The following is a 55,256-nucleotide window of genomic DNA, read 5'->3' as shown; positions in this document are numbered from 1 at the left end:
CCAGGTCCGGAAGACGGAGTTCCAGGCGCGGCGTGCGGAGGCGGAGCCCGTACAGGGGCCAGTGCTGCGGCTTCATATACGGACTCTGCCGCTCGGGCCCGCGCGCTGTCGAACGAATTGCGCGACCGGCTCCGAGATCACCGCCGACCACCCTGGACCTATGATCTGCACGTGATCGACGGCGAGTTGGTACGGCTTCGCGCACTGCGCGCCAAGGACGCGGAGCATCACCTCCGGTGGCGTAACGATCCGGAGGTGGTGCACTGGGCCACCGGCGACAACCCGTGCTTCGGCCCGGTCACGGCGGAGGCCGTCGAGCTCGGCTTCGAGACGATGCTGCGGCTGAACCCGAGGGAGTCCGCCGTCTTCACGGTCGAGGACCTCGCCGACGGCGCAGTGATCGGCATGGTGGACTACCGGGACCTGGACCCGTTCGCCGGGCTGGCCACCGTGGGCGTCACCATCGGCGCCCGGAACCGCTGGGGCCGCGGCCACGGCTCCGACACACTGCGGCTGGCTGGTGGGGCACCTGTTCGGGGTCTTCGGGCTGCACCGGATCGAGCTGGACACCTGGAGCGGCGACGAACGGGCCGTCCGCGCCTTCACCGAGGCGGGCTTCCGCGAGGAGGGCCGACGCCGGGCCACCGTGCTGGTGGCGGGCAAGCGGTACGACACCGTGCTGTTCGGATTGCTTCGCGAGGAGTGGCCGGGCGCGACGAGTTGATCGCCCACCCGGCCCATGCCCGGTGACCGTCAGGCCGGCAGCCCCAGCTCCCTCGCGATCAGTATCCGCTGCACCTCGCTCGTGCCTTCGCCGATCTCCAGGATCTTGGAGTCGCGCCACATCCTGGCCACCGGGTACTCGTTCATGAAGCCGTAGCCGCCGTGGATCTGGGTCGCCTCGCGGGCGTTGTCCACCGCGACCGTCGACGAGTACAGCTTCGCGATCGCGGCCTCCTTCTTGAAGGGTTCGCCCGCCACCAGGCGCGACGCCGCGTCGCGCCAGCCGATGCGGGCCATGTGGGCCCGCATCTCCATGTCCGCGATCTTGAACTGGATGGCCTGGTTGGCGCCGATCGGCCGGCCGAAGGCCTGGCGCTCCTTGGCGTACTTCACCGACTCGTCCACACAGCCCTGTGCCAGGCCCGTGGACAGCGCGGCGATGGCGATCCGGCCCTCGTCCAGGATGCGCAGGAACTGGGCGTAGCCGCGGCCCTCCTGCCCCAGCAGGTTCTCCAGGGGCACGCGGACGTCGGCGAAGGACAGTTCGCGTGTGTCCGAGGCGTTCCAGCCGACCTTGGAGTACGGGGCGGCGACCGTGAAGCCGGGGGTGCCGGACGGCACGATGATCGAGGAGATGAGCGGGGCGCCGTTCTCCTTGTGGCCGGTCACCGCCGTGACCGTGACCAGTTCCGTGATGTCCGTACCGGAGTTGGTGATGAAGCACTTGGAGCCGTTGATCACCCACTCGCCCGTCGCCTCGTCGCGCACCGCCGTCGTGCGGGTGCCGCCCGCGTCCGAACCGGCGTCCGGCTCGGTCAGGCCGAACGCGCCGAGCGCCTCGCCCGAGCAGAGCTTCGGCAGCCACTGCTGCTTCTGCTCCTGCGTACCGAAGTGGTAGACCGGCATCGCGCCGAGCGAGACCCCGGCCTCCAGCGTGATCGCCACGGACGAGTCGACCCGGGCCAGCTCCTCCAGGGCGATCCCGAGCGCGAGATAGTCGCCGCCCATCCCGCCGTACTCCTCCGGGAACGGCAGCCCGAACAGGCCCATCCGTCCCATCTCGCGCACGATCTCGTACGGGAACTCATGACGCTCGTAGAAGTCGCCGATCTTCGGGGCGACCACATCGTGCGCGAACTCCTCGACGGTGCGACGCAGTTCCTCGTGCTCGGCGGTCAGCCGGTGGTCCAGGGACATGGTGGATGTCACTCCTTGTGGGACTGTGTTTATTGAACCGAGAGCGCGCGGACGGTACGGGACGGGCTGGGTCGGCCCAGTTGTTCGGCGAGCCACACGCTGGTGGCGGTGAGCGCGTCGAGGTCGACCCCGGTTTCGATGCCGAGGCCGTCGAGCATCCACACGAGGTCTTCGGTGGCGAGATTTCCGGTCGCGCTCTTCGCGTACGGGCAGCCGCCGAGGCCGCCCGCGGAGGCGTCCACGGTGGTGACACCGTGCTGGAGCGCGGCGAGGGTGTTGGAGAGGGCCTGGCCGTATGTGTCGTGGAAGTGCACGCCGATGGTGTCGGTGTGCACGCCCTCCTCGTTCAGCTCGGAGAGCAGGTCCTGCACATGGCCGGGCGTGGCGACGCCGATGGTGTCGCCGAGGGAGAGTTCGTCGCAGCCGAGGTCCATCAGTGCCTTGGCCACGCGGACGACCTGGTGGACGGGGACGGGCCCCTCCCACGGGTCGCCGAAGCACATCGACAAATAGCCACGGACATGCACCTTGTCGGCCTTGGCCCGGGCGACGACCGGCTCGAACATGGCGAGCGACTCGTCGACGGTGCGGTTGAGATTGCGGGCGGCGAACGTCTCGGTCGCCGAGCCGAACACGGCGATGCGGCGGGCGCCGAGCGCCAGGGCCCGGTCCAGGCCGCGTTCGTTCGGTACGAGTACCGGCAGGGCGACGCCCTCGATGTCGTCGAGGCGGGGGAACAGGTCTTCCGCGTCGGCCAGTTGGGGCACCCACTTCGGGTGCACGAAGCTGGTCGCCTCGATGCTGGTCAGGCCCGACGCGGCCAGACGGTGGATGAACTCCGCCTTCACCTCGGTCGGTACGACGGCCTTCTCGTTCTGCAGCCCGTCGCGGGCGCCGACCTCGTGGATGCGTACCCGCGGGGGCAGATCCTGGGCGGGCACGGTCATGGGCAGGGTGCGGGGTGTCATGCGTCCTCCCCGGGGACTTCGGTGGGGGTCACCACGGCCAGGATCTGGTCCATGGCGACCGTGGCGCCGGCGGCGACATCCAGCTCGGTCACGATCCCGGCGTGCGGGGCGGAGATGACGTGCTCCATCTTCATCGCCTCGACGACGAGCAGGCTCTGACCGGCCACGACCTCGTCCCCGACCTCCACCTTCACGACGGTGACGGTCCCGGGCATGGGCGCGGCGAGCGTGTCCGCCCCGGTGCGGGCGGCGCCGGCCAGCGACGCCTCCACGGGATCGTGATCCTGTACGTGCCAGGTGTCGCCGTCGCGGCCCAGCCAGGTCCCCTCGGGGGACGCGGCATGGGTGAACGTGTGGGTGACACCGGCGAGTTCGAGCGTGAGGTGATGCGGGGACAGCTCGATCAGCCCGGCCGTCTCCTTGCCGCCGGGCATCGGGGCCAGCGGGCCGCAGGCGCCCGTCGCGGGCTCCGGCGGCTGTGCGCCCTCCCCGACATGGCCGAACGTCAGCTCGGTGCCCGCCGGGCAGGAGCGCAGTGACACCTGTACCGGGTCGTGGCCCGGCAGCCGGAAGTGGCGCACCGTCCGGGCCGGGGTGCCGCCCAGCCGCCAGCCGCTCGCCACGGAGAACGGGTCCACCCAGCCCGAGCCGTCCACGGGGGAGGTGCTCACCGGGGAGGGCTGCCGCAGCAGCGCCGCCGCCGCGTACACCTCCTCCGGCACCCCCTCCGGCACCAGCCCGGCCACCTCGCGCTCGACCAGACCGGTGTCCAGATCACCCGCCACCACCGCCGGGTGGGCGAGCAGCCGGCGCAGGAAGCCCGCGTTCGTCGGGACGCCGAGGATCACCGTGTCCGCGAGCGCCGCACGCAGCCGGCGCAGGGCGGCGGCGCGGTCGGGGCCGTACGCGATGACCTTCGACAGCATCGGGTCGTACAGGCTGCCGACCTCGCCACCCGTGCCGAGCCCGGAGTCCGTCCGTACGCCGTTGCCCTGCGGCTCGTGCAGCGCGAGCACCGTGCCACCGGACGGCAGGAAGCCGCGGAACGGGTCCTCCGCACAGATCCGGGCCTCGATCGCATGGCCGGTGAGCTTTATGTCCTGCTGCTCGTAAGGGAGTTGCTCGCCCGCCGCGACCCTCAGCTGCCACTCCACCAGGTCCAGGCCGGTGATCAGCTCGGTGACCGGGTGTTCGACCTGGAGGCGGGTGTTCATCTCCATGAAGTAGTACGAGGCGGGGTCGTTGCCCGGGACGATGAACTCCACCGTGCCCGCGCCCACATATCCGCAACTGCGGGCCGCCTGGACGGCCGCCTCGCCCATCGCCGCCCGGGTCTCCTCGTCGAGCAGGACGGACGGCGCCTCCTCGATGATCTTCTGGTGGCGGCGCTGGAGCGAGCACTCGCGCTCACCGAGGTGGACCACGTTGCCGTGGGCGTCCGCCAGCACCTGGATCTCGATGTGCCGGGGCCGGTCGATCCACCGCTCCACGAGCAGCGTGTCGTCGCCGAACGAGGCCCGTGCCTCGCGCCGGGCGGCCGCGATCTCGTCCGCGAGCAGGGCCTCGTCGCGTACCAGCCGCATGCCCTTGCCGCCGCCGCCCGCCGAGGGCTTCAGCAGTACGGGCGTACCGATCTCGCGGGCTGCGGTGTCCAGCTGGGCATCGGTGAGCCCGCTCCCGGACGAGCCCGGCACCACCGGGACCCCGGCCGCCGCGACCGTCTCCTTGGCCCGGATCTTGTCGCCCATCAGCGAGATGGCCTGGGCGGGCGGACCGATGAAGGCCAGCCCCGCCTCCGCGCACGCCCGCGCGAAGCCCGCGTTCTCGGCGAGGAATCCGTACCCGGGGTGGACGGCCTGCGCGCCGGTGCGGCGGGCCGCGTCCAGCAGCGCGGGCACGCTCAGATAGCTCATCGAGGCGGGCGCGGGCCCGATCCGTACCGCCGTGTCGGCCTCCCGTACATGCCGGGCCTCCGCGTCCGCGTCGCTGAAGACGGCTACCGAGCGGACGCCGAGCTCGCGCAGCGTGCGGATGACACGTACCGCGATCTCGCCGCGGTTGGCGACAAGAACGGTGTCGAACATCGTCATCTGTTCCTCACATCCGGAAGACGCCGAAGCCGGGTGCTGCGGGGTCCCTTTGGGAAAGTGGAGCGTTGGCGCAAGCGGTCAGAGCGAGCCCCAGCACCTGCCGGGTCTCCATCGGGTCGATCACGCCGTCGTCCCAGAGCCGGGCCGTGGCGTAGTACGCATTGCCCTGGGTCTCGTACTGCTCGCGGATCGGGGCCTTGAAGGCCTCCTCGTCCGCCGCGCTCCAGTCGTCGCCCAGCTGATCGCGCTTGACCGTCGCGAGGACGGATGCGGCCTGCTCACCGCCCATGACGGAGATCTTCGCGTTGGGCCACATCCACAGGAAGCGCGGTGAGTAGGCCCGCCCGCACATCGAGTAGTTGCCCGCCCCGTACGACCCGCCGACCACGACGGTCAGCTTCGGCACACGGGTGCAGGCGACGGCCGTGACCATCTTCGCGCCGTGCTTCGCGATGCCGCCGGCCTCGTAGTCCCGCCCCACCATGAAGCCCGAGATGTTCTGCAGAAAGACCAGCGGGATACCGCGCTGGTCGCACAGCTCGATGAAGTGGGCGCCCTTCTGGGCGGACTCGGAGAACAGGATGCCGTTGTTGGCGACGATCCCGACCGGGTGGCCGTGGATACGGGCGAAGCCGGTGATCAGCGTCGTCCCGTACTCCGCCTTGAACTCGGCGAACCGGGAGGCGTCCACCACCCGGGCGATCACCTCCCGTACGTCGTACGGCGTCCGGGAATCGACCGGGACGGCCCCGTACAGCCCGGCGGGATCGACCTTCGGCTCCTCGACCGGCTGCACCGACCACGGAAGCGCGCCGCGCTCCGGCAGTGTGGCGACGATGTTCCGCACGATCCGCAGTGCGTGCGCGTCGTCCTCGGCGAGATAGTCGGTCACCCCCGACGTACGGGAGTGCACCTCGCCGCCGCCCAGCTCCTCGGCCGTCACGACCTCGCCGGTGGCGGCCTTCACCAGCGGCGGACCGCCCAGGAAGATCGTGCCCTGATTGCGGACGATCACGGCCTCGTCGCTCATCGCGGGGACGTACGCCCCGCCCGCCGTGCACGAGCCCAGCACCGCAGCGATCTGCGGAATCCCGGCCCCCGACATCCGGGCCTGATTGAAGAAGATCCGCCCGAAGTGCTCCCGGTCCGGGAAGACCTCGTCCTGCATCGGCAGGAACGCCCCGCCCGAGTCGACGAGATACAGGCAGGGGAGCCGGTTCTCCAGCGCCACTTCCTGGGCGCGGAGGTGCTTCTTCACGGTCATCGGGTAGTACGTGCCGCCCTTGACGGTCGCGTCATTGGCGACGATCACGCACTCCCGGCCGCTGACCCGGCCGATCCCGGCGATCACCCCGGCCGCCGGGGCGGCGCCCCCGTACAGCCCCTCGGCTGCCAGCGGCGCCAGCTCCAGGAAGGGCGACCCGGGGTCCAGCAATGTGTCCACCCGGTCCCGGGGCAGCAGCTTGCCGCGCGCCACATGCCGGGCGCGGGCCTTCTCACCCCCGCCGAGCCTGGCCGTGGCGAGCCGCTTGCGCAGCTCGTCGGCGAGCGCGTGATGCGCCGCCTCGTTGGCCTGCCAGGCCTCGGAGGCGGGATCGGCCGCGCTCGCCAGCACCGGTGCCTGCTGCATCGTGTCGAGCCCCCTTGCCCGTACCGCAGTGGTTAATGAACGTTAACGTCCGACTTCAGGTTAACGACCGCTAACAGCCTTGTCCAGGCCGCTCTGCCGGTGCTAGCAGTGGTTCCGGCAGGTATCGGTCACGTACGCCCCGCAGAGCGCAGGGCGCGCGGTGGGCCCGGGATAATGACCCGCGTCGCTCCCCGACCCGGAGCGGCACCGGTCGCGGTCCGACGAGGGCCGTGACCGAGCGAGTTGCCTGGCGTGTGTGGGGGCTCCGGTCGTCATGGCCGGGGGCGTGTAACGGCCGACGGCCGATCGGGTGGGGGGAACCAGCAGATGACGCAGCAGTCGCAGTCGGTGCGAGGGGCGGGCCGGGGAACGGCCAGGGGAGTGACGGAGAGGCCGCGCATTCTCGAAGTGGACGCCCTGCGCGGGTTCGCGCTCGCCGGAATCCTGGTCGTGAACGTCCTGACGACGGCCGGGCCCCCGGGTGCCAGGGGCGGGCTCGCGCATGTGCACGCGGCGGACGGGGCCGTGGAATGGCTGGTCGTTCTCCTCGCGCAGTCGAAGTTCTACCTGCTCTTCTCCTTCCTCTTCGGCTACAGCTTCACCCTTCAGATGGACTCGGCCGCCCGTGCCGGGGCACGCTTCGTGCCCCGGATGTCACGGCGGCTGGCCGGACTGTCCGTGCTCGGGCTCGCGCACGCGGTGCTGCTCTACACCGGCGACATCCTCATGATGTACGCCCTGTGCGGACTGGTCCTGTTGGCCGCCCGGAACGCCGGGCCCGCGAAGGCCTGGCGGGCGGCACTCTGGGTGTACGGCGCCGCCGGCGGGTTCCTGCTGCTGGTCGGTCTGGGCGCCGCGCTGTTCGATCCCGGTGACCTGAGCGAATCCGCCGCAGTGAAGGCCGAGCTGACCGCCGCCTACAGGGGCGGCTTCACCGAGGTCGTCGGCGCCAACATCAGGGCACTGCCCGACATCGTGGCAGCCCTTCCGCTGATGGGCGGTTATGTCGTCGCCGCCTTCCTCGTGGGGTTCGTGGCCGGCCGGCGGCAGTGGCTCGGCGCAGCCGCGCTCGCCGACCGGGCGCGGCTGCGCCGCATCTTTCTGACAGGTCTCGCCATCGGGGTCCCTGGGGCGGTCTTCTCCGCGGCCGGGATGGCGGGGCCGCTGCCGGAGCGCTGGGAACTGTTCGGCCTGGCAGTCGGTCTGGCCGCGGCCCCGGCGCTCTCGGCCGCGTACGCCACGGGGCTGCTGCTGTGGTTCACCACGCCGAGCGGCGCCGCGACGGCCCGGGTCCTCGCGCCCGCCGGGCGGATGGCGCTGACCAACTACCTGACCCAGTCCCTCGTCATGGCCCTCGTCTTCTCCGGGTACGGCCTGGGGCTGTACGGACGCACGGGCGCGGCGGCGGCGGTCGGCGGGGCGCTCGTGCTCTACGCCTGCCAGCTCGCGCTCAGTGGGTGGCTGATGCGGCGCCACCGGCTCGGGCCCGTGGAGTGGCTGCTGCGCGCGGTGACGCTGTGGGCGCGGCCCACGAAGGCGGCGGGAGGCCGCTGAACGGGGCATCGCACAGGGCGTTGTGAGCGTGGAGTGCGATGGACGCCGGCTGAACACTCCGCGTCCCTGGTGGTTGCACGTCCGACGCAAGGGGCGACGATGCCGGCGACGATGCCGATCGGATGGTCGCGGCGGGGTGTACACGATGTTCCGCACGGTCCGCGGCGCGTGCGCGTCATCCGCGCGGCGAGACGGTCGGTCACCCCTCGACCCGGTCAATGAGTGTTGACACCCGGCGGCGAAGTTAACGTTCGCTAACAAGGCTGTCTAGAATCGAATCCATGACCACCAGGACGGACGCCCCCACCCGCCGCGAGCAGATCCTCAAGGAGGCTGCCCGCCTCTTTGCCGAGCGCGGCTTCCACGGTGTCGGGGTCGACGAGATAGGTGCCGCCGTCGGTATCAGCGGCCCCGGCCTCTACCGACACTTCCCCGGCAAGGACGCGATGCTCGCCGAGCTGCTGGTCGGTATCAGTGAGCGCCTGCTGGCGGGCGGGCAGCTGCGCGTGTCGGAGGACGCGGCCTGCGAGGACGGTTCCCCGCACGCCCTGCTCGACGCGCTGATCGAGGGCCATATCGACTTCGCCCTCGACGACCGCCCTCTGATCACCCTCCACGACCGCGAGCTGGACCGGCTCCGGGACGCCGACCGCAAGCGGGTGCGACAGCTCCAGCGGCAGTACGTCGAGGTGTGGGTGCAGGTGGTCCGCGAGCTGTATCCGGACCTGCCCGAGCACGAGGCCCGCGCCGCCGTTCATGCCGTCTTCGGACTCCTGAACTCGACCCCGCATCTGGGCCGCCCGGACGCGCAGCCGGACCGCGCGGACACGGCGGCTCTGCTGCACCGGCTGGCGCGCGGGGCGTTCGAGGCGGCAGCCCGCGCGTAGGGCTTGGGCATGGGCACCGTCGGTGAGACGGTGCGATGTCCGCCGGGCCTTTGAACATATGAATTGATACGAGAGGGAAGAAGCGGTCCCTCAAATTCCCATCCCTTTTTCGAGTGAGCTCCGCCGGTCGGAGTGTCGCGGTGACCCACAGGCATATGGTTTGAGCTGTCTCGCCCACGCCTGATGGGAAATTAAATGAAAAAATGTCAGGTCTCGATCGTTGTCCCCTGCTTCAATGAGGACGAGGTGATCGAGGCATTTCACCGTGCATTGATCTCCGCCCTCGAACCGACTCGGCGGACCTTCGAGATCTGTTATGTCGACGACGGCAGCAGTGACCGGACCAGGGCCCGGATCGGCTCGCTCGCCACCGCGGACCGGCGGGTCCGCTACACCTCCTTCAGTCGCAATTTCGGCAAGGAGGCCGCCATGCTCGCGGGGCTGCGCATGTCCCGTGGCGAAGCCGTCGTGCTCATGGACGCCGACCTCCAGCATCCGCCCGAACTTCTCCCCCGCATGCTGCAGTTGCGGCAGCGCGGGTACGACCAGGTCGTCGCGAGGCGGGACCGGACGGGTGAAGGCGCCCTGCGTACCTTTCTCAGCGTCGCCTACTACCGGGCCATGGGCCGGTGCATGGACGTCGAGGTCGTCGACGGCGAGGGCGACTTCAGGCTGCTGTCACGCACCGCCGTGGACGCCGTACTCGCGCTGCCCGAGACCAACCGGTTCTCCAAGGGGATCTTCTCCTGGGTCGGCTTCGACACCGTCAGCTTCACCTACCGGAACATCCAGCGTGCGGCCGGGAGTTCGAAGTGGGGCAGCAGGCGTCTGCTCAACTACGGGATCGACGGACTGATCTCCTTCAACAGCCGTCCACTGCGCCTGGCGATCCACGCCGGCCTCGCCCTCGCGCTGGCGGCGCTGGGATACGCCCTGTGGATCATCACCGACGTCGTTCTGCACGGTGTCGCCGTACCCGGCTACACCACACTGCTGACCGCCGTCGTGGCGCTCGGCGGCATCCAGCTCGCCACGCTCGGCATCATCGGTGAATACGTGGGACGCATCTACAGCGAGTCGAAACGCCGTCCGCATTACGTGGTGCGCGAAACGAATGAATCCTCGAATGTTCTCCCGGTCGATATTCCAGCCGATAAGCCGGACGGGGCCCATACCGCTTCGCCCGTGGTCGAGACACCGATGGCGGGGCACGCCGGGGCGACCGCACTCGGTGCCGCCAGATCGCGCACCGTACGCCAGTTCGTCATTTTCGCGATGCTCGGAATCGTCAATACGGCGGTGTATCTGGCGGTGTACGCCTCGCTGAACACCTGGATCCCCTATCTGGTCGCGCATGTCCTCGGATATGCGGTCAGCATCGTGGGATCGTTCCTGCTCAACTCGTACATCACCTGCCGTACGAAGCCGACCTGGCGCGCCTTCGTCCGGTATCCGCTGTCGAGTGTCGTCAATCTCGTGCTCACCGGTGCTCTGCTCTACCTCGGCGTGAGCAGGCTGGGCATGGAAAAGAACATCGCCGCCGTGGCCGCGGGAATCCTCGCCACCCCCTTCTCGTTCCTGCTTGCCCGCTGGGCCATCGACTCGGGCGCCGCGCTGGCCCGGCAACGCGCCGGCCTGGCCGAGAGCCGTGCAGGACACACCACACCTTGACCCCACACCACCTGAACCACTCGGCGCGCAAGACGCGAGCAACGTACGAAGGGCACCAGTGCACATGACCGCGGACACGTCGAAAACCGCCGGCACACAGTCGGAGAGCGAGGAGTCCCCCCAGCCGGAGGCCCGCCCGGGCCCCGCACGGCGGTGGGCGGCGATCTGGACGGCGGCCCTCACTCTGCTGCCGCTCGCCCTGCTCGGCGCGGCCTTCTGGATCGGCCGCCTGGTCCGCCCGGGAGGGGACGACTGGTGCTTCCTCCCGGTCGTGCGCGACGAGGGCGCCTCCGGAATGATCGCGAAGTTCTTCTTCCACGACAACGGACGCGTGGCCAACGCGCTGCTGGTCGTCGCGTATGCGTCCTTCGGCGTCGCGGGCCAACGCTGGTTCGCTCTCGTCAGCGGGGTAGTCATGCTGGGCATCCTCTGGCTGCTGACCGCCTCGGCGCTCAAGAGGGCCGGACTGACCGGGCCGCGCGGGCTCGCGCTGCTGGTGGCGGCGATGATGGCGGCGGTCTTCTTTCTCGCGACGTCCAACACGTACAAGACGTTCTACTGGCCCGCCTCCTCCGTGTCGCACACAGTCGCACCGGTACTGGCCTGCGCCGCCGTGATTCCCCTGCTGCGCGCACGGACCCGCCGGGGACGCGACTTCGCGGTGGGCATCGCATTCGTGGCCGGAGCCTTCATCGGCACGCTGTCGGAGGAGACGGCGGTCGTCGCGTTCGTCGCGCTCGCCGCCGCGCTGCTGATCAGCTTCTGGGCCCTTCCCGGGGCCGGCCGGACCCATGCGCGCATCTGGTGCGCGTTCGCCTTCGCCGGGGTCGCGGTGGGATCGGCCATCCTGTACATGTCGCCCGGCGCACGCGCCCGGCGTGAACGGTTCGGCGCCGACAGCGCCTCCACGTTCGGCCCGGAGTCACTGACCACGGCACTGCGGGCGTTCGAGCACATCCTGGGGGTGATCTTCACGACCTGGCAGTACCTGGGAGCGGTCGCCGTCGGCGTACTGCTGGGCCTGCTGGTACGCGGTGGCGAGCAGGGAACGGGCGGGCCGGACGGGTCCCTGCGGCGCAGGCCCCTCCGCGCGGTCCTCGTCGGATCTCTCGCCTTCCTGGTCTCCGGATACCTCTGCACCGTCATCGCCTACCCGGCCTTCGGGGCGAGCGTGATGTACGCGCCGCGTATCTGGGGCGATTTCCTCCTGCTGTTCGTGATGCTCCTGGTCAGTGTCGGCGCCCTGCTGGGACGGGCGTTGCGCGCCCGCAGGTGGGGGATCCGTGCGGCGACGGCGGCGGCCGCCGGTGTCGTATGCGCCCTGGCCTGTGTCGGCCTCGCCGTCCCGCTGCTCCAGTTGGGGCAGCAGATGGACGTGCGCGCCCAGCGCTGGGACCGCCAGGACCGCTCACTGAGGACCCAGGCGGCGCGCGGTGCCCAAGTGCTCCCGTACACACCGGTATCGGTCAGCGGGATGGGGGAACCGTTCGGCAATCACGGCAAGAAGCTGTGGCCGGGGCAGTGCGTCGCCCAGTACTACCATCTCAAGAAGATCACGTACTCGACCCGGCTTCCCTGAGGCGCCGGCGGGCCGGTCCGTGCGTTTCGCCCAGCGGCCGGCCCGTCCGTCGTGCAAGACACCCGACACACTGTGCACACCTGACGGCACAATGGGTTCATGCCGATACCCAGCCGTGCCGCCCTCGTCGAACACCTCGTCCGTACGCGCATCGCCGGAGACGTCGCCACACCCCGCGACAACAACCTCTCCCACTACCGCAAGCTCGCCAACGGCGACCGCCACTACTGGCTGGGCCTGGAGCTCGGGGACCGGTGGCGCGACGAGCAGGACGTGCTGGCCGTGATGGCCGAGCGCTGCGGGGTCAGCGACGACCCGGAGCACCGGTTCGGGCAGGACACCATCGACCCGGAGCTGACGGTCGACGCCCTGGAGCGGATGGCGGCGCGGCTGCGGAAGGCGGCGGCGGGGGCGGAGCGGGTGCTGTTCGCGACCGGGCATCCTGGCGGGCTTCTCGATGTGCACCGGCAGACTGCTCAGGCGCTGCGGGCGGCCGGATGCGAGATCGTACGGATTCCCTCGGGGCTGGTGGCCGACGAGGGCATGGTGTTCCAGTTCGCGGACGTCGCGGTGCAGGAGCGCGGCGCGACGCTCTGGCACACGCACTCGCCCGCCCCGATGGCCGCGATCCTGGACGGCCTGGAGCGGGAGGGCCGGCCGCTGCCGGACCTGGTGGTCGCCGACCACGGGTGGGCGGGGTGCGCGGCGCAGCGGGGGCTGGACGCGGTGGGGTACGCGGACTGCAACGACCCGGCACTGTTCCTCGGCGAGGCGGAGGGGACGCTCCAGGTGGCCGTACCGCTGGACGACCATGTGCTGGACCCGCGTTTCTACGACCCGCTGACGGACTATCTGCTGGACGCGGCGGGGCTGATCTGAGGCCGACTCGTCCGAGGCCGATCGATCTGGCGCCGATTGATCCGGCCCCCGGTGCTCATCCGCCGGGCGGGTGCGGACCGGCTGCCCGGCGCTGCCGGCAGACCGTGGCCTGTTCAGTCCCGGGGGACGCGGACCACGCCCTCCTGGATGACCGTGATCGCCAGCCGGCCGTCCTGCGTGTAGATACGGGCCTGACCGAGCCCGCGCCCACCGGACGCGGACGGCGACTCCTGGTCGTACAGCAGCCATTCGTCGGCCCGGAAGGGACGGTGGAACCACATCGCGTGGTCCAGGCTCGCGCCGACCACGTCGCCGACCGCCCAGCCGCCGCGCCCATGGGCGAGGAGGACCGAGTCGAGCAACGTCATGTCGGAGACGTACGTCGCCATGCAGACATGCAGCAGCGGGTCGTCCGCGAGCTTGCCGTTGGTGCGGAACCACACCTGGGAGCGGGGCTCGCGCGGCTCGCCGACCGTGCCGAAGGGCGGCGCGTCCACGTAGCGCAGGTCGACGGCGGCCCGCGCCTCGATCAGCCGGTCCACGACACCCGGATCGCTGAAGCGGTCCGCGTACCGGGGCAGCATCTGCGCAGCCGTGGGCAGCGTCTCCGGGTCCGGGGCCGGCGGCATGTCCGCCTGGTGCTCCAGGCCCTCCTCGTGCGTCTGGAAGGACGCCGAGAGATGGAAGATCGGCTGGCCGTGCTGGACGGCGACGACCCGACGGGTGGTGAAGGAACGGCCGTCCCGGATGCGGTCGACGCTGTAGACGATCGGCGCGCCGGGGTCGCCCATCCGCAGGAAGTAGGAGTGCAGGGAGTGGGCGGTCCGGTCGGCGGGGACGGTGCGGCCTGCGGCGACCAGGGCCTGGGCCGCGACCTGGCCGCCGAAGACGCGGGGCACGACCGCCGAACGGCTCCTGCCCCGGAAGATGTCCCGCTCGATCTGCTCCAGGTCGAGCAGATCGAGCAGGGAGTCAAGTGCTGAGCTCATGGAGAGAACGTAACCGCTCTTACAGGCCCATGGACTTGGCGATGATCGACTTCATGACCTCGCTGGTGCCGCCGTAGATGCGGTTGACCCGGTTGTCCGCGTACAGGCGGGCGATCGGGTACTCGTTCATGTAGCCGTAGCCGCCGTGCAGCTGGAGGCAGCGGTCGATGACGCGGTGCGCGACCTCGGTGCAGAAGAGCTTCGCGGAGGCGGCCTCGGCGGCGGTCAGCTCACCGGCGTCGTGGGCCTCGATGGCGCGGTCGCAGACGGCCTCGGCGGCGTCCACCTCGGCCTGGCAGGCGGCCAGCTCGAACTTGGTGTTCTGGAAGGACGCGACGGTCTTGCCGAAGACGGTGCGCTCCGAGACGTAACTCTGGGCGAACCGGACGGCGGCCTTGGCCTGGGCGTACGCGCCGACGGCGATGCCGAGGCGCTCCTGCGGCAGGTTCTGGCCGAGGTAGGAGAAGCCCTTGTTCTCCTCGCCGAGAAGGTCCTCGACCGGCACCTTGACGTCGACGAACGCCAGCTCTGCGGTGTCGGAGGTGCGCAGGCCCAGCTTGTCGAGCTTGCGGCCGACCGAGTAGCCCTCGGCCTTGGTGTCGACGACGAGGAGGGAGATGCCGAAGCGGCGGTCGTCCGCCTTCGGGGCGGCGGTCCGGGCGCAGACGATGACCCGGTCGGCGTGGACGCCACCGGTGATGAACGTCTTGGCGCCGTTGAGGATGTAGTGCGTGCCGTCCTCGGAGAGCTTGGCGGTGGTCTTCATACCGGCCAGGTCGGAACCGGTGCCCGGCTCGGTCATGGCGATGGCGTACATCGTCTTGCCGGTGACGAAGTCCGGCAGCCAGCGCTTCTTCTGCTCCTCGGTGGCGTACGCCTTGATGTACGGCAGGCAGAGCAGGACGTGCACACCGGAGCCACCGAAGTTGACGGCCGCGCGGGCGCACTCCTCGGAGATGATCGCCTCGAACTTGAAGGACTCGACCCCGGCGCCGCCGAACTCCTCCGGCACCTCGATGCCGAATATGCCCAGCTCCGCGAGCTTGTAGTAGAAGTCGCGGGGCACCTGGCCGGCCGCGAACCACTCGTCGTAGACGGGGGCGACCTCGGCCTCGATGAAGGCGCGGATGGTCTCCCGGAACGCCTCGTGGTCCTCGTTGAATACCGTACGGCGCACGGGGTGCCTCCTTGGTCAGCTTCGGGCGGGATTCGGCCGGACTGGCTAAGCGCTTGCTCAGTCCTGGTCAAAAGTTACCCGGCAGTCACCGAAGCTGTCCAGGGTGATGCTGAGCACGCCCGCGCGGAGCGTCCGGCAGTGGACGCGCAAGAGCCCTTCCCGGCCACCGGCCGGGAAGGGCTCTTGCGCTGTCTCCGTTCCCTACTGCGGCTTGAAGGAGCGGATCTGGTAGCTCCCCTGGAGGTTGCCGCCGCTTCCGGCAGGGGTTGATCCCACCCGGGCGTTGTAGTTGGTCTGCGTGTAGTACTGAACGCGGTGCCCGGTCGCGTTCCAGACAGAGCGCACGTTCTGGCCCCGCTGGATGAAGGAGCAGTCGTCGGCGGTATTCGCCCGCTTCTTGTCCGACCACTGGCAGCGGGTGCCACCTCCGTTCCAGTCGCTGTAGATGCAGAAGTAGCCGGGGCTGCAGCTGTAGGAAGCCCTGGCGCTCTCGACGGCGGCGTTCTGGGCGGTGGCGGTTTCGACGGCGGCGTTCTCGGCTGCTGTGGCTGCGACGGGTCCGGCGCCGAGCCCCAGGGTCAAGGCGATCGAGGTGACGGCGAGCGCGGTGATGCGGTTCATGGCGAAGTCCCTTCATTCCCATGTGTGATGAAGCGGGCACTCTTGGTGATCACCACCGTGTCACGGCTGTTGCCGCAGAAGCCAGGGCGGAGGGAGGGGCGCCCGAAGCGTGCGTCACGGTTCGGGGCGCCCCTGTGTACACCGGCGCGCACGTTCGCCGTTCGCCTGCCCGGACCACGGCGTCATGGGGCAGGCTTTACGGGATCACCGAGTGCGGTAGGCGTCGATGACGGTCTGGGTGAGGGTGTTCCCCTCGGTGTCGGTCAGTGCGGCGCGCAAAGAGACGCCGGTGCCCGCGCGCGGGTTGTGGATCTCGACGGCGCCCCGCTCGACCGGGACCCGGGTCCACGAAGTGCCACCGTCCACGGATACCGAGACCGCCACCGAACGTGCGCGTCCGTTGGCGGCGGCGCCCAGCACGGTGACCGGGACACGGAGCGTCTCGTTCGCCGGCGCGGTGCCGGTCGGGCTGAGCTCGGGCGAGAACCGCACGGCGCTCACCGGCACCGGGACCGGCCCCCTCGTCGTGTCCGAGGTGAAGGTCCACGACGTGGTCACCCGCGTGGCGACGCCGGGCGCGCCGGCGCGCTTCACCGTGCTGGTGAGCCGGTACGCCGCGCGCCCCGGCTCCACGGTGAACCCGGCCTTTCCGGGGGTACCGGTCTTCGTCCCGACGCGCACGCCGTTGCGGTGCAGGGTGGTCGACGCCGTGTCGTACGACGGTGAGGACGGCACGTGGCCGTCGCCGTCGGCGAGCATCGGGACATCGACGGCGAGCCGGTCGCCGTCGCGCACGACGCCGGGGCGGTCGGTGAGGTCGGGGCCGAAGACGGCGTTGTCGAAGGTGTGGGTGGTCGTACTTCCGGCGCGTACGGCGATGCCGTTGGCGCTGTAGCGGTTCGATGCCGCGCCGGGCGCGGTGGGGGCCCAGTAAGTGATGTCCCAGGTGCCACGTTCAGGCGTCACGAAGTAGGTGGCGGTCGCGGGGGTCGGCAGGGCCTGGGTGACGCCGAGGGTCGGTCCGGCAGTGGGCTGCAGGTCGACGGTCGCCCGCCCCTCGGTGCCCGGCCGCGCCGCGCCGCGGATCTGCACAGTGGCCAGGTCCTTGGCGGCGGGGTGCCGGACGAGCCCGGTCAGGGCGCGGCTGCCGGTGAAGGTGTGGCCGAGCGCGTAGCCGGCGGTCTCGGTGCTCCAGTAGGAGTCGAACCACTGCTCCACCGATCCGGGTTCGCTGTCGGGGCCCAGGTGCGCGACGCGGAGGTTCGGTGTGCCGTTGACGAGGTTGGCGGTCCGGACCGCGCCGTCGTGCTTGACCTGGACGAACATCACGCTGTGCTGGAAACCTGCGGAGGGGTCGGGCGGAGTCACGTCGACAGGGGCGGTGGTCCGCGCGTCGACGGTGATGGTGGTGTCGTGGTCGAGGTCGAGGCGCGGCTGGACGACCCAGTCCGTGCCGTTTGCCGCCGTGCCGGTGGTCAGGGCGCTGTCCAGGAGGTACCGGCCCTTGGGCAGACGCACGGTGGTCGTACCGGAGGCGTCGTACGGCTGGACGGCCTCGTCGGCACCCGGCCCGGAGACTCCGGTGACGTGGGTGGTGTAGTCCGCCGTTTTGTGGCCGGTGCGGTCGAGGTGATTGATCGTGAGGGTGTACGTCGCCGGCTCCGCGGCAAAGGCGGCGGTGTTCCACGCGGGCGTCGTGCTGCCGACCAGGGCGACGGCGAGAGCGAGTGTCCGGAGCGCGCTCCGGCGGGACACGGAAGAACTGTTCATGACTTGCACTGCGCTGCCGGGCGTCGGCGTTCCCGTGAGCTGAGTCACACGGCATGCGGGGCGTGACCCCGGGGCGGGCATGTGTGTGGCGCACGTCACCGGAACCGGCACAACGCGCGCGGCAGAGCAGAGTGTGGAATCACTCATGAGGAATCGCTTCCGCCGCGGAGACCGCGACGCCCTGGGGGAGCTGTACGACGAGCACGCCCAAGCGGTGTACCGCTATGCCTTGCGGGTGACGGGCAACTGGGCGGAGGCCGAGGACGTCGTCTCGTCGACCTTCCTGGAAGCGTGGCGCAGCCGCGAGAGGCTGAACCCCGACGGGGACGGTCTGCGCCCGTGGCTCCTGGGCATCGCCACCAACATCATGCGCCGCAACGCACGCACACGCCGAAGCCGCGAGACCGCGCTCGCCCGCGTCCCGGAACGCGGCTCGATCCCGGACTTCGCCGACGACCTCGTCACACACCTCGCGGACACCGAGCAACTGCGTGCCGCACACGTCGCACTCGCCCGCCTGCGGCGCCGGGACCGGGAGGTCTTCACCCTCGTGGTGTGGGCCGGCCTGGACTACGCGGCAGCGGCCGAGGCGCTCGGCGTGGCGGTCGGCACCGTCCGGTCGCGCCTGTCCCGCGCCCGTACCCGACTGCGCGAGCTCACCGAGGCCGAAACCCGCGCCGCACGCGCGCGGGACACGCGGGCCGAAACCCGCGCCGCACGCGCGCGGGACACGCGGGCCGAAACCCGCGCCGCACGCGCGCGGGACACGCGGGCCGGAACCCAACGGCCACTCGCGGCGGGAAACAGAGCCCCCGCCGCGACCACCGCCACCACCACCCCCGACAAGCCACTGCCGGGCCGCACCCCCGTGGCCCCATTGCTGACCCAGGAGAACCACGGATGAACTTCACCTCGCGGCGCCGTACGCACCACCGGTCCGAGGAGGCCGAAGGTCCCGGCCTCACCGCGCTGCTGCCCCCGCCGTCGGTCCCCGGCCTGGACCCCGACCGTGAACTGCTGCTGAAGGAAGCGCTGCTGCGCGAGGCCGCCGTCGCCGAACCGCGTGGCGGCCTCACCCCTCGGGCCTCGCGTCCGCGCCGACGTCTGGTCCGGGTCATGGTGCCCGCTGTCGCCTGCGCCCTGGCGGTCGGCGGCATCGTGGTGGTGAACCTCGCGGACGCGCCGGGGCGCGGCGGCACCACCGCGGCCCCGGGCGGCCGCACCCCCGGCACGTCCGAAGCGGCACAGCTCCTCGACCGCATCGCGCTCGCCGCCGCCGGGCAGAAGCAACCGACGGTCCGCGCCGACCAGTTCGTGTACATCGAGAGCAAGGTCGCCTTCGCCGGGCAGAGCGCCGGGGGCGGCGAGGTGACCATGCCTCCCGCGCACACGCGGCAGGTGTGGCTGTCCGCCGACGGCAGCCGCCCCGGCCTGCTGCGCGAGGAGGGCGAGCCCGACTCCTCGCTCGGCGGCGACGCACCGGTCTACGACCTCGACGGCCGAGGGGCGACACCCCGGCCCCGCACCGCACACAAGAAGGCCGCGTCGATCAGCGACCCGACGCACGAGTACGTCGCGTCGCTGCCCACGGACCCGGACGCCCTGCTGAAGCTGATCCGGGACGAGACCCACGGGCAGGGCCAGGACCCGGACCAGCGGGCATTCACCGCGATCGGCGACCTGCTGGCCGAGGCCTGGGCACCCCCGCAGGTCGGCGCCGCGCTCTACCAGGCCGCCGCGAAGATCCCCGGAGTCACGGTGATCGATGCGGCCACCGACGCCGCAGGACGCGAGGGTGTCGCCGTCGCCCGTACGGCACACGGGCAGCAGACGCAGTGGGTCTTCGAGCGGACCACGTACGCGTTCCTCGGCGAGCGCACGGTCCTCACCGAATCCGGCGACGCCGGCCCGGCCGGAACCGTTGTCGGCACCTCCGCGGTCCTCACCAGGGCCGCGGTCGACCGTCCCGGTGAGACTCCCGCTCCGACGACGGCGTAACACGGCAGCCCCGCACACTCGCGCGGCCCGAACAGCCCCGTCCCCGGTACGCCTTTGCTGTGGGTCGGGGACGGGACGTTCAGGCGGGGAAGTTGTCGTTCTTGACCGCTTCGACGAAGGCTGACCAGCCGGCTGCCGGGAAGACGAGGGCGGGGCCGTGCGGGGCCTTGGAGTCGCGGACGGGGACGCCGGAGGGGTGACCGTCCAACACCTCGACGCAGCTGCCGGATTCGCTTCCGCTGTGCGACGACTTGCGCCAGCCGCTGAGCGTCGATGCGTCCAGGACGGTGCGGTCAGTCATGGTGTGCGTATTCCTTCACTGTCGCCCTTAGCAGGGCTTGTGACTCCTTCAGCGGCAGGGCGTCGCTCAAAGCGAGATCGTAGCGGCTCTGCAACTGCCTCACCACGGACGGAGAGTCATGCACCTTCCCCATGCGTAGGGCCTCGCTGTACGCCACGGGTGGTTGGTCCTCGAGCCACATCAGGGTGAGCATGCTCTCCATGAGCGGGTGAAAGCCCAGCTCGAAGGGCAGCACGTGCACACGGATCCGCTCGGTCTCGGCCAGCCGGACGATGTGCATGAGCTGCTCCGCCATGACGTCCGGCCCGCCTACGGGGCGATGCAGCACCGCCTCGTCAAGCAACGCCCAAACTACGGGCGTCACCGGATCATTCAGGATCTTGGCTCGTTCCAGGCGTGTGACGACGTGCTTGTCACGCTCTTCGTCGCTCTTGGGCGGGAACGCCGGGCCGAGCACCGCGCGAGCGTACCTCTCCGTCTGAAGGATGCCGGGCACGAAGTTCAGAGCGAACTCCCTGATCATCGTGGCCTGCTGTTCGAGCTGGCGCGCGGGCTCGAAGAAGTCGGCGATCGTGCCGTCATTCTTGCCCGGCAGGAAACTGCTCAGTACGTTCCCTGTGTTGAGGGCTTTGTCCAGGCGCCGGGCGTCCTCCTCGGACGGGATGCGGCGCCCCGCCTCGATGTGTGAGATGTGCGAGCGCGTCATGATCGCCGCGTCGGCCAGCTCCTGCTGTGTCAGTCCGGCCGCTTCCCGCTGTGCCTTCAACCAATCGCCATAGGTATTACTCATGGTCAACTCCCGTGCGCCGAAGGGCCTGTCACCTGGAACCCCCTGGCGAGCCTAGTCCGCACCGTCTCACTCTGTGAGTGGATCGCTACACAGCGGTGGCTCGCCCGGACGTCGGCCGCCGCCGTCGCACGGTCCGGAGAACGGCCATCTACCTCAACGGAGTTGACGACGTGCTGCGCTGTATCGCCGATGCTTTTGAGTCACTGCTGCGGTTCTTGTGGCCCGCCCAGGGGTGCCACCGGCCCATGGACTCGTATCGCGCCGCGCCTCCCGCAGGCGTACGCCCCACGCCGGGCATCGGCATCGCGCCTCGCCCGATCCATGGTGTCGAGGTGGCCGGGTGATCGCCCCGAACGCCCCAGGCTCCGATTCGGTCCGTCTGCTTCCGTGGTCCGGCGTGGACGGCAACCCGTGTTACGTCATCGGTGACGGGACCGGATACGTCTCCCGCGTCGCCGACAACGTCGAGAGCGTGCAGCTCGGCATGGCCGCCGAACTCCTCGACCACGTCGACGACATGCTCGGCGATTCCGAGGTCACGTCGGTGCAGCTCCGCTATGTCGTGGCCCGCATGAGCGAGGCGCTGCGCGATGTGTGCCGCGTCGCCGAGAGCCGGGGCCTTCGTCTCCGGTCCTCAGGCCAGGGTCCCGGCGCCCCGGACGCCGGCCCGTGCCCTTCGGAGTCCTGAACCACCCTGAACCCACCATGTCCGGCCCGGTGATGCCCCTCGCGTCCTGGGCCGGAGGCGGCTGCGAAGCCCATGGAAGATCCGTGGTGACGAAATCGGCGAGCAGGCCCGGTCGCACATGACGGTCTCACCGGGGGAGTCGACCGTGAGCACCGATCCGCGCCGGTGACGCGGTGCGTGGACCGCGCCGCGCCGCCGCCCACGCCGTGATCTTCCACTGGAACCGGGGACGGCTGTCGTACGCCCGGCAAGCCTGCTCGCCGAGGCCCTGGTCGACGATGGGGCGGTGGACTGACATGCGGAGACGCAGCAGGAGCGTGACGCACAGCAGTCCGGTGCCATCAACGGTGATGTCCGCCGTGGGCGTCAGGTCGGAGCTCACCGGTCCGGGTGACGCGCCACGGGTTCGTCCCGCAGGGCGTCGGCCAGGGCTTGGCGCAGCTGGTCGGCCGTCGGCACGCCGGCCAGGCCGTCCGGGGTCCGGTACATGCGGCAGGTCAGTCCCGGGGCCCGGCCGGGCTCGGCGAAGGGGTCGCGTCCGTCGATCAGGATCGTCGGCGAGCCGGTGAAATGCGCGGCCTCCGCCTCCGCCTCGGCCTGGCTGGTGATGGTGCGGGTCCGGAACGTCACATCGCGCAGGCCCAGCCTGTCGAGCTCCTGATGGAGACGGTCGGCGGCGGTCCGGGTGTTCGGGCAGTCGGGCACGACCAGTAGTTCGATGTTCATGGCGTCGTTGTGCATGTTGTGCTCCTGTATGGCTCAGGCGCGGCGGCGGCAGGGGCGGTCTCCGAGGCGGCGGCCGGTGTCGTGGTGTCGGTACGCCAGGAGTGTCGACGGCTCACCGCTGCCGCAGCGCGAACCACAGTTCCGTCCGTACGTCCATGTCGTCCAGGTCCGCGTCCAGCAGCGTCGCGCAGCGGGCGATGCGTTGGCGGACCGTGTTGCGGTGGACCTGGAGGGCTGTCGCCGTGCGGTCCCAACTGCCGTGCAGGCTCAGCCAGCAGCGCAGGGTCTCGGTCAGGGGCTCGGCGAGCGGGGCGAGGAGGGCGCGGGCGTGGGCCTCCGCCTGGTCGGGAGGGATCAGGGCGGCCAGGCCGGTTCCGGCGTCGGTGTGGTGGTGGGCCAGCGGGGTGCGGGTGGCCACGGCGCGGCCCAGGGCGCGCGACGCCTGGCCGTCGGCGAGATCGAGTGCCGTGATGGGCGCGGGGGAGGAGGCGCCGAGCGTCCAGCCGGGCTGCGGGGTGATCCGGTCGTCGCCGGGGATCAGCACCCTGACGGCGTCGCCGCCCCGGCCCGCGTCGACCAGGGCCGAGCCCAGAGCGGCGCCCAGTGCCCCGGCGGTCAGCGGGTCGACCGGGCCGTCGCCGCTGCGGCGCGCGTGCACCACCGTCCACTGCTCGGCGCCACCGAGCAGCGGGGCGACGTCCTGCGGGTCCGTGCCCAGCAGCATTCGTACGAGCGCGGCCGACCGGCCCGCCGCATCGGCGCCCTGATGTGGGGCGGCCAGCAGGGAGAGCAGGACGACCGCTACCCCGGCGATCGTGTGGTCGCCCGCCTCGCGCCGCTCCGTCGCCAGCGCCAGGACGAGGCCCTGGCCGCCGCCCAGTGCGTACGCGGACAGGTGCGCGTCCCGCAATGTGTCGGTGGCGGACGACGGGGCGGGGCGCGTCATGGCGGAGACCACCCGGGTGAGCCGGGCCAGCGCCGCCCCGATGTCGGGGGCCGGGCGGCGGCCCGCCGCGTGCAGCTCCTCGCCGTCCGCGGAGAGCAGCACCGCCCGGCCCTCCAGCTGGGCCGCCAGCTGGTGCAGCACCGCGGGGATCGGGTCGGGCCGGGCCGCCGCCGTGGCCAGGGCCTGCTGGGCCCGGGTCACCCGGCGCAGCTCGCGGTGCCGGGCCTCGGCCATCAGCCGCCACACCGCCCGGGCGATCGCCGTGAACGGGGTCTCGGGCGGCACCTCCACCAGCGGCAGGCCATGCCGGTCGCACGCCTCGATCAGTGCCTGCGGCACCGTGTCGAACACCGGCGCCACCCCGAAACCGAGCGCCGCCGCCCCCGCCTCCACCAGCCGGGCCACATAGGCGTCCGGGTCCTTGAGCAGCACCCCGGCGCTCAGCAGCAGCTCACCGCCGAGCAGATACGGGTACGGGTCGGCCATCTCCGAGGTGTGCACCCACAGCAGATCCGCCTCGGCCGGACCCGCGATCCGGCGCAGCCCGAGCTCCTCGCGGGCGAGCAGCTCGGTGAGCGGGATCGGGGGAGTGGGGGGAGAGGGGGGAGCGGGCGGGGTGAGCCCGGCCGGGGCTTCAGGCATGGACGATCCATCCATCGGTGACTGCAATTATGGATGAAACGTACACTTCAGCGTTGCTTGTGGGCCACTTACCGTCTTCACCACGTACGACGTGCGCACATGACTGAAACGGAGGAAGCCCATGGCTGTCGACTACGCGGTGATCATCGTCTATCTGGCCGGCATGCTCGCCATGGGCTGGTGGGGCATGCGCCGCGCCAAGTCCAAGAGCGAATTCCTGGTGGCGGGTCGCCGCCTCGGCCCCTGGATGTACTCCGGCACGATGGCCGCCATCGTCCTCGGCGGCGCCTCCACCATCGGCGGCGTCGGCCTCGGGTACCAGTACGGACTCTCCGGCGCCTGGATGGTCTTCACCATCGGTCTCGGACTGCTCGCCCTGTCCGTCTTCTTCTCGGCGCGCATCGCCCGGCTCAAGGTCTACACCGTCTCCGAGATGCTCGACCTGCGCTACGGCGGCCGGGCCGGGCTCATCTCCGGTGTCGTCATGTGGGCGTACACGCTGATGCTCGCGGTCACCTCGACCATCGCGTACGCCACCATCTTCGACGTCCTGTTCGACATGAACCGGACCGTCGCGATCATCCTCGGCGGCGCCATCGTCGTCGCGTACTCGACGCTCGGCGGCATGTGGTCGATCACGCTCACCGACATGGTGCAGTTCGTCGTCAAGACCATCGGTGTGCTGCTGCTCCTGCTCCCCATCGCGGTGATCAAGGCGGGTGGCTTCAGCGAGATGAAGGCCAAGCTGCCCACCGAGTACTTCGACCCGCTGGGCATCGGCGGCGAGACGATCTTCACGTACGTGCTGATCTACACCTTCGGCATGCTGATCGGCCAGGACATCTGGCAGCGGGTGTTCACCGCGAAGAGCGACCGGACGGCGCGCTGGGGCGGCACGGTCGCCGGTACGTACTGTCTCGTGTACGCGATCGCCGGCGCCGTCATCGGCACCGCCGCCAAGGTCCTGTACCCGAAGCTGCCCAGCGCGGACGCCGCGTTCGCCACCATCGTCAAGGACGAACTGCCCGTCGGTGTACGAGGGCTGGTCCTGGCCGCCGCACTGGCCGCGGTGATGTCCACGTCCTCCGGTGCGCTGATCGCCTGCGCCACCGTGGCCAACAACGACATCTGGTCCCGACTGCGGGGCGTGGTGTCGCGGGGCGGCGGCGAGGAGCACGACGAGGTGAAGGGCAACCGGGCCTTCATCCTCATCATGGGTGTCGCCGTCATCGCCATCGCCATCGCGCTCAACAACGTGGTCGAGGCCCTGACCGTCGCGTACAACCTGCTCGTCGGCGGGCTGCTGGTGCCGATCCTGGGCGGTCTGCTCTGGCGCCGGGGAACGGCGGCCGGTGCGCTGGCCTCGGTGGCCGTCGGTGGCCTCGCGGTGATCGGCCTGATGGCGTCGTACGGAATCCTCGCCAACGAACCGGTCTACTACGGCCTGCTGTCCTCGCTCGTGGTGTACGTGATCGTCTCGCTGGCCACCAAGCCGACCGACGCGGCCGTGCTGGCCGCCTGGCGCGAGCGGCTGGCAGGGCGGGGCGGCGAGACCACGGAGACCGCCCCGGAGCCGGTCACCACGTAAGGCATTGTCCGCACGCGCCGGACAGGCTTGATTTCGAATATCGTACGAACGCCCACAAAGCATGCAGCACCCCGCGTCACCACGCGTCACCACGCATCGCAACAAGAAAGGCACCCCATGAGCAGCAACGAATCGCCGCGCGGTCCGATCGACTCCTCCCGCGTCCCGCGGTACGCCGGACCCGCGACGTTCGCCCGGCTGCCCCGCCTCGACGAGGTCCCCGCCGCCGATGTCGCCGTCGTCGGTGTGCCCTTCGACACGGGGGTCTCCTACCGCCCCGGTGCCCGCTTCGGCGGCAACGCGATCCGTGAGGCGTCGCGCCTGCTGCGCCCGTACAACCCCGCGCAGGACGCCTCGCCGTTCGCGCTCGCACAGGTCGCCGACGCCGGTGACATCGCCGCGAACCCGTTCAACATCAACGAGGCCGTCGAGACGATCGAGGCCGCCGCCGACGACCTCCTGGCCACCGGTGCCCGCCTGATGACGCTCGGCGGCGACCACACCATCGCGCTGCCGCTGCTGCGTTCCGTCGCGAAGAAGCACGGCCCGGTCGCCCTGCTGCACTTCGACGCACACCTCGACACCTGGGACACCTACTTCGGCGCCGAGTACACCCACGGAACCCCGTTCCGCCGGGCCGTCGAGGAGGGCATCCTCGACACCTCCGCCCTCTCCCACGTCGGCACCCGCGGCCCGCTCTACGGCAAGCAGGACCTGGACGACGACGCGAAGATGGGCTTCGGCATCGTGACCTCCGCCGACGTCATGCGCCGCGGTGTCGACGAGGTCGCCGACCAGCTGCGCCAGCGCATCGGCGACCGGCCGCTCTACATCTCCATCGACATCGACGTCCTGGACCCGGCGCACGCCCCCGGCACCGGCACCCCCGAGGCCGGCGGTCTGACCTCCCGCGAACTCCTGGAGATCGTCCGCGGGCTGTCCTCCTGCAACCTGGTCTCCGCCGACCTGGTCGAGGTCGCCCCCGCGTACGACCACGCCGAGATCACCTCCGTCGCCGCCTCCCACACGGCGTACGAACTGACGACGATCATGTCCCGCCAGATCGCAGAGGCCCGTACGAAGTGAGCCACGACCACCACGACGAGCGGCCGCAGCTCACCCCCGAGCAGATCGCGGCCGCCCTGAACCCCCCTGGCGGACGCAACGGCGGCGACCTCGTCGTCGAGACCCTCCAGGGCCTCGGCGCGACCACGGTCTTCGGCCTGCCCGGCCAGCACGCGCTGGGCATGTTCGACGCGCTGCGCCGCTCGGCCCTGACGTATATCGGCCTGCGCGTCGAGAACAACGCCGGCTTCGCCGCCGACGCGTACGGCCGGATCACCGGCGAAGTGGCGCCTCTGCTGCTCTCCACCGGGCCGGGTGCCCTCACCTCCCTCGCCGCGCTCCAGGAGGCGGCGGCGGCCTCCGCTCCCGTGCTGGCCATCTCCAGCCAGATCCCGACCGCGGGTCTGGGCGGCGGACGCCATGGCTACCTGCACGAACTGAGGGACCAGAAGGCGTCGTTCCGCGACATCGTGAAGTCGGTCCACACCGTCCGTACGGCCTCCCAGATCCCGTCGGCGATCGCCGACGCCTGGGAGTCCGCGCTGAGCGCCCCGCACGGCCCGGTCTGGATCGAGATCCCGCAGGACGTACTCCTCGCCGAGACCGCCCTGCCCGTCGTCACGGCGATGGACGCCACCCCGCGCGAACTGCACGCCCGTCCCGAACTGACCGCCGCGGCAGCCGACCTGCTGTCGAAGGCCGAGCGTCCGGCGATCATCGCGGGCGGCGGAGTCGTACGGTCCGACGCGTCCGGCAAGCTGCTCGCGCTCGCGGAGAAGCTCGACGCCCCGGTCGTCACCACCTTCGGCGGCAAGGGCGCCTTCCCGTGGGAGCACCCGCTCTCGCTCCAGTCCTGGCTGGAGGACCGCCACACGACGGACTTCCTGGAGTCCGCCGACGTGCTGCTGGTCGTCGGCTCCGGACTCGGTGAACTCTCCTCGAACTACCACACGTTCGCCCCGCGCGGTCGCGTCATCCAGATCGAGGCCGACGCCGGCAAGCTGGAGTCCAACCACCCCGCACTCGGCATCCACGCCGACGCCCGCGAGGCCCTGTCCGACCTCCTCGACGCGGTCGACCGCCGCGAGGACCCGTCGGCGTCGGACCGGGTCCGTACGGTGCTCGAAGCGGTACGGGACAGGATCGCCGGCCAGGAACTCACCCTGGAGCAGCAGCTCATCGCCTCGGTCCGCCAGGCGCTGCCCGACACGTCCCCGAGCTTCTGGGACATGACGATCCTCGCCTACTGGGCGTGGTCCGCCTTCGACGCCCGCCACCCGAACACGATGCACTCGGCCCAGGGTGCGGGCGGTCTCGGCTACGGCTTCCCGGCCGCGCTCGGCGCGGCGGCGGCCGACCGTACGAAGCCGGTCCTGGCTGTCTCCGGCGACGGCGGTGCGATGTACTCGATCGCGGAACTGGCCACGGCCCGCCAGTACGACCTCCCGGTCACCTGGCTGATCGTCGACGACGGCGGCTACGGCATCCTGCGCGAATACATGACGGGCGCCTTCGGCGAGGCCACGGCAACGGAACTCTCCCGCCCCGACTTCGTCGCCCTCGCCGAGTCCTTCGGCGTCCCGGCGGTGCGTACGACCCCCGAGACGCTCGCCGACGACCTGGCGAAGTCCCTCGCGGAGCCGGGCCCTTCGGTGGTCGTGCTCCCGGCCCTGCTGAGGATGTTCGAGCCGACGCATCTGTGACCGGGCCGGCCCGCACGAGTCACGTCATCAGGCGGCCGAGCGTGGGCGCGTACTCGGCCATCTGCTGATGGAAGCCCCTGGTGAACTCCCCCTTCTCTCCTTCCCCGAGAGAAGTGGGGAGTTTGCCGTTGACCGGTATGAAGTCCGCTATGGCACGGAACAGTTCGCCGGCTGCCTTTCCGTGGTCCGACCCTCGCCGCCGGGCCTTGATCAAGTACTGGGCTGCCTCGCTCAGCGGAGGTTTGAGGTTGTCCTCCGGTCGCTTCAGCACTTTGTCACGGGACTCCTGCCTGTCCAGCTTCCGGTCGCCGGTGCCGACGGAACACAGGACGTGCAGGGTCGCGTACAGCTGACCGCAGCGGTATGCGGTGCTCGGCTGGGCATCGGGCATGACTTCGTGCTCCTCCTCATGGGGGCGACCGACGACTGCGATCACTGACTACCCCGGGCCCGGGCGCCGCGAACTTCCCGCAGGGCCCGCGGGGCCTCCGAGCGTCAAGTCCTGGCCAATTGCACCGTGTTTCGTACAACTTTCCGGTCGGCCGGGAGTCATTCGTGTCGGGTGTGCCGGGGGCACGCCCGTACAGATGACTCAGGGGACGGGAAAGCCTCATGACTGGATCCCACATAACCCGCCGTGCGCGGGGCGCGCTGTCCGTCGCGCTCGTCGCAGGCGTGCTCGCACCCGTGGCGTTCGGCGCCTCACCCGCCGCCGCCGCGACGCCGACGGTGAGCTGCACATCCGGCAAGGCGGGGCTGGCCGCCAAGCTGTCGAAGGACATCACCGCCGCACTCAAGGGGCGGAAGTCGACGACGGCCGTGGCGCTCTACGACCGGACCACCAAGACGACGTGCTCCTTGCGGGCGACGACGAAGTACGACTCCGCCAGCGTCGTGAAGGCGACCGTGCTGGCGACGCTGCTCTGGGACAACAAGAAGCGCAACCGCTATCTCACCCAGCGCGAGATCAACCTCACCACCGCCATGATCACCAAGTCCGACAACAACGCGACCAGCAGCCTGTGGAAGCAGCTCGGGGTGACCAAGGTCAAGGCGTTCCTGAAGGCCGCCGGGATGACGCACACCGTGCCCGGCTCCGGTGGTTACTGGGGGCTGACCCAGATCACGGCCCAGGACGAGCAGCGGCTGCTGACCTTGCTGACCACCAAGAACTCCGTGCTGAGCGACAGCTCGCGGGCGTACGAACTGGGCCTGATGCGCAAGGTCGTCTCCTCCCAGCGCTGGGGCACGCCCGCCGGTGCGCCGTCCGGCGTGACCGTCCAGGTCAAGAACGGCTGGCTGCCGCGTGCCACCCACGGCTGGCGGGTGCACAGCATCGGCGCCTTCACGGGCAAGGGGCACGACTACGCGATCACCGTGCTCACCCAGGACAACAAGACGATGAACGACGGCATCAACACCATTCAGGCCGTCGCCCGCGCCGTGCACAAGGACCTCAACCCGGCCGCCGGCGCGTTGACGACGGTCGCCCCGCCCGCCGCCCCGCAGGAAGCGGTGCCCGCGGTACCGGAGGCACCGGCGGTACGGATGCTCACCGCGACGCCGCAGTCGTAGCCGACGGGGTCGAAGCTGTCCTCGATCACCGGACGGGCATGCCCGTTCGGCGGTCGAGGACGCAGCGGGCTGCGGCGACCGACCGGCCTCGGCCCCCGGGCGTTGGTCAGCCGCCGACCGCCTGGGCACCGGCATCTGCCTCCGCCCCGGAACCCGCACGGGCGGTGAACGCCACTCGCATCGTGTCGCCGTCGAGCTCCATGCTGAACGTCGAGTCCATGGCCCGCGCCAGGCGGGCCAGCAGCGGCACCGTGGGCATCGTGCCGCCGAGCTCCAGCTTGGAGACCTGCGGCTGCGTCATTCTGGCGCGCCGTGCCAGTTCGGTCTGCGCGATGCCGAGTTCGGTACGGCGATCGTAGACCGCCTGACCGAGGTCCCAGGCCAGATCGAGCTCCTGGCGCCGCCTCACGCGCTCGGCACTCTCGGCGCTGTCGTCCCCCTCCGAAATGCTTTCTGCGACCTTCCGGTCCCGGGCGACCTTCCACTCTGCGTGACTGACCACGTTGCTCTTCCTTTCTGGACGTCGCGGCTGAACACGTCATGTGCCGGCTTGTGCTCCGCTTCGCAGACGGCCTTCGCCCGTCTGGCACGGACGACCTCGGCATTCTCGCGCTGCCGCGTCTTGCGGAAGACGGTCAGCAACACGACGCGGCGATCGGGCGCGAGCCAGTACGAGATCCGTACGGCTTCGCGGCTGCGCCCCGGATCGAACTCCAGCTCCCGCACGCCGTCACCCAGGTGCCGTGAGTGCGGCTCGCTCAGCGTGGTCGCGCTCCGTGCCAGCCGGCCGACGGCGTGCTCCGCGCGTTCATGGTCGGCTGCGGACAGATTCGTCAGCCACAGTCGGACCTCCGGCTCGATCGCGATGACGAAAAGGTCACCCATATGAAGCAACGTATATATGGGCCAATGCATATCTCTTCGAAGCGGTAGTGAAGTCAGCAGGACGAGTGGGTGGGGCCTCGCCAGGTTGACGCAGCCGGTCGTAGGCCGGTCGTCGGACGGGCCTACGCCGCAAGCCCCGTCTTTGTAACGGCGGGATGAAATCCGCTGCCCACCGCGTTGGTGCCTTGCGGTAGGCCAGGTCGAACGGGAGGCACCGGTGACGGACGCAGGGGACACAGAGGGCGCGGCGCAGGCCCCGGGCTGGGCTCGGCGGCTGAGTGGCTACGCATGGCGCTACCGGCGCAATGTGCTGCTGGCGCTCGGCTCGTCGCTGGCCGGCATGGCGGTGATGGCCCTCGTTCCGCTGATCACCAAGGTGATCATCGACGACGTCGTCGGCGACCACACGCGTTCCCTGGCCGTCTGGACCGGACTCCTCGTGGTCGCCGCCGTGCTGGTGTACATATCCACGTACATCCGCCGCTACTACGGCGGCCGGCTCGCCCTCGACGTACAGCACGATCTGCGTACCGAGATGTACGGGACGATCACCCGCCTGGACGGGAAGCGTCAGGACGAGCTGTCCACCGGACAGGTCGTCGGGCGCGCCACCAGCGACCTGCAGCTGATCCAGGGGCTCCTGTTCATGCTCCCGATGACCATCGGGAACGTGCTGCTCTTCATCATCTCCCTGGTGATCATGGCGTGGCTCTCGCCGCTGCTCACCCTGGTCGCGATCGCCGTCGCCCCCGCCCTCTGGTTCATCGCCCGCCGCTCCCGCTCCCGTCTCTTCCCCGCCACCTGGTACGCCCAGGGGCAGGCTGCCGCCGTCGCCGGAGTCGTCGACGGGGCCGTCTCCGGGGTCCGGGTCGTCAAGGGGTTCGGGCAGGAGGAGCAGGAGACCGGCAAGCTGCGCGAGGTCGGGCGCAGGCTCTTCGCCGGACGGCTGCGGACGATCCGGCTGAACTCCCGCTACACCCCCGCCCTCCAGGCCGTCCCCGCGCTCGGTCAGGTCGCGATGCTGGCCCTCGGCGGCTGGCTCGCCACCCGGGGCGAGATCACCCTCGGCACGTTCGTCGCGTTCTCCACCTACCTCGCCCAGCTCGTCGGCCCGGTCCGGATGCTCGCCATGGTCCTCACCGTCGGACAGCAGGCCCGGGCGGGTGTCGAGCGCGTACTGGAACTGATCGACACCGAGCCGACCATGAAGGACGGCACCAAGGAACTTCCGGCCGACGCCCCCGCGAGCGTCGAGTTCGACGACGTACGGTTCGGCTATGACGAGGAGCGCCCCGTCCTCGACGGCTTCTCGCTGACCATCGAGCCCGGTGAGACCGTCGCCGTCGTCGGCGCGTCCGGCAGCGGGAAGTCCACCGTCTCGCTGCTGCTGCCCCGCTTCTACGACGTGACGCACGGCGCCGTCCTGGTCGGCGGCCACGACGTCCGCGAGCTGACCCAGCAGTCCCTGCGCGCCGCCATCGGTCTCGTACCGGAGGACAGCTTCCTGTTCTCCGACACCGTCCGCGCCAACATCGCCTACGGATTCCCGGACGCCACCCAGGAACAGATCGAGGAAGCGGCCCGCGCCGCCCAGGCCGACCGGTTCATCGCGGAGCTGCCCGAGGGTTACGACACCAAGGTCGGCGAGCACGGACTCACCCTCTCCGGAGGCCAGCGCCAGCGCGTCGCGCTCGCCCGCGCCATCCTCACCGACCCCCGGCTGCTCCTCCTCGACGACGCCACCTCCGCCGTCGACGCCCGCGTCGAGCACGAGATCCACGAGGCGCTGCGGCAGGTGATGGCAGGGCGGACGACCCTCCTGATCGCCCACCGCCGCTCCACCCTCGGCCTCGCCGACCGGATCGCCGTCCTGGAGCACGGCAGGCTCGCCGACATCGGTACGCACGAGGAGCTGGAGCGCCGTTCCGCGCTCTACCGGCGGCTGCTCACCGACCCGGACGAGCTGGGCGGCACCTCACCCGGACACCACCCGCTGACCACCGCCGCCGACACGACCCCGGAGGACGACCGCGCGCTCCAGGAAGAACTGGACGCCGAGTTCGACGCCGAGCGCGGCATCAGCCCCCACCTGTGGATCCGCAAGGAGGAACCGGGCGACACCGGTGCGGCCGGCATGCCCGCGACGCCCGAGCTGCTCGCCCAGGTCGAGGCCCTGCCGCCCGCCACCGACACGCCCGACATCGACGAGGCGCGGGCCGTCCGCGCCGAGGAGTCGTACGGGCTGCGCAGGCTGCTGCGCGGCTTCGGGCTGCCGCTCCTGGTGAGCCTGGCGCTGGTGGCGGTGGACGCGGGCGCCGGACTCCTGCTGCCCGTACTGATCCGGCACGGCATCGACCAGGGTGTCTCGCAGCTCGCGCTCGGTGCCGTCTGGGCGGCGTCCGCGCTGGCCCTGGTGGTCGTGCTCGTGCAGTGGGCTGCCCAGATCGGCGAGACCCGGATGACGGGCCGCACCGGCGAGCGGGTGCTGTACTCACTGCGGCTGAAGATCTTCGCGCAGCTCCAGCGGCTCGGCCTGGACTACTACGAACGCGAGCTGACCGGCCGCATCATGACCCGGATGACGACGGACGTGGACGCGCTGTCGACGTTCCTGCAGACCGGTCTGGTCACGGCCTTCGTCTCCGTCGTCACCTTCTTCGGCATCATGGTCGCGCTGCTGGTACTCGACGCACAGCTGGCCCTCGTCGTCTTCGCGACGCTGCCGGTGCTGGTCATCGGTACGTTCTTCTTCCGCCGCAAGAGCGTCAAGGCGTACGAGCTGGCCCGGGAACGCATCAGCGTCGTCAACGCCGACCTCCAGGAGTCCGTCTCCGGGCTGCGGATCGTGCAGGCGTTCCGCCGCGAGCGCGACGGGGCGGACCGGTTCGCGGGGCGCAGCGACCACTACCGCGAGGCCAGGGTCCGTGGGCAGTGGCTGATATCGGTCTACTTCCCGTTCGTGCAGCTCTTGTCGTCGGTGGCCGCGGCGGCCGTACTGATCGTGGGCGCGGGCCGGGTCGACAACGGCACGCTCACCACCGGTGCGCTGGTCGCGTACCTCCTCTACATCGACCTGTTCTTCGCCCCGGTGCAGCAGCTCTCCCAGGTGTTCGACGGTTACCAGCAGGCCACCGTCTCCCTCGGCCGTATCCAGGAACTCCTGCGGGAGCCGACCTCCACCGACGCTCCGGACGAACCGCTGGACGTGCTGTCGCTGCGCGGCGAGATCGCCTTCGAGGACGTGTCCTTCGCATACGGCTCCGGCGACGACGCCGAGGAAGCGCTCATCGGTGTCGACCTGCGGATCCCGGCCGGTCAGACGGTCGCGTTCGTCGGCGAGACCGGCGCCGGGAAGTCCACTCTCGTCAAGCTCGTCGCCCGGTTCTACGACCCGACGGGCGGCCGGGTCACGGCGGACGGCACCGATCTGCGCCGCCTCGACCTCACCGCGTACCGGCACCGGCTCGGAGTCGTACCACAGGAGGCCTACCTCTTCGCCGGGACGGTCCGCGACGCCATCGCGTACGGGCGGCCCGAGGCCACCGACGCCGAGGTGGAGGCGGCGGCCCGGTCGGTCGGCGCCCACGACATGATCGCCACCCTGGACGGCGGCTATCTGCATGAGGTCGCCGAGCGGGGCCGTAACCTCTCGGCCGGCCAGCGCCAGCTGATCGCACTCGCCCGCGCCGAACTCGTCGACCCGGACGTCCTGCTGCTCGACGAGGCGACCGCCTCCCTCGACCTGGCCAGCGAAGCCCTGGTCAACCAGGCGACCGACCGGCTCACCGGCCGCCGCACCACCCTCGTCGTCGCCCACCGGCTGACGACCGCCGCCCGCGCCGACCGGGTCGTGGTGATGGACCACGGACAGGTGGTCGAGGACGGTACGCACGACGAACTCCTCGCCCGGGAAGGGCACTACGCCGTGCTGTGGCGCACCTTCATAGGGGAGGACGAGCCCGCGGGGGTGTGAGAGCCGGGCCCGTCCACCGGTTCAATTGCCGATGCCGGAGATCTTGCCGGTCTGCAGGTCCGACCGCACGGTCAGATACGAGTACGTGGGGTGCTTGCCGTTGCTCCACGTGAGCCGCACCTTCGACCAGGTGTGGCCCGCGCCGCTGTCGCCGGAGCTGACCCGGAAGGCGAGCGGGGTGTTCTGGGCGCGGAGCACACCGTCCGCGTGGTTGCGCTTCTCCCACGTCTTCAGTTGGGTGCGCAGGTGGGGCGTCAGATAGAACGTCCTCAGGGCGGTGGCGAGCTTGCCGCCGCCTTCCGCCGTGACGGCATCGACGTAGGCGGCGTAGAAGTGGGCAACCTGCTGGAAAGCCGGGGTGCCGGCGTCGCTGCGCACCGGCGCCGCGGCCACCGGGGCCTGCGGGGCAGCTGCGGCGGCCGGGACCGCGGCGACGACGGTGAGGAGAGCGGTGGCGAGCAGCGTCCGGCCGATGGTGCGCCGGCCGCGGGGGCCCTGTGAGTTGCGGAGTTGGAGCATGGCAGTTCCTGCCTTTCATGTGGCTCTGCCCTGTTGGAGCCATGCTGTGGCGATTTGGTTGCTCCGGAGGCGGAGCGCGCCGGGTGCAACCTCCGGATGGCCTCCTGCGTCGTACGCATGTACGCGTATATGCCGAGCAAGGGCGTAAGTGTTCGATCGGACGATGGGGCTGCTGGTGACCAGAGGGACCGGAGAGGCAGGAAAGGCCGGAGCGGTCGGCAGGGGCGGAAGCGGCCGGGGGTGCCGGATGCTTGTGCGCCTGTTCGTCCTGCCGCTGGTGGCCGCCGTCGGTCTGGTGCTCAGCGACAGTGCGGCGAACAGCGCGGACGCCGCAACGGCCTGCGCCGGGCGCCCCGCGAAGACGGTCGAGTTCAAGACCGGCGAGCTGCGCGTCTACAAGAGCCGCTCCTACGCCTGCGCGGTCGCGATCGCGAAGAATCCGGGCCCGCGCCGCAAGATGTCCGTGCACATCCAGGCGCGCGGCGGCAGCCCCGTCGTCGACAGCGGCAGATACACCCGACAGGCCGGCCCGGTGACGGTCCACGCGCTGAACCGGTGCGTCCGGGCCTCGGCCACGATCTCGGGAAGGTCCGGCTCCACGGGCTGGATTCTCTGCTGACGGCGGCGGCTCGTCGCCGCTCCGTGCGAACAGGGTCTGGCGGTACAGGTGTTGCCCCGCTAGGTTCACGACGTCTGTTGTGAATCAAGGGGAGGGTGCATGCGCAAGGCGCTCAGAGGGTTCCTGTCGCTCGCGGTGCTCATCGGCACAGTGAGTGCGACGGGTGCCTCGGCCGGGGCGGCCACCGCCGCGGAACCGACCGCGTTCCGGAGCACGGTCGGCAGTGACAGCGGCACGAGTACGGACATCAAGGACCGCATCCTGGCCATCCCGGGAATGAGTCTCATCGAGGAGAAGCCGTACGACGGCTACCGCTACTTCGTCCTCAACTACACCCAGCCGATCGATCACCGGCACCCGTCCAAGGGCACCTTCCAGCAGCGCATCACCCTGCTGCACAAGGACACGTCCCGCCCGACGGTCTTCTACACCAGCGGCTACAACGTCTCCACGAACCCCAGCCGCTCCGAGCCGACCCGGATCATCGACGGCAACCAGGTCTCCCTGGAGTACCGGTTCTTCACCCCGTCCCGCCCGGCGCCCGCCGACTGGTCCAAGCTCGACATCTGGCAGGCCGCCAGCGACCAGCACCGCGTCTTCACCGCGCTGAAGCAGATCTACACCAAGAACTGGCTGACCACCGGCGGATCCAAGGGCGGCATGACCGCCACGTACTTCGAGCGTTTCTACCCCAAGGACATGGACGGCGTCGTCGCGTACGTCGCGCCCAACGACGTGGTCGACAAGGAGGACTCGGCGTACGACCGGTTCTTCGAGAACGTTGGTACCAAGGAGTGCCGCGACAAGCTGAACGGGGTGCAGCGCGAGGCGCTGATCCGCCGCGAGCCGCTGGAGAAGAAGTACGAGGAGTACGCCGCCGAGAAGGGCTACACCTTCAACACCGTCGGCTCGCTCGACAAGGCGTACGAGGCCGTCGTCATGGACTACGTCTGGGCGTACTGGCAGTACAGCCTGCTGTCCGACTGCGACACCATCCCGGCCGACGCCAAGAACGCCCCCGATCAGGCGATCTGGGACTCGATCGACTCGATCTCCGGCTTCTCCGCCTACGCCGACCAGGGCCTGGAGAAGTACACCCCGTACTACTACCAGGCGGGCACCCAGCTCGGTTCGCCGGACATCAAGCAGCCGTGGCTCGGCGAGCTGAGCCGGTACGGATACCAGCCGCCGCGCACCTATGTGCCGCGCTCCATCCCGATGAAGTTCCAGCCGTCGGCCATGCGCGACGTCGACACCTGGGTGAAGCACCATGCCAACCACATGCTGTACGTGTACGGGCAGAACGACCCGTGGGGTGCGGAGCGCTTCCGGCTCGGGGCGGGCGCCCGTGACAGCTATGTCATGACCGTGGCCGGCGGCAACCACGGCTCCAACGTGGCCGGGCTCGCCGACGACGAAAAGGCGAAGGCCACCGCGGCCATCCTGCGCTGGGCGGGTGTCGCCCCGGCCGCCGTGCAGGACGACCCGGCGAAGGCGAAGCCGCTCGCGAAGTTCGACGAACGGCTCGACAAGCGGGACGTGAAGAGCGAGCGCGGGCTGCGGCCGTAAGCGGTCCTCGCGAAGGGGCCTCGTGAAGCGGTCCTCGTGCCAAGGAAGGGGCTGTGCGTGTGCACAGCCCCTTCCCGGTTCCCGCGGGTCTAGTAGGTCAGTCCGTAACCGACCGGGTGCAGCACCTGCGCCGGATCGTCCGCGCGCTGCACCGGCACCGGCAGGGTGCCCTCCGGGCCGGCGCGGCCCGCGATCACCCGGGCGGCGGCCCGCAGTTCGACATCGGTCCAGGAGTACGTGGCCAGGTTCGCCGCGAACCCGGTCCCGGACAGCTGGGCGATGTCGTACGGATTGCGGATCGCGACCGTGATCACCGGGATGCCGGTTGCCGCGAGGGCGCTCACCAGGGTGCGCTGCGAGCTGGTCGCCGAGACGTTGTACGTCCCCACGATCACCGCGTCCTTGCCCTGTGCGGCCGCCACCGCCTCGTCGATCTTCGCCTTGGTGGGGGCGGTGCCGGTGGACAGCGCGGTTGCCGCGTACCCCAGCTCCACGAAGGCGGTGGCCAGGGCGGTGGTCGGCGGCCCGGTGGTGCCGGACGGAGAGGCCGGATCGGCGCCGACCACGAGGAGGTTCTTGTGGGAGCGGCGGGAGAGCGGCAGCACCGCGCCGTCGTTGGCGAGCAGTGTGGTCGTGCGCTCGGCGATCCGGTCGGCGGCGGCGAGATGGGCCCGCGTCCCGACGGTGCGGTCCACTCCCCTGTGGCTGACGAACGGGTCGTCGAACAGCCCGAGCTTCGTCTTCAGCCGCAGGATCCGCAGGATCGATTCCTCGATCCTGGCCTCGCTGATCTCACCGCTCTTCACGGCCTCCAGGACAGCGTTCCAGGAGACGTCGAGGTTCGGCGGGTTGAGCAGCTGGTCGACGCCCGCCTGAAGCGCGAGGACCGGCACGCGCGCGTCGCCGTACTTGGTCCGTACGCCTTCCATGCCGAGCGAGTCGGTGACCACGACGCCGTCGTAGCCGAGCTCCTCGCGCAGGATGCCGGTGAGGATCGGGCGGGACAGCGTCGCCGGGTCCTGTGCGGGGTCCAGTGCCGGGACCACGATGTGCGCGGTCATGATCGAGTCGATGCCCGCGGCGATCGCGGCCCGGAACGGCGGTTCGTCCAGCTCCGCCCACTGCTCCCGGGTGTGGCGGATGACGGGCAGACCGGTGTGGCTGTCGGTGTTGGTGTCGCCGTGGCCGGGGAAGTGCTTGGCGGTCGAGGCGATGCCGCTGCTCTGGTACCCCTTCACCTGGGCGGCGACCATCCCGGCCACGGACTGCGGGTCGGAGCCGAAGGAGCGTACGCCGATCACCGGGTTGGCCGGGTTGACGTTGACGTCGGCGTCCGGGGCGTAGTTCTGGTTGATGCCGATCGCGGCCAGTTCGGCGCCCGCGATCTGCCCGGCCCGGCGGGCGTCGGAGCGCGAACCGCCGGCGCCCAGCGCCATCGCGCCCGGCATCAGGGTGGCGGGCTCGCCGACGCGGCAGACGATGCCGTGCTCCTGGTCGGTGGAGACGAGGAGCGGCAGGGGGGTGGGGCCGGCGAGGCCGGCGCACTGGATGCCGTTGGAGAGGTCGGCGATCTGGTGCGGGTCGCGGGTGTTGTGCGCCCAGGCGAAGTAGATGATCCCGCCGACGTGGTACTTGGCGATCATCTCGGCGGCGGTACGGACCCCGATCTCCGCCATGTTGGCGTCGATGTCGGCCTGGTCGGGCTCGGTGGCGGAGTGCCCGTACACCCGCATCACGAAGAGCTGTCCGACCTTCTCCTCCAGGGTCATCCGGGAGATGAGCCGCTTGAGGCGCTCGGTGGTGGCGGCTGAGGTGTGGTGCCCGCCGCTGTGCCCGCTGCCCGCGGACCTCTGGGCGGCGACGGCGCCGGGGGCGACGACCCCGCCCGTGACGGCGGCTGCGGCGGTCGCGGCGGTGGCGGTGAGGAGGGTGCGTCTGGAGGTGCGGTGGTGCACGTGAGCTCCTTCGGCCGTACTCGGGGACGAGGGGGTGGTGAAAGAAACTTCCAAGGAGCACGGATATCCAGAAAATAACTTCCGGTCAAGGGTCCGGACCGTTTTGAGCCCGTCCGGTGATCGGGGAGGTGGGGGCGAATCCGGGCAGGTCCGGTGATCGGGGCGCGGGGCCGGGACGCCTGCCGGGACCGTTCCTAACCAGTGCGCATGAGTGAGTCCTGGACCCACTGCTGCGTGCTGGGCGCATCCCGAACGGTTTTGGATGCACTGGGTTGCCGCTTTCGCGTCCCGTTCGGCGGCACGCCTCCAGGGGCGTGATCCGTTGCGGGTGGGCGGGTTCCCTCACGTCCTCGGGTGCCTGGTGGGGCCTGGGCGGTCCGATGCCCCGCACGATCACTCCGGTCGTGTGGGGGCGGTGCCGTCCTTCCCCAAGCTCTCAACTCCGTTCGAGCAGGGGATACCCCATCCCGGATCGGGTGTCCGAGGGCGCGTCGTCCGATCGCGATGCCGGCGGCATCGTGACGGGACATCTTTCGCTTGGGGGTGGCCAGTGGTTTCTGCCAGTGCTGGGCACCCCACATGCTGGTGTAGGCGGGGTCGACCGCGACCATGCTCAGGCCCTGTTCGGCGGCCATGGAGACCAGCCGGGCCTTGAGCTTGCCGGTCGGGATGCCGGAGATCAGCTGCCGGAACCGCTTCCTGCGGCCGTGCTTCTCGCGGGTCTTCTCGGTGGTGAAGTCGAGGTCTTCGATGCCGATCGCGGCGACACCGGCCTGCTTGGCCCAGTTGATCAGGCGGGTCAGGGCGTGGCGGATCTGGGCGTCGCGGTGAGCGGCGGTGCCGGACAGGTCGTAGGGGAAGCGGTGCGGGTCGCCGATGGGGTTGCCGTGCCGGTCGAGGTGGTAGGCGGCGAAGTGGTCGGCGTTGGTGTCGACGCCGACCATGCCACGGGCGCGGGCAGTCTCCAGCGGGATGGTCTTCACGACGGGGCGTTGCCAGGACGCGGTGAGGTACCAGCGGCCACGGTCCGTATCGAGGTGGATGCGATAGGCCATGGCCCGGTTCGTTTCGACGCGATCGGCCCACTCTGCGCCCCGGTGCGCGAACGCCACGGTGGGGGCGAGGACATACCGGCCGTGCCTGGCATTGGCCAGGTGCGCGAGCGGGGCGGGCAGCCTGATCGACACTTCACCGTCCGGGGTGACGCGGATCGTTTCGTTCTCGAACCGCTTCCCCGACTCACCATCCGCAGCGATGAACCAGCGCTCCGCCTCCCACCGCTCCCGCCACTGGTCTTCGGTCAGCCGGGCCCGGGTGAGGTGGTGGCGGGTATTGAGGAGACGTTTGCCGCCCCGTACCACACGAACCCGTCCGGCCTGCCGGTCGGCGACAACGGCCGCATGCCGTGCCTCCAGTGCAGCGAGGCGGCGGGACTTGCTGAACCACTCACTCCGGGAGCGGTAGCTGCCCGCGGCCCGCTTCGTCCCGGGTTCCCCGATCGGGAGGGACAGGCGGTGCCGCAACGTCCTGATCCCGGCTTCCAACGTCTGGATGTGCGCTGCCTGGCAACGCCGGGCCAGCGCCCACTGATCGTGCGTGGCCTTGGTGATCGCACCCGCGATCCGCGACGACGAAAGCGGCGTCAGGTCCCGCTTGCGCGACGCCCAGGTGTCCTTGCTGTGCTCCAGACCATCCGCACAGCGAGCCCTGAGATCACGCGAAGCCAGACGACCCTGATGCTCACCGACCGCGCGCAGAACCATCTCGTCCTGTGGCGTGAGGTGCTTCAGACGGTCCCGGACCGCCACCTCGCAAGGCCCGGGCACCACGAACGGCGCCGCCAACTCCCGCAAACCACCCACCACATCACCCCCTCACTCCAGGCCGAGCACCTGCCACCCAGCCCAACGAGCAGCAACCGCCAAGGTCACCCATTCGGCTCCAGAACTACCGTTCCCACACCGTGAACCCACCGACAGGACTCACTCCCGCTCACCACAACTCACCTCAGTGCAGCGAACCGGCAGCAGCTCGCAACCCCTTACCTCCTCAGCCCCACCGCGGCCCCGTGTGCCTGGAGTGCCGACACCGCCGCCGTGATCGCGGGCCGCCGGGCCGCCTCCGTACGCCACAGCGCGTACAGCCGACGCACCGGTACGGGATCGAGTGGCACCGCCACCACCCCCGCCGGCAGCGGCCCCCGCCCCAGTCGCGGGATCAGCGCGACCCCGAGACCGGCGGCGAGCAGGGCCAGTTGGGTGTGGTTCTCCTCCGCCTGGTGCCGGATGTCGGGCTCGTAACCCGCCGCGCGCAGCGTCCGTACGAGCCAGTCGTGGCAGACCGTCCCCGGCGGCTGGCAGATCCACCGCTCCTTCGCCAGCTCCTCGCGCCGCACCGCGTCCCGCCCGGCGAGCCGATGGCCCTCGGGCACCAGCAGATCGCACCGGTCGTCACCGATCACCGCCTGCGCCACCCCCTCCGGGGCGGGCAGCGGGGCGATGTCCCAGTCGTGCGCGACCGCCAGATCGATCACGCCCTTGGCCACCAGGTCGACCGAGAGATGCGGATCGACCTCGGTCAACCGGACGTCCAGGACCGGATGGTCCCGGTCCAGCCCGGCCAGTACACCGGGCAGCAGTCCGCGCGCCGCGGACGCGAATGCGCCGATCGAGAGTCGCCCGGTCGGCAGCCCCCTGCGCTCCTCCAGCGTCGTCTCCGCACGCTCCACGATCGCCAGCAACTGCTGGGCCGTCTCGGCCAGATGGAGCGCCTCCTCGGTCAGTGCGACACCGCGTCCGCGGCGTTCGAGGAGGGTCGTACGGGTCTCCCGCTCCAGCTTGGTGATCTGCTGCGAGACCGCCGACGGGGTGTAGCCGAGCGCGGTGGCGGCGCCCGCGACGGAGCCATGGACGGAGATGGCGTGCAGTGCGCGCAGCCGGGACAGATCGAGCACCGGAACCTCCCGGATGTGGGGCCTTTCGTTAGCAACGCTCAATTTCACCATGAAGAAATCCGTGCTGGTGCTACATGGTCGATGCGGGCGATCCTCGGTGCATGCGTCCCCTCCACATCGCCCTGGCCGCCCTGGTGGCCGCCGTCTGGGGTGTCAATTTCGTCGTCATCGAGGTCGGCCTCGGGCACTTCCCGCCGCTGCTCTTCTCCGCCCTGCGTTTCCTGGTCGCCGCCCTGCCCGCGGTCTTTTTCGTCGGACGCCCCAAGGTCGGCTGGAAGTGGATCGTGGGCGTCGGACTCGTCCTCGGAGTGGCGAAGTTCGGGCTGCTGTTCATCGGCATGGACCGCGGAATGCCCGCCGGCCTCTCCTCCCTCGTGCTCCAGGTCCAGGCGGTCTTCACCGCCCTCTTCGCGGCGCTCGCGCTGGGTGAACGGCCGGGAAAGGTCAGGGCGTCGGGGATGGGGGTGGCCCTCGCGGGCATCGGGGTGGCCGCGGTCGACGAGGGCGCGAGCGGGCCCGTACTCGCCTTCGTCCTGGTGATCGCGGCGGCGGCCTGCTGGGGTGTGTCCAACGTACTGACCCGCAAGGCCGCGCCGCCCGACTCCCTCAACTTCATGGTCTGGGTCTCGACCGTGCCCGTGCTCCCGCTGCTCGGTCTCTCCCTCCTCTTCGAGGGCTGGGACCGTGACGCCGACGCGCTGGCCGCGCTCGACTGGAGCGGCGCCGGGATCATCGTCTACGTCGCCTGGATCACCACCGTCTTCGGCTTCGGGGCCTGGGGCTTCCTGCTGCGCCATCACCCGGCGTCGTCGGTGGCCCCGTTCACCCTGCTCGTCCCGGTCTTCGGGATGTCGGCGGCCGCGCTGCTGCTGGGCGAGTCGGTGAGTCCGCTGCGGTGGTGCGCGGCGGCGCTGCTGGTCGGCGGGGTGGCCCTCACATCGCTGGCGGGGGCGCGGCGGACCGGCCGGGCGGCATCGGATCGGGCTCCCGAGCCCGGTGCGACTGCGGGACCCGCGGAGCCGGTGACACCGGAAGCGGCACCGCGGCCGGCACGGACCTGACCGCAGCCGCCTACGACTTGGGCGCTCCCAGCCGCAGCAGATGCTCCCGCCCCGCGCTCAGCAGCCCCGGCAGCTCGGCCGCCCCCGGGTGCCACCGCTTCTCGTACTCCCAGCAGACCCAGCTGTCCGGGTCCAGCGTGTCCAGGCAGGCCCCCAGCGGCAGCACCCCGGCACCCAGCGCCAACGGCTCGGTGTCCTCGGCCGATGCGATGTCCTTCACCTGTACGTAGCCCAGGTGCGGGGCCAGCACCGCATGGCTCGCGGCCGGTTCCTCGCCCGCGAGCCAGGTGTGCATGATGTCCCAGAGCGCGCCGATCTGCCCGTGCCCGACCGTCCCGACGACCCGGGCCACATCGGCGCCCGCCCGGTGCGAGTCATGGGTTTCGAGCAGGATGCGTACGCCCAGGTCGGCGGCGTGCGGAGCAGCGGCGGCCAGCCGGCGGGCGGCGGTCGTATCGGCCACGGCGGGGTCCTGGTCACCGCCGCCCGGGAAGACCCGGACGTTCTTCGCACCCAGGTCGTGCGCCAGCTCCACCAGCCCGGCGAGCTCGTCCAGCGCGGCCCGGTCGTCCCCCTCGGCCGCGACCCGGACATACCCGGCGACGGTCAGGATCTCGACGCCGCCCTTCTTGAACTCCTCGACGACATCGGCCCGTTCGAGCGCCGAGATGCCCGGGTGCACCGGTTCCTCGGGGTGGGCGCGCAGCTCCACCCCCTGATATCCGTGCTCTGTGGCGAGCCGGACGACATCGGCCACCGGCATCCCCGGCACTCCGAGGGTCGAGAAAGCGAGCTTCACTTGCGTGGTTCCTTCCATCGGTACGTGCCACCGCGCCGTACGCGCCGGACGGCGGCCAGCACATCATCGCCCGGGGCAAGACACACCAGTACCCCCGACCCGGGGGCACAACCTCAGCCCACCCGCGGCGGCGCCGTCGACCCCCGCACCATCAGCTCCGCCGCGATCGTCGCGATGCCGCCCGGCGGCGGCGTCTCCTTGTCCATCGCCAGCCGGCCCGCCCGCGCGCCCGCCTCGAACAGCGGCAGTCGTACGGTCGTCAGCGCCGGTACCGCGTCCACCGAGAACGGCAGATCGTCGAAGCCCGCCACCGAGATGTCCTCGGGGATGCGCAGACCGCTCTCCCGGATCGCCGCGCAGGCGCCCAGCGCCACAGTGTCGTTGGCGGCGACGACAGCCGTCACCTCCGGCTCGCGGCGCAGGAGTTCGAGGGTGGCGTCGTGGCCGGAGCGGCGGTCGTAGGGGCCGTGGACGGTGAGGCGCTCCTCGTCACCGACGAGCCCCGCCGCTCTCATCGCGGCGCGGTGGCCCTCAAGGCGGTGGCGGGTCGTCGTCCGTTCCAACGGGCCCGCGACATAGGCGATCCGCCGGTGGCCGAGCGAGAGCAGATGCTCGGTGAGGCGCCGCCCGCCGCCCCGGTTGTCGAAGGCGAGCGCGGCCACGACCGCCTCGCTGCCCGGCAGCGGCGGCCGTCCGCACAGCACCACACGGGTGCCCGCGTCCGCGAGTTTCGCCAGCTTGGCGGACATCGCGGCCCGGTGCGCCGGGTCCTCCACGGCGCCACCGGTCAGGATGACGGCCGCGGCGCGCTGGCGCTGGAGCAGGGTGAGATAGGTGAGTTCGCGTTCGGGGGAGCCGCCGGTATTGCAGATGACGGCGAGCTTCTCGCCGCCCGCCCGGCCCGAACCGTCCCCGGGCCCGCCGATCTCGGTCTGCGCCGCCCCGGCCATGATCCCGAAGAACGGGTCGGCGATGTCGTTGACCAGGATGCCGACCAGGTCGGACGTGGCCGCCGCGAGTGAACTCGCGGGCCCGTTGAGCACATAGTCCAGGTCGTCCACCGCGCGCAGTACCCGCTCCCGGGTGGATGCGGCCACCGGGTAGTTGCCGTTCAACACGCGGGAGACGGTGGCCGGGGACACCCGGGCGCGGGCCGCCACATCCGCCAGGGTGACTGTCATCGCTTTCCTGCTTCCTGCTTATTGCTCGTTGTTGAGCATTCGGATATTTCGCTCTCCGCACGAGCACAGTTGTGCTGACGTGCTGGAGTCCTGGTCCATCGGCAGTCGGGACCGTTGGCGGTCGGTACGTTCCTGCAAGAGCTGTTTCACCCGCGTGTGCGGGGTGAACAGGGTGATGTCGGGATCACCGTCTCTGTGCAGGATGTTGACCGCTCCGGCGTGGTCGGCTTGCCGTACGGCCCCGCACTCGGTGCAGTGAAGCCGGTCCCCTTTGCGGACACCAAGGATGTTCGTAAAGGGGACGACTTGTGATGTGTAGGCAGCGTTGACCAGCCGCACCGCAGAACCTTTGCGGTCCGACACGGCATTGAGCGCTTCCGCGGTGACACCCTTGGTCCACGCGGCGAGGCGTCGGTTCGTGTTCTTCCCCAGCTTCTTGACGCCGGCGAAAGTCTTGGTGAGGTCTTCGGCCACGATCACGGCCGCCTTGTCGGCAACCGCGTGCACGGCCTTGAAGGTGAGGTCGCGGACTCGGCACTGCCACGCGGCTGAGCGCCGGTCACGCTTGAGGGTGCCGAGGTTGTTGTCACGGACACGCCGGGCTTTAGCCAGGTCGCCGCGCTGTTCGGCCTTCTCCGCGACGCTGCGGAGTTTGGCCCGTCGGGCGTTCTTGACCTTCCGGTGATCGGACTCGGAGGTCAGCATGTCGCCGAGCCGGGTTCCGTGGTGCCGGCCGTCGGAGTCGGTGAGGACCTCGGTGTATCCCTTGTCCACGCCGATCGTGCGGGTGCCGACGGGACGTTTGGAGGACTTCATGTCCTTCGCGTCGATGGTGTAGTGCACCTCGACCCGGTTGCTGCGCAGGACAAGCCGCAGCGTGCCGGTCGGGGCAACCGTGGTGTTCAGCGGGATACGTACGAGCTGGCGGCGCTCCAGACCGGGCACGGCGAGCCAGACGTTTCCGCCCTCGGTGAGGGTGAAGGTCTTGTACTGGTCGGCGCGGACCACGATCTGGTTGTGGGTGCGGTTGCGTCCGCGTTTCCCGTGTCGGCGCATCTGCCGGGCAAGGAATGGGTCATCGGACCAGGTGTCCCGCTTCAGCAGCTTGAACAGTCGCTTCCGCTCGGCCTCTTCCTTGGTGCGCCGGTTGATCGCACGGCGGACCGTGACCTTGGCCGCTTCCCGGTTGGCGGTGATGCCGGCGACCGCGTCCCGCACGGTCTCCTTCCACGCGTTCGCCAGGACGCCGAGGGTCTGCGCGGTGCCGTCGGCGATCCACACATCACGGATCTGCCTGTCCGACCACTCGAGGCCGCCCACCGAGCCGAACTGCCGCCACACCAGCGAACGAACCACACCAAGGCGGCGAGCCTGCTCCTCGAGCCGGCTGTACTTCCCGTCGTTGAGGTTCTTCGAGTACGCGACGCGAGTGACTTTCACCGGCCACCGCCGGCCAACTCGTCCTTCAGTGCCTTCTCGTAGCGTCGCAGACCATGCAGGCGGCCAGAGAAGGTGTGTACGACTGCCAACAAGTCCTGCACCATTTCCTCCTGCGGCGACAGTGACTCCTGATTCGCCACCACGATGGTGCAGCCGTTCTTCGTTGCGACGTGCTCCAAGTAGTCGAACCCGAACCGGGCCAGCCGGTCCTTGTGCGCTATCACCAGCGTGCCGACCTCGCCCCGCTCGATCGCATCCATCAGGGCGAGGAACTTCTTCCGCTGGAGGTCCATCCCTCCGCCGACCTCGCGAATCCACTGATCGACAGCGAGACCGCGGCCCCGGCAGAACTCCTCCATCGCCTGCACCTGCGAGGCCAGATCGCCCTTCTGTCCGGGCGAGGACACCCGGCAGTACACGATGGTCTGACGCGCGGACTCGTCGAAACCGGGCTGGAGCACCTGTCGCACGTCCGCATCGGTGAAGTACCGCTGACCGGACACGCGTTGCGGCGCGATACGACCCTCGCGCTCCCACCTGCGAATGGTGGAAGCGGAGCGGCCAACACGCTGCGCGAACTCGCTGATCCGGTACATGCCGATCACCGTACGCAACTCTGCACAGGAATAGGCAAGAACCAGGCACTAGATGTCAGCTCCGAGGGTGACGAGGAGTGAGAGGAGTTGTCGGCGCGCCCCCTCTTGTCCGGGCCGCTGTCGGCAGGCTAGCGTCATCATCGATAGAAAGCGCTTGCTACGGTTGTATGGAGGAACTTTCGTGACACGCAGGACAGTGCGCATCGCCATGAACGGCGTCACGGGTCGCATGGGATACCGGCAGCACCTGGTGCGCTCGATCCTCGCGATCCGCGAGCAGGGCGGCCTCGATCTCGGCGACGGCGACGTGCTGTGGCCCGAGCCCGTTCTGGTCGGCCGCCGCGCCCATGCGCTGGAGGAGCTCGCCGCGCAGCACGGTCTGACCGAGTGGTCGACCGACCTCGACGCGGTCCTCGCGGACGACAGCATCGACATCTACTTCGACGCCCAGGTCACCTCGGCCCGCGTCGAGGCGATCAAGAAGGCGATCGCCGCGGGCAAGCACATCTACACCGAGAAGCCCACCGCCACGGACGTCGAGGGCGCCCTGGAGCTGGCCCGCCTGGCCCGTGACGCCGGGATCAAGCACGGCGTCGTCCAGGACAAGATCTTCCTGCCGGGCCTGCTGAAGCTGAAGCGTCTCATCGACGGCGGCTTCTTCGGCGAGATCCTCTCCGTACGAGGCGAGTTCGGCTACTGGGTCTTCGAGGGCGACTGGCAGGAGGCCCAGCGCCCGTCCTGGAACTACCGCGCCGAGGACGGCGGCGGCATCGTCGTCGACATGTTCCCGCACTGGGAGTACGTGCTCCACGAGCTGTTCGGCCGGATCTCCACCGTCCAGGCGCACGTCCAGACGCACATCCCGCAGCGCTGGGACGAGCAGGGGAAGCCGTACGCCGCCACCGCCGACGACGCCGCGTACGGCATCTTCCAGCTGGAGAGCGGAGCCGTCGCACAGATCAACTCCTCCTGGACGGTCCGCGTCAACCGCGACGAGCTCGTCGAGTTCCAGGTCGACGGAACCCACGGCTCCGCCGTCGCCGGCCTCCGCAACTGCCGTGTCCAGCACCGCTCGGCCACCCCCAAGCCGGTCTGGAACCCGGACCTCCCGGTCACCGAGTCGTTCCGCGACCAGTGGCAGGAAGTCCCCGACAACGCCGCGTTCGACAACGGCTTCAAGGCCCAGTGGGAGCTCTTCCTGCGCCACATCGTGCTCGACGAGCCGTACACCTGGGACCTGATGGCAGGCGCCCGCGGCGTCCAGCTCGCCGAGCTGGGCCTGAAGTCCTCCGCCGAGGGCCGCCGCTTCGACGTACCGGAGCTGACGCTGTGACGATCCACCTCCCGCAGGGTCCGTACGAACCCCGCACCACCCCGCTCGACCTCGCCCCAGGCGAGGCTCCCCTCGCTTCCCGTACGGTCTTCTCGGCCGCCCATGTCGTCGCCGACCCGTACGCCGACATCAGCCCCGACTCACCGGCCGCCGTCGACTGGGACGCCACCCTCGCCTTCCGCCGCCACCTCTGGTCGCACGGTCTCGGCGTCGCCGAAGCCATGGACACCGCCCAGCGCGGCATGGGTCTGGACTGGGCCGGCGCGGCCGAACTGATCCGCCGTTCCGCCGCCGAGGCGAAGGCGGTCGGCGGCCGCATCGCCTGCGGCGTAGGCACCGACCAGCTTCCCGCCGGACCCGCCTCGCTCGCCGAGGTGCGGTCCGCGTACGAGGAGCAGCTCACCCTCGTCGAGGAGAGCGGCGCCCAGGCCATCCTGATGGCCTCCCGCGCGCTCGCCGCCGCGGCAAAGGGGCCCGAGGACTACCTGGAGACGTACGCGCACCTCCTGCGCCAGTCCTCGGAACCGGTCGTCCTGCACTGGCTCGGCCCGATGTTCGACCCGGCGCTGGAGGGCTACTGGGGCTCCTCGGACCTCGACGCCGCCACCGATACCTTCCTGAAGGTCATCGCCGAGCACCCGGACAAGGTCGACGGCATCAAGATCTCGCTCCTGGACGCCGAGCGCGAGATCGACGTCCGCCGCCGTCTGCCCGGCGGGGTCCGCTGCTACACCGGCGACGACTTCAACTACCCCGAGCTGATCGCGGGCGACGACCGGGGCTTCAGCCATGCCCTGCTCGGCATCTTCGACCCGTTGGGCCCGCTTGCCGCACACGCGGTACGGGTTCTGGACACCGGGGACGTCCAGGGCTTCCGGGACGTCCTCGACCCCACGGTCGAACTCTCCCGCCACCTCTTCCAGGCGCCCACCCGCTTCTACAAGACGGGCGTGGTGTTCCTCGCCTGGCTGGCCGGCCACCAGGACCACTTCACCATGGTCGGCGGTCTGCAGTCCGCGCGCTCGCTGCCGCATCTGGCGAAGGCGTACGAACTCGCCGACCGGCTGGGCCTGTTCCCCGACCCGGAGCTGGCCGAATCCCGGATGCGTGCCCTGCTCGCGGTCAACGGAGGCGAACGATGAGCGACGGCCGTCTCTCCATCAACCAGGAGACCATCAAGCAGTGGTCGCTGCCCGAGCTGGCCGAGGGCTGCGTCAAGGCGGGCATCGACAAGGCCGGCCTGTGGCGGGCCCCCGTGCAGGAGTACGGCATCGAGCGCACCGCCCGACTGCTCGCCGATTCCGGCCTCTCGGTCACAAGCCTCTGCCGAGGCGGCTTCTTCACCGCCATCGACCCGGTCGAACGGGCCCGCGCCCTGGACGACAACCGCGCCGCGCTCGACGAGGCGGCGGCCCTGTCCACCGACACCCTGGTCCTCGTCTCCGGCGGCCTCCCGGCAGGCAGCAAGGACCTGCACGGCGCGCGTGAGCGGATCGCGGACGCCCTGGGCGAACTCGCGCCGTACGCGGCCGAGCGAGGCGTACGTCTGGCGATCGAACCGCTGCACCCGATGTTCGCCTCGGACCGCTGCGTCGTCTCCACGCTCTCCCAGGCCCTGGACATCGCGGAACGCTTCCCCGCCGAGCAGGTCGGGGTGGTCGTCGACACGTACCACATCTGGTGGGACGACCAGGCGGCCGCACAGATCGCCCGGGCGGGCGCGGGCGGCCGTATCCACTCCTTCCAGCTGGCGGACTGGATCACCCCGCTCCCGGCGGGCGTCCTGGTCGGCCGGGGCCAACTGGGCGACGGGGCCGTGGACTTCCGCGCGTTCCGCACGCTGGTCGAGGCCACCGGCTTCGACGGTCCCATCGAGGTGGAGATCTTCAACGAGGACCTCTGGGCCCGCGACGGCGCCGAAGTCCTCGCGGAGGTCGCGTCCCGGTACTCCGAACACGCCTGCTGAGAAGGCTTTTTGCAGCCAGGGTAAAGAGATCGCCAAGACGTGCAACCGTTCGGCACCCCGCCGGGTCATATCTGGCGTCGGGCGCTTCCGGGGAGGGATCCGGGGGGATCGGGAAGCCCTGACTGAGGGGGAAAGCGAGGGGGGTCCGGTCTTCTGACCGGACCCCGTTTCGCCTCGTCGGGACCGTCTCGCGAATTCCCGAAGCTTCATCGCATGCTGATCAATAGGCCGAGTTGACGTTGTCGATCGAGCCGTAGCGCTGTGCCGCGTAGTTGCAGGCGGCGGTGATGTTGGCGACCGGGTCGTAGATGTTCCACGAGGTGCCGGGGACGTGATACGCCTTGAAGGTCGGGTCGATGACCTGGAGCAGCCCCTTGGACGGGATGCCCTTGGCGGCGTTGGAGTCCCAGTTGTTGATGGCATTCGGGTTGCCACTCGACTCGCGCATCAGATTGCGGTGGATCCCGTGGTAGGAGCCCGGGATGCCCTGCGCGCGCATGATCGTCAGTGATTCGTTGATCCAGCCGCTGATGCGGCCGCTGCTCGACTGGGCGGGGGTGGCGGCCGAGGCGGCCGGTGCGCCGGCGAGAGAACCGGCAACGACTGCGGCTCCTGCGGCGGCCATGCCCAGTGAAATCTTCTTGGTCTGGGTCATGTGAGCGAACTTCTTGGACATCGCGGAGATCTGCATCGGAAATTACCTCTTCCGTGGGGATGCCCAGAATTGTTAAGCGGGGTTCAAGTTTCGGTCAATGACTCTCTTTACTATCGGAATACGTACAGGGAACTGGCAACGGCTTTCGAAATCGCCGCAAACAGGCCATGCGGCGATCCCTTTGCCCTACTAAGTGGCATCATGGTGACGCGCACCATATCGGCCACATCACACGACGTAAGTGTTAAATCAGCCCAAAACGGACACTGATATACGGCTCATGGCGAGCGGAAAAAGCCCTCTATTCGTCCCGTGTAATGAATGAAATACGCGGCGCAGTTGGGGCGAGGTCGGGCCATTTGAAGTGACCTGAGGGAACCCGCGGTCCCCACCGCGCACGACCGGCATCACGCTGCGGACGGACGGGTCTTCGTGGTTCCGAACGCGGATGCGTGCAGCCGTGGGCGGCGGTCGGCCGAGGTGCGGTGGCAGATTCTCGTGACATCTCACGCGACGTGGCGGATTCTCAATGGATCACGGCTGGGCCGAGTTCTGCGGTACGGGCTGTCCGCCCGAGAGGAATCCGGTCGCGCTCTGGCTGCAGAGGCGTCAGGATGCGGCCATGGCTGACGATCTCTTGCTCGTTCGCGCCCGGGAGCTGTGGGTGGAGCTGGCGGACACACCGGTCGAGTTCTGTCCCTCAGAAGGGGCAAAGGTTGTGGTCGCGCCCAGCTCGCGGTTGTCTCCGCCGTCGTGGACCGGGATCGTACGGATCGGTGACGCTGCCATCGTCACTGCGCCGAGCGTGCGGGCTGCCAGGATGGTGGACGACGCCGCGCGGAAGATGACCCACAAAGAGCTCGTCGACATCGCTCGTTTGCGTGCGGTGCTGCCTGTTCTCGATGTCCTCGGGCCGGCTTCGCTCTTCTATCTCGGCCGGGACGGCTTTCTTCCTGCGCATGAAGGTACCGGGGTCGAGCAGTTGCCGATCGGTGACGGCGGCCTGGCCGCGCTGCTGGCTCTGACCGGGGAGGAGGAGGTCGGCGAGAGCGGTCTGGAGGACATCTCCTCTCCCGCGTTCTGTCTTCGCCGGGGCGATGAGGTAGTAGCCGCTGCCGGGTATCAGTCCTGGCCGCGGTCGGTGGCCCAGCTGAGTGTGCTGGTTGCCCCGCACTATCGGGGCCGGCGCCTGGCCCGGGCCGTGGCGTCCGCAGCAGTGGCCCATGCCCTCGATGCCGGGTTGCTGCCGCAGTGGAGAGCACGGCCCTATCCATCACAGCGGGTGGCTGTAGCTCTGGGGTTCCAGGAACTGGGCGCCCAGCTCAGCGTTCGGCTTGGCGACATCCCCTTCGACCAGGACCGGTAAGGACGGGTCCTCTTCCGCGAATGCCATGTCCCTGGTAGCCCGCGCGGAATCCGGTGCTCGCGAACTGGCGGATCTGCTCGTCGGCCGGTGGCAACTGCGCGGGGTCGATCGCGGTGGGCCCCGGTGCGATGCAGGCATCCATGCTGGGGCCGGAGTTGATGAGCGCGAGCGCAGTCACCAGGTCGGGTCGTTGCTCGGCGAGAGCGGTGGCGGCATAGCCACCGCTGGAGTGGCCGGCGACAATGGCGTGCTCGACTCCGAGCCGGTCCAGTGCCGTGCCGATCCTGCGTCCCTGCTCGGGGATCGCGTAATCGCCGCCGACCGGTTCGGCCGAGCGGCCGTGCCCCGGCAGGTCGATCCGGATGACGCGATGGAGCGTGGTCAGCAGCGGAACCAGCGCGTCCCACGAACGGCTCGAGGCGGCGGATCCATGGATGAGCAGGAGCACGGGGGCGTCGCGAGGTCCGGTGCCGACGGCGCACGCTGTGGCTCGCCGTGCACGGCGTGGGCATCGAGTTCCGTCACGAACACCGGGTGGCGGGGGCAGTCGCATGACCGGGGAAACGGCTGAGCCCGGCACCGCACGGCTGCTGCCTTGGACAGGAGCGGACGGCAAGCCGTGTTACGTCATCGGGGACGGGACCGGTCGTGTGTCACGGGTCGCGGACGACATCGAGAGCGTTCAGCTCGGCATGGCGGGCGACCTGCTCGGCCATGCCGCCGGCCTCCTGGCGGACCGGCGTGTGACCGGCAGTGAACTGCACTTCCTCGCCTCCCGGCTGACGGAGTCGCTGCGCGACGTGAAACGGGTCGCGGAGAGCAGAGGGGCACGACTGCCACAAGCGCCGGGACAAGGGGCGGAGTTGAGCAATCCGTAAAAGGGGCTGCGCATACATGAGCGGTGTCTATAGCCTGCGAGTAGCACATTTGTGCGAATAATGCTCAGTGAAAGGCCACGTCGCGTGTCGCAGAATCTTCAGCTGACCGGAAAGCTCGATTCCGTGGAAGGGCTCAAGGAGCTCTTCGGAGGCGGACTTTTTGGGAAGCGGGCCAAGAAGAACCACGCCCTGTTCTCCAGTGCCACTGCCAAGGGTGTGGCACAGGCGACCGTCCTGGCCACCCGGGACTACGGCGACAACAACGTCTACCATGTCGTCGCGTTCAGCACCGGGCCGGACGCTGTCGCGGACGCCCGGATCGCCGAGCTGCGGCAGCGGGCGGAGGGTATCGCCGACGAGCTGCGTACGCACGGCTACTTCTACTACGACGCCCCGACGGTCTGGGACGGCGACGGCAAGATCTGGATCAGCAAGAAGCCGCTGTTCCGCGATCTCGGTGCACCGGCGGAGGGCCTCTACGTCTTCCCGCTCCAGGAGAGCGCGACCGCTTCGGCGCCGACCGACGTGGCCTGGGCCGTCGTCGACGGCAAGCTGCACATCGTGGTCGTCGCGAAGTAGGCACGGCCGGAAGGGAGGCGCGGGGGAACCGCCTCCCTTCCGGGCTGTCAGTGCGAGGTATCAGCGTCGAGGCGTGTCCAACATGGCCGTCCTCGAAGGTGTGCTTGAGCGCATCACCTACGCCGACGAGGAGAACGGGTACACCGTCGTCCGCGTCGACACCAGGCACGGCGGCGTCGCGGACAGGGACGGTGGCGCAGCCATGGGCGACTTCGAGGCATTCGCTGTCAGCGGAAGAGGCCGAGGAACCCGTTCACCCAGATCCCGACGAACACGATCGCCAGGAGCGCGCAGCCCATGGCCGCCAAGGACTGGCGCAACGAACCCGCCTCCGGCGCGTCACCCCGTACCTCAGTGAGCGTGTCCCAGGTGACCGGGTGGCCGAGGGCTTTGGAGGCTGCGGTCCGAACAGTTGCCAACCGCTCCTCGACGAAGGGGGAGTCGGCTGCCGATTCCTGGCCTTGCCAGGCCAGGGCGCGCACCCGGCGCACCGGGTCGCTGTACCTCTTCTCGAACGCGGCGGCCTCGTCCGGGAGCCTGTCCTCTTCGAGGTACGTCCGACGGCCGGCCTCCGCAGGGTCGCCGTACATCCGGTAGATGATGGCCAGGCGTCGGCGCAGAGCCGGGTAGTGCGGGTAGGACGAGACCAGTCCGCGCAGTCGTTGGCGGGCCATGGGCACACGTCCCTCGGCGAGGTCCGCGTCCACGCGTTCCAGCGTCTCCTTCAGTGCCATGCGCACATCATCAGGCGTGCCCGCGGATGTGTGTGAGCGAATTATGGGCTGACCCGCGAGTGATTGGGGTGTGCCGGCCTGAGGTTTGGCTGGTGTGTGACTCCGAAGGCCGTCGTGCGGACGTGAACGGCTCCGTCCGCCACGCTCAACAACGGCCTGTGGTACTCGTCGGACGCCACTGTCATCTACGACACCGAAGACGGCGGGCAAGGGTGCCCAGGCGTGGAAGCTGACCGGTTCGCCGCTCCTGCACTGACCACCCACCGGGGTCCTGAGTACTTCTACCTCTGATCTTGGCCAGTGCTCCGCCTTTCAGGGCGGGGGTGAAGGCCATCCTTGGCCCGGAGGCGCAGAGCGCCGGAGTGCTCTGCGCCTTTGGGGTGAGGTCGGACGGGGCGCTGCTGGTTTTCGATGTACTGCTTGACGACGGTCAGGGGT

Annotated in this window: 50 protein-coding genes and 5 pseudogenes (2 of these 55 running past the window's edge); 26 read left to right on the top strand and 29 right to left on the bottom strand. The window is 70.0% G+C overall.

Annotated elements, in window-relative coordinates:
- Window positions 1-76: the 5' portion of a GNAT family N-acetyltransferase gene (locus tag ACZ7IB_RS03220; protein WP_470908701.1), read on the bottom strand. The gene continues 566 nt to the left of window position 1, outside the view; 76 of the gene's 642 nt are visible here — the first part of the coding sequence; its start codon is at window positions 74-76; its stop codon lies beyond the left edge, outside the window.
- 95 nt (window positions 77-171) lie between these two features.
- Here ACZ7IB_RS03220 and ACZ7IB_RS03215 point away from each other — a divergent pair.
- Both ACZ7IB_RS03215 and ACZ7IB_RS03210 read left to right on the top strand, forming a co-directional pair.
- Window positions 172-453 (top strand): annotated as a pseudogene (locus tag ACZ7IB_RS03215) (GNAT family N-acetyltransferase); the annotation flags it as partial.
- 67 nt (window positions 454-520) lie between these two features.
- Window positions 521-724 carry a GNAT family N-acetyltransferase gene (locus tag ACZ7IB_RS03210; RefSeq protein WP_470908770.1) on the top strand — a complete coding sequence of 68 codons (204 nt, stop codon included), beginning with the start codon at window positions 521-523 and terminating at the stop codon, window positions 722-724.
- A gap of 29 nt (window positions 725-753) precedes the next feature.
- Here the strand turns inward: ACZ7IB_RS03210 and ACZ7IB_RS03205 are convergent, their stop codons facing one another.
- Genes ACZ7IB_RS03205 through ACZ7IB_RS03190 form a run of 4 tightly spaced genes read right to left on the bottom strand, consistent with a single transcriptional unit; the run spans window position 754 to window position 6,608 of the window.
- Window positions 754-1,920 carry an acyl-CoA dehydrogenase family protein gene (locus ACZ7IB_RS03205; RefSeq protein ID WP_470908700.1) on the bottom strand — a complete coding sequence of 389 codons (1,167 nt, stop codon included), beginning with the start codon at window positions 1,918-1,920 and terminating at the stop codon, window positions 754-756.
- A 29-nt stretch (window positions 1,921-1,949) separates the two neighbouring features.
- A complete protein-coding gene (locus ACZ7IB_RS03200; RefSeq protein ID WP_470908699.1) occupies window positions 1,950-2,888 on the bottom strand; it encodes a hydroxymethylglutaryl-CoA lyase in 939 nt (312 codons plus the stop codon).
- Window positions 2,885-4,972, bottom strand: coding sequence for an acetyl/propionyl/methylcrotonyl-CoA carboxylase subunit alpha (locus tag ACZ7IB_RS03195; protein ID WP_470908767.1), 2,088 nt, complete (start codon window positions 4,970-4,972; stop codon window positions 2,885-2,887). The genes ACZ7IB_RS03200 and ACZ7IB_RS03195 overlap by 4 nt, the downstream gene beginning before the upstream one ends.
- Before the next feature lie 13 nt (window positions 4,973-4,985).
- Window positions 4,986-6,608 carry a carboxyl transferase domain-containing protein gene (locus ACZ7IB_RS03190; protein ID WP_470908697.1) on the bottom strand — a complete coding sequence of 541 codons (1,623 nt, stop codon included), beginning with the start codon at window positions 6,606-6,608 and terminating at the stop codon, window positions 4,986-4,988.
- Window positions 6,609-6,935: 327 nt separating this feature from the next.
- Between ACZ7IB_RS03190 and ACZ7IB_RS03185 the strand changes: the two genes are divergently transcribed.
- The 5 genes from ACZ7IB_RS03185 (at window position 6,936) to ACZ7IB_RS03165 (ending at window position 13,178) form a co-directional block, all read left to right on the top strand.
- Window positions 6,936-8,162 (top strand): DUF418 domain-containing protein, encoded by a 1,227-nt coding sequence (locus ACZ7IB_RS03185; RefSeq protein ID WP_470908695.1) that lies wholly within the window; start codon window positions 6,936-6,938, stop codon window positions 8,160-8,162.
- 281 nt (window positions 8,163-8,443) lie between these two features.
- On the top strand, window positions 8,444-9,049 hold the full coding sequence (locus tag ACZ7IB_RS03180) for an SACE_7040 family transcriptional regulator (RefSeq protein ID WP_093900401.1): 606 nt from the start codon (window positions 8,444-8,446) through the stop codon (window positions 9,047-9,049).
- Between the two features lie 195 nt (window positions 9,050-9,244).
- Complete coding sequence (locus tag ACZ7IB_RS03175) at window positions 9,245-10,720, top strand: glycosyltransferase (RefSeq protein WP_470908694.1); 1,476 nt, start codon at window positions 9,245-9,247, stop codon at window positions 10,718-10,720.
- Between the two features lie 64 nt (window positions 10,721-10,784).
- Window positions 10,785-12,299: a DUF6056 family protein gene (locus tag ACZ7IB_RS03170; protein ID WP_470908692.1), complete on the top strand. Its 1,515-nt coding sequence runs from the start codon at window positions 10,785-10,787 to the stop codon at window positions 12,297-12,299.
- Window positions 12,300-12,398: 99 nt separating this feature from the next.
- A complete protein-coding gene (locus ACZ7IB_RS03165) occupies window positions 12,399-13,178 on the top strand; it encodes a phosphatase (protein ID WP_327275113.1) in 780 nt (259 codons plus the stop codon).
- Window positions 13,179-13,291: 113 nt separating this feature from the next.
- Here ACZ7IB_RS03165 and tesB read toward each other — a convergent pair whose 3' ends face one another.
- The 4 genes from tesB to ACZ7IB_RS03145 form a co-directional block, all read right to left on the bottom strand.
- The gene (tesB, locus tag ACZ7IB_RS03160) at window positions 13,292-14,167 is read right to left on the bottom strand and encodes an acyl-CoA thioesterase II (protein WP_351253981.1); all 876 of its coding nucleotides are present in this window, start codon (window positions 14,165-14,167) and stop codon (window positions 13,292-13,294) included.
- 19 nt (window positions 14,168-14,186) lie between these two features.
- Window positions 14,187-15,344, bottom strand: a complete 1,158-nt coding sequence (locus ACZ7IB_RS03155; protein ID WP_470908690.1) for an acyl-CoA dehydrogenase family protein — start codon at window positions 15,342-15,344, stop codon at window positions 14,187-14,189.
- 201 nt (window positions 15,345-15,545) lie between these two features.
- Window positions 15,546-15,965 (bottom strand): peptidase inhibitor family I36 protein, encoded by a 420-nt coding sequence (locus tag ACZ7IB_RS03150; protein ID WP_470908688.1) that lies wholly within the window; start codon window positions 15,963-15,965, stop codon window positions 15,546-15,548.
- 204 nt (window positions 15,966-16,169) lie between these two features.
- Window positions 16,170-17,735 (bottom strand): serine protease, encoded by a 1,566-nt coding sequence (locus tag ACZ7IB_RS03145; protein ID WP_470908687.1) that lies wholly within the window; start codon window positions 17,733-17,735, stop codon window positions 16,170-16,172.
- A 145-nt stretch (window positions 17,736-17,880) separates the two neighbouring features.
- Here ACZ7IB_RS03145 and ACZ7IB_RS03140 point away from each other — a divergent pair, with 145 nt between their 5' ends.
- Both ACZ7IB_RS03140 and ACZ7IB_RS03135 read left to right on the top strand, forming a co-directional pair.
- Window positions 17,881-18,639: an RNA polymerase sigma factor gene (locus ACZ7IB_RS03140; protein ID WP_470908685.1), complete on the top strand. Its 759-nt coding sequence runs from the start codon at window positions 17,881-17,883 to the stop codon at window positions 18,637-18,639.
- Window positions 18,636-19,733 carry a CU044_5270 family protein gene (locus tag ACZ7IB_RS03135; protein ID WP_470908684.1) on the top strand — a complete coding sequence of 366 codons (1,098 nt, stop codon included), beginning with the start codon at window positions 18,636-18,638 and terminating at the stop codon, window positions 19,731-19,733. The genes ACZ7IB_RS03140 and ACZ7IB_RS03135 overlap by 4 nt, the downstream gene beginning before the upstream one ends.
- A gap of 79 nt (window positions 19,734-19,812) precedes the next feature.
- On the opposite strand, the gene ACZ7IB_RS03130 is transcribed toward ACZ7IB_RS03135, so the two are convergent.
- Entirely contained in the window at window positions 19,813-20,034 is a 222-nt protein-coding gene (locus ACZ7IB_RS03130; RefSeq protein WP_470908682.1) for a DUF397 domain-containing protein, read from the bottom strand.
- Window positions 20,027-20,824 (bottom strand): helix-turn-helix domain-containing protein, encoded by a 798-nt coding sequence (locus ACZ7IB_RS03125; protein ID WP_470908765.1) that lies wholly within the window; start codon window positions 20,822-20,824, stop codon window positions 20,027-20,029. Before ACZ7IB_RS03125 ends, ACZ7IB_RS03130 begins: the two co-directional genes overlap by 8 nt.
- A 77-nt stretch (window positions 20,825-20,901) precedes the next feature.
- Here ACZ7IB_RS03125 and ACZ7IB_RS03120 point away from each other — a divergent pair, with 77 nt between their 5' ends.
- Window positions 20,902-21,168, top strand: a complete 267-nt coding sequence (locus tag ACZ7IB_RS03120) for a hypothetical protein (RefSeq protein WP_470908681.1) — start codon at window positions 20,902-20,904, stop codon at window positions 21,166-21,168.
- Window positions 21,165-21,512 (top strand): hypothetical protein, encoded by a 348-nt coding sequence (locus ACZ7IB_RS03115; protein WP_470908680.1) that lies wholly within the window; start codon window positions 21,165-21,167, stop codon window positions 21,510-21,512. The genes ACZ7IB_RS03120 and ACZ7IB_RS03115 overlap by 4 nt, the downstream gene beginning before the upstream one ends.
- Before the next feature lie 127 nt (window positions 21,513-21,639).
- Here the strand turns inward: ACZ7IB_RS03115 and ACZ7IB_RS03110 are convergent, their stop codons facing one another.
- From ACZ7IB_RS03110 to ACZ7IB_RS03100, 3 genes are all read right to left on the bottom strand, one after another.
- Entirely contained in the window at window positions 21,640-21,894 is a 255-nt protein-coding gene (locus tag ACZ7IB_RS03110; protein ID WP_470908678.1) for a hypothetical protein, read from the bottom strand.
- On the bottom strand, window positions 21,891-22,253 hold the full coding sequence (locus ACZ7IB_RS03105) for a hypothetical protein (RefSeq protein WP_470908676.1): 363 nt from the start codon (window positions 22,251-22,253) through the stop codon (window positions 21,891-21,893). The genes ACZ7IB_RS03110 and ACZ7IB_RS03105 overlap by 4 nt, the downstream gene beginning before the upstream one ends.
- Window positions 22,254-22,350: 97 nt before the next feature.
- Window positions 22,351-23,826, bottom strand: coding sequence for a PucR family transcriptional regulator ligand-binding domain-containing protein (locus tag ACZ7IB_RS03100; protein WP_470908675.1), 1,476 nt, complete (start codon window positions 23,824-23,826; stop codon window positions 22,351-22,353).
- 121 nt (window positions 23,827-23,947) lie between these two features.
- Between ACZ7IB_RS03100 and ACZ7IB_RS03095 the strand changes: the two genes are divergently transcribed.
- The 3 genes from ACZ7IB_RS03095 (at window position 23,948) to ACZ7IB_RS03085 (ending at window position 28,182) form a co-directional block, all read left to right on the top strand.
- Complete coding sequence (locus ACZ7IB_RS03095) at window positions 23,948-25,414, top strand: sodium:solute symporter family protein (protein ID WP_470908673.1); 1,467 nt, start codon at window positions 23,948-23,950, stop codon at window positions 25,412-25,414.
- A gap of 117 nt (window positions 25,415-25,531) precedes the next feature.
- A complete protein-coding gene (speB, locus tag ACZ7IB_RS03090; protein WP_322109140.1) occupies window positions 25,532-26,500 on the top strand; it encodes an agmatinase in 969 nt (322 codons plus the stop codon).
- Entirely contained in the window at window positions 26,497-28,182 is a 1,686-nt protein-coding gene (locus ACZ7IB_RS03085; protein WP_470908671.1) for a thiamine pyrophosphate-binding protein, read from the top strand. The genes speB and ACZ7IB_RS03085 overlap by 4 nt, the downstream gene beginning before the upstream one ends.
- A 19-nt stretch (window positions 28,183-28,201) precedes the next feature.
- Here ACZ7IB_RS03085 and ACZ7IB_RS03080 read toward each other — a convergent pair whose 3' ends face one another.
- Window positions 28,202-28,573 (bottom strand): hypothetical protein, encoded by a 372-nt coding sequence (locus ACZ7IB_RS03080; protein WP_470908669.1) that lies wholly within the window; start codon window positions 28,571-28,573, stop codon window positions 28,202-28,204.
- Window positions 28,574-28,794: 221 nt separating this feature from the next.
- Between ACZ7IB_RS03080 and ACZ7IB_RS03075 the strand changes: the two genes are divergently transcribed.
- Complete coding sequence (locus ACZ7IB_RS03075; protein ID WP_470908667.1) at window positions 28,795-29,757, top strand: serine hydrolase; 963 nt, start codon at window positions 28,795-28,797, stop codon at window positions 29,755-29,757.
- 106 nt (window positions 29,758-29,863) lie between these two features.
- On the opposite strand, the gene ACZ7IB_RS03070 is transcribed toward ACZ7IB_RS03075, so the two are convergent.
- Window positions 29,864-30,259 carry a helix-turn-helix domain-containing protein gene (locus tag ACZ7IB_RS03070; RefSeq protein WP_470908666.1) on the bottom strand — a complete coding sequence of 132 codons (396 nt, stop codon included), beginning with the start codon at window positions 30,257-30,259 and terminating at the stop codon, window positions 29,864-29,866.
- A gap of 17 nt (window positions 30,260-30,276) precedes the next feature.
- A pseudogene (locus ACZ7IB_RS03065) lies at window positions 30,277-30,642 on the bottom strand (type II toxin-antitoxin system RelE/ParE family toxin); the annotation flags it as partial.
- A gap of 217 nt (window positions 30,643-30,859) precedes the next feature.
- Between ACZ7IB_RS03065 and ACZ7IB_RS03060 the strand changes: the two are divergent.
- Entirely contained in the window at window positions 30,860-34,615 is a 3,756-nt protein-coding gene (locus ACZ7IB_RS03060) for an ABC transporter ATP-binding protein (protein ID WP_470908664.1), read from the top strand.
- 21 nt (window positions 34,616-34,636) lie between these two features.
- Here ACZ7IB_RS03060 and ACZ7IB_RS03055 read toward each other — a convergent pair whose 3' ends face one another.
- Window positions 34,637-35,134 carry a hypothetical protein gene (locus tag ACZ7IB_RS03055; protein WP_470908663.1) on the bottom strand — a complete coding sequence of 166 codons (498 nt, stop codon included), beginning with the start codon at window positions 35,132-35,134 and terminating at the stop codon, window positions 34,637-34,639.
- A 247-nt stretch (window positions 35,135-35,381) separates the two neighbouring features.
- On the opposite strand from ACZ7IB_RS03055, the gene ACZ7IB_RS03050 reads away from it, so the two are divergent.
- Both ACZ7IB_RS03050 and ACZ7IB_RS03045 read left to right on the top strand, forming a co-directional pair.
- The gene (locus tag ACZ7IB_RS03050) at window positions 35,382-35,753 is read left to right on the top strand and encodes a hypothetical protein (protein WP_470908661.1); all 372 of its coding nucleotides are present in this window, start codon (window positions 35,382-35,384) and stop codon (window positions 35,751-35,753) included.
- Window positions 35,754-35,852: 99 nt separating this feature from the next.
- Complete coding sequence (locus ACZ7IB_RS03045) at window positions 35,853-37,322, top strand: S28 family serine protease (RefSeq protein WP_470908659.1); 1,470 nt, start codon at window positions 35,853-35,855, stop codon at window positions 37,320-37,322.
- A gap of 89 nt (window positions 37,323-37,411) precedes the next feature.
- Here ACZ7IB_RS03045 and ACZ7IB_RS03040 read toward each other — a convergent pair whose 3' ends face one another.
- The 3 genes from ACZ7IB_RS03040 to ACZ7IB_RS03030 form a co-directional block, all read right to left on the bottom strand.
- On the bottom strand, window positions 37,412-39,277 hold the full coding sequence (locus tag ACZ7IB_RS03040; protein ID WP_470908658.1) for a glycoside hydrolase family 3 protein: 1,866 nt from the start codon (window positions 39,275-39,277) through the stop codon (window positions 37,412-37,414).
- Between the two features lie 194 nt (window positions 39,278-39,471).
- Window positions 39,472-41,139 (bottom strand): IS200/IS605 family accessory protein TnpB-related protein, encoded by a 1,668-nt coding sequence (locus ACZ7IB_RS03035; protein ID WP_470908656.1) that lies wholly within the window; start codon window positions 41,137-41,139, stop codon window positions 39,472-39,474.
- A 179-nt stretch (window positions 41,140-41,318) separates the two neighbouring features.
- On the bottom strand, window positions 41,319-42,230 hold the full coding sequence (locus ACZ7IB_RS03030) for a LysR family transcriptional regulator (RefSeq protein ID WP_470908655.1): 912 nt from the start codon (window positions 42,228-42,230) through the stop codon (window positions 41,319-41,321).
- Window positions 42,231-42,331: 101 nt separating this feature from the next.
- Between ACZ7IB_RS03030 and ACZ7IB_RS03025 the strand changes: the two genes are divergently transcribed.
- Window positions 42,332-43,291: an EamA family transporter gene (locus ACZ7IB_RS03025; RefSeq protein ID WP_470908654.1), complete on the top strand. Its 960-nt coding sequence runs from the start codon at window positions 42,332-42,334 to the stop codon at window positions 43,289-43,291.
- Window positions 43,292-43,301: 10 nt separating this feature from the next.
- Here the strand turns inward: ACZ7IB_RS03025 and ACZ7IB_RS03020 are convergent, their stop codons facing one another.
- The 4 genes from ACZ7IB_RS03020 to ACZ7IB_RS03005 all read right to left on the bottom strand — a co-directional run bounded on the left by ACZ7IB_RS03020 (window position 43,302) and on the right by ACZ7IB_RS03005 (window position 47,307).
- Complete coding sequence (locus ACZ7IB_RS03020; protein WP_470908652.1) at window positions 43,302-44,090, bottom strand: sugar phosphate isomerase/epimerase family protein; 789 nt, start codon at window positions 44,088-44,090, stop codon at window positions 43,302-43,304.
- A gap of 113 nt (window positions 44,091-44,203) precedes the next feature.
- Entirely contained in the window at window positions 44,204-45,271 is a 1,068-nt protein-coding gene (locus tag ACZ7IB_RS03015; RefSeq protein WP_470908650.1) for a LacI family DNA-binding transcriptional regulator, read from the bottom strand.
- An 18-nt stretch (window positions 45,272-45,289) separates the two neighbouring features.
- Window positions 45,290-46,711 (bottom strand): zinc ribbon domain-containing protein, encoded by a 1,422-nt coding sequence (locus tag ACZ7IB_RS03010; protein ID WP_470908649.1) that lies wholly within the window; start codon window positions 46,709-46,711, stop codon window positions 45,290-45,292.
- On the bottom strand, window positions 46,708-47,307 hold the full coding sequence (locus tag ACZ7IB_RS03005) for an IS607 family transposase (RefSeq protein ID WP_470908648.1): 600 nt from the start codon (window positions 47,305-47,307) through the stop codon (window positions 46,708-46,710). The genes ACZ7IB_RS03010 and ACZ7IB_RS03005 overlap by 4 nt, the downstream gene beginning before the upstream one ends.
- Before the next feature lie 181 nt (window positions 47,308-47,488).
- On the opposite strand from ACZ7IB_RS03005, the gene ACZ7IB_RS03000 reads away from it, so the two are divergent.
- From ACZ7IB_RS03000 to ACZ7IB_RS02990, 3 genes are read left to right on the top strand one after another with little or no spacing between them, the layout of a single operon-like run.
- Window positions 47,489-48,640, top strand: coding sequence for a Gfo/Idh/MocA family protein (locus ACZ7IB_RS03000; protein WP_470908647.1), 1,152 nt, complete (start codon window positions 47,489-47,491; stop codon window positions 48,638-48,640).
- On the top strand, window positions 48,637-49,782 hold the full coding sequence (locus ACZ7IB_RS02995; protein ID WP_470908646.1) for a dihydrodipicolinate synthase family protein: 1,146 nt from the start codon (window positions 48,637-48,639) through the stop codon (window positions 49,780-49,782). The genes ACZ7IB_RS03000 and ACZ7IB_RS02995 overlap by 4 nt, the downstream gene beginning before the upstream one ends.
- Window positions 49,779-50,606, top strand: coding sequence for a sugar phosphate isomerase/epimerase family protein (locus tag ACZ7IB_RS02990; RefSeq protein WP_470908644.1), 828 nt, complete (start codon window positions 49,779-49,781; stop codon window positions 50,604-50,606). Before ACZ7IB_RS02995 ends, ACZ7IB_RS02990 begins: the two co-directional genes overlap by 4 nt.
- 220 nt (window positions 50,607-50,826) lie before the next feature.
- Here ACZ7IB_RS02990 and ACZ7IB_RS02985 read toward each other — a convergent pair whose 3' ends face one another.
- Complete coding sequence (locus tag ACZ7IB_RS02985) at window positions 50,827-51,297, bottom strand: transglycosylase SLT domain-containing protein (protein ID WP_470908643.1); 471 nt, start codon at window positions 51,295-51,297, stop codon at window positions 50,827-50,829.
- A 586-nt stretch (window positions 51,298-51,883) separates the two neighbouring features.
- On the opposite strand from ACZ7IB_RS02985, the gene ACZ7IB_RS02980 reads away from it, so the two are divergent.
- Window positions 51,884-52,627, top strand: coding sequence for a GNAT family N-acetyltransferase (locus ACZ7IB_RS02980; protein WP_470908641.1), 744 nt, complete (start codon window positions 51,884-51,886; stop codon window positions 52,625-52,627).
- 31 nt (window positions 52,628-52,658) lie between these two features.
- Here ACZ7IB_RS02980 and ACZ7IB_RS02975 read toward each other — a convergent pair.
- Window positions 52,659-53,075 (bottom strand): annotated as a pseudogene (locus ACZ7IB_RS02975) (alpha/beta fold hydrolase); the annotation flags it as partial.
- Between the two features lie 103 nt (window positions 53,076-53,178).
- On the opposite strand from ACZ7IB_RS02975, the gene ACZ7IB_RS02970 reads away from it, so the two are divergent.
- The 3 genes and pseudogenes from ACZ7IB_RS02970 to ACZ7IB_RS02960 form a co-directional block, all read left to right on the top strand.
- On the top strand, window positions 53,179-53,505 hold the full coding sequence (locus ACZ7IB_RS02970; protein WP_470908640.1) for a hypothetical protein: 327 nt from the start codon (window positions 53,179-53,181) through the stop codon (window positions 53,503-53,505).
- Window positions 53,506-53,589: 84 nt separating this feature from the next.
- Complete coding sequence (locus tag ACZ7IB_RS02965) at window positions 53,590-54,084, top strand: hypothetical protein (protein WP_470908638.1); 495 nt, start codon at window positions 53,590-53,592, stop codon at window positions 54,082-54,084.
- Window positions 54,085-54,157: 73 nt separating this feature from the next.
- Window positions 54,158-54,256: pseudogene (locus tag ACZ7IB_RS02960) on the top strand (YrrC family ATP-dependent DNA helicase); the annotation flags it as partial.
- Between the two features lie 55 nt (window positions 54,257-54,311).
- Here the strand turns inward: ACZ7IB_RS02960 and ACZ7IB_RS02955 are convergent.
- Both ACZ7IB_RS02955 and tnpA read right to left on the bottom strand, forming a co-directional pair.
- Window positions 54,312-54,818 (bottom strand): DUF6584 family protein, encoded by a 507-nt coding sequence (locus ACZ7IB_RS02955; RefSeq protein WP_470908636.1) that lies wholly within the window; start codon window positions 54,816-54,818, stop codon window positions 54,312-54,314.
- A gap of 392 nt (window positions 54,819-55,210) precedes the next feature.
- Window positions 55,211-55,256: pseudogene (gene tnpA, locus ACZ7IB_RS02950) on the bottom strand (IS200/IS605 family transposase); its annotated part runs 356 nt beyond the window's last position; the annotation flags it as partial.

The sequence above is a fragment of the Streptomyces sp. NPDC037301 genome (assembly GCF_055602785.1).
The sequence above is the reverse complement of the archived record's forward strand: the minus strand, read 5'-3'. Positions and strand labels throughout refer to the sequence as shown.

What these genes read in the sequence shown, in the direction of transcription:
- ACZ7IB_RS03205 (WP_470908700.1), bottom strand. Translation starts at nt 1,920, where the DNA reads ATGTCCCTGGACCACCGGCTGACCGCCGAGCACGAGGAACTGCGTCGC.
- ACZ7IB_RS03200 (WP_470908699.1), bottom strand. Translation starts at nt 2,888, where the DNA reads ATGACACCCCGCACCCTGCCCATGACCGTGCCCGCCCAGGATCTGCCC.
- ACZ7IB_RS03195 (WP_470908767.1), bottom strand. Translation starts at nt 4,972, where the DNA reads ATGTTCGACACCGTTCTTGTCGCCAACCGCGGCGAGATCGCGGTACGT.
- ACZ7IB_RS03190 (WP_470908697.1), bottom strand. Translation starts at nt 6,608, where the DNA reads ATGCAGCAGGCACCGGTGCTGGCGAGCGCGGCCGATCCCGCCTCCGAG.
- ACZ7IB_RS03185 (WP_470908695.1), top strand. Translation starts at nt 6,936, where the DNA reads ATGACGCAGCAGTCGCAGTCGGTGCGAGGGGCGGGCCGGGGAACGGCC.
- ACZ7IB_RS03180 (WP_093900401.1), top strand. Translation starts at nt 8,444, where the DNA reads ATGACCACCAGGACGGACGCCCCCACCCGCCGCGAGCAGATCCTCAAG.
- ACZ7IB_RS03175 (WP_470908694.1), top strand. Translation starts at nt 9,245, where the DNA reads ATGAAAAAATGTCAGGTCTCGATCGTTGTCCCCTGCTTCAATGAGGAC.
- ACZ7IB_RS03170 (WP_470908692.1), top strand. Translation starts at nt 10,785, where the DNA reads ATGACCGCGGACACGTCGAAAACCGCCGGCACACAGTCGGAGAGCGAG.
- ACZ7IB_RS03165 (WP_327275113.1), top strand. Translation starts at nt 12,399, where the DNA reads ATGCCGATACCCAGCCGTGCCGCCCTCGTCGAACACCTCGTCCGTACG.
- tesB (WP_351253981.1), bottom strand. Translation starts at nt 14,167, where the DNA reads ATGAGCTCAGCACTTGACTCCCTGCTCGATCTGCTCGACCTGGAGCAG.
- ACZ7IB_RS03150 (WP_470908688.1), bottom strand. Translation starts at nt 15,965, where the DNA reads ATGAACCGCATCACCGCGCTCGCCGTCACCTCGATCGCCTTGACCCTG.
- ACZ7IB_RS03145 (WP_470908687.1), bottom strand. Translation starts at nt 17,735, where the DNA reads ATGAACAGTTCTTCCGTGTCCCGCCGGAGCGCGCTCCGGACACTCGCT.
- ACZ7IB_RS03140 (WP_470908685.1), top strand. Translation starts at nt 17,881, where the DNA reads ATGAGGAATCGCTTCCGCCGCGGAGACCGCGACGCCCTGGGGGAGCTG.
- ACZ7IB_RS03135 (WP_470908684.1), top strand. Translation starts at nt 18,636, where the DNA reads ATGAACTTCACCTCGCGGCGCCGTACGCACCACCGGTCCGAGGAGGCC.
- ACZ7IB_RS03130 (WP_470908682.1), bottom strand. Translation starts at nt 20,034, where the DNA reads ATGACTGACCGCACCGTCCTGGACGCATCGACGCTCAGCGGCTGGCGC.
- ACZ7IB_RS03125 (WP_470908765.1), bottom strand. Translation starts at nt 20,824, where the DNA reads ATGAGTAATACCTATGGCGATTGGTTGAAGGCACAGCGGGAAGCGGCC.
- ACZ7IB_RS03105 (WP_470908676.1), bottom strand. Translation starts at nt 22,253, where the DNA reads ATGCACAACGACGCCATGAACATCGAACTACTGGTCGTGCCCGACTGC.
- ACZ7IB_RS03100 (WP_470908675.1), bottom strand. Translation starts at nt 23,826, where the DNA reads ATGCCTGAAGCCCCGGCCGGGCTCACCCCGCCCGCTCCCCCCTCTCCC.
- ACZ7IB_RS03095 (WP_470908673.1), top strand. Translation starts at nt 23,948, where the DNA reads ATGGCTGTCGACTACGCGGTGATCATCGTCTATCTGGCCGGCATGCTC.
- speB (WP_322109140.1), top strand. Translation starts at nt 25,532, where the DNA reads ATGAGCAGCAACGAATCGCCGCGCGGTCCGATCGACTCCTCCCGCGTC.
- ACZ7IB_RS03080 (WP_470908669.1), bottom strand. Translation starts at nt 28,573, where the DNA reads ATGCCCGATGCCCAGCCGAGCACCGCATACCGCTGCGGTCAGCTGTAC.
- ACZ7IB_RS03075 (WP_470908667.1), top strand. Translation starts at nt 28,795, where the DNA reads ATGACTGGATCCCACATAACCCGCCGTGCGCGGGGCGCGCTGTCCGTC.
- ACZ7IB_RS03055 (WP_470908663.1), bottom strand. Translation starts at nt 35,134, where the DNA reads ATGCTCCAACTCCGCAACTCACAGGGCCCCCGCGGCCGGCGCACCATC.
- ACZ7IB_RS03050 (WP_470908661.1), top strand. Translation starts at nt 35,382, where the DNA reads ATGCTTGTGCGCCTGTTCGTCCTGCCGCTGGTGGCCGCCGTCGGTCTG.
- ACZ7IB_RS03045 (WP_470908659.1), top strand. Translation starts at nt 35,853, where the DNA reads ATGCGCAAGGCGCTCAGAGGGTTCCTGTCGCTCGCGGTGCTCATCGGC.
- ACZ7IB_RS03025 (WP_470908654.1), top strand. Translation starts at nt 42,332, where the DNA reads ATGCGTCCCCTCCACATCGCCCTGGCCGCCCTGGTGGCCGCCGTCTGG.
- ACZ7IB_RS03015 (WP_470908650.1), bottom strand. Translation starts at nt 45,271, where the DNA reads ATGACAGTCACCCTGGCGGATGTGGCGGCCCGCGCCCGGGTGTCCCCG.
- ACZ7IB_RS03005 (WP_470908648.1), bottom strand. Translation starts at nt 47,307, where the DNA reads ATGTACCGGATCAGCGAGTTCGCGCAGCGTGTTGGCCGCTCCGCTTCC.
- ACZ7IB_RS02990 (WP_470908644.1), top strand. Translation starts at nt 49,779, where the DNA reads ATGAGCGACGGCCGTCTCTCCATCAACCAGGAGACCATCAAGCAGTGG.
- ACZ7IB_RS02985 (WP_470908643.1), bottom strand. Translation starts at nt 51,297, where the DNA reads ATGCAGATCTCCGCGATGTCCAAGAAGTTCGCTCACATGACCCAGACC.
- ACZ7IB_RS02980 (WP_470908641.1), top strand. Translation starts at nt 51,884, where the DNA reads ATGGCTGACGATCTCTTGCTCGTTCGCGCCCGGGAGCTGTGGGTGGAG.
- ACZ7IB_RS02970 (WP_470908640.1), top strand. Translation starts at nt 53,179, where the DNA reads ATGACCGGGGAAACGGCTGAGCCCGGCACCGCACGGCTGCTGCCTTGG.
- ACZ7IB_RS02955 (WP_470908636.1), bottom strand. Translation starts at nt 54,818, where the DNA reads ATGGCACTGAAGGAGACGCTGGAACGCGTGGACGCGGACCTCGCCGAG.